Annotated in this window: 50 protein-coding genes and 1 pseudogene (1 of these 51 only partly in view); 38 read left to right on the plus strand and 13 right to left on the minus strand. The window is 45.3% G+C overall.

Features of this window, described 5'->3' with window-relative positions; genetic code table 11:
* The 8 genes from LRL21_RS06250 to LRL21_RS06285 form a co-directional block, all read left to right on the plus strand.
* Positions 1-1554: the 3' portion of a VWA domain-containing protein gene (locus LRL21_RS06250; protein ID WP_240414894.1), read on the plus strand. Its footprint begins 249 nt before the window's first position; 1554 of the gene's 1803 nt are visible here — the last part of the coding sequence; its start codon lies beyond the left edge, outside the window; the stop codon is at positions 1552-1554.
* A 139-nt stretch (positions 1555-1693) separates the two neighbouring features.
* Positions 1694-5083: a tubulin-like doman-containing protein gene (locus LRL21_RS06255; protein ID WP_240414895.1), complete on the plus strand. Its 3390-nt coding sequence runs from the start codon at positions 1694-1696 to the stop codon at positions 5081-5083.
* 760 nt (positions 5084-5843) lie between these two features.
* Entirely contained in the window at positions 5844-8198 is a 2355-nt protein-coding gene (locus LRL21_RS06260) for a hypothetical protein (protein WP_240414896.1), read from the plus strand.
* A gap of 371 nt (positions 8199-8569) precedes the next feature.
* Positions 8570-9847 (plus strand): vWA domain-containing protein, encoded by a 1278-nt coding sequence (locus LRL21_RS06265; protein WP_240414897.1) that lies wholly within the window; start codon positions 8570-8572, stop codon positions 9845-9847.
* Between the two features lie 62 nt (positions 9848-9909).
* Positions 9910-10545, plus strand: coding sequence for a hypothetical protein (locus LRL21_RS06270; RefSeq protein ID WP_240414898.1), 636 nt, complete (start codon positions 9910-9912; stop codon positions 10543-10545).
* 241 nt (positions 10546-10786) lie between these two features.
* Positions 10787-12052, plus strand: coding sequence for a TRAFAC clade GTPase domain-containing protein (locus LRL21_RS06275; RefSeq protein ID WP_240414899.1), 1266 nt, complete (start codon positions 10787-10789; stop codon positions 12050-12052).
* Positions 12052-14940 carry a cadherin-like beta sandwich domain-containing protein gene (locus LRL21_RS06280; RefSeq protein WP_240415087.1) on the plus strand — a complete coding sequence of 963 codons (2889 nt, stop codon included), beginning with the start codon at positions 12052-12054 and terminating at the stop codon, positions 14938-14940. The genes LRL21_RS06275 and LRL21_RS06280 overlap by 1 nt, the downstream gene beginning before the upstream one ends.
* 88 nt (positions 14941-15028) lie before the next feature.
* The gene (locus LRL21_RS06285) at positions 15029-15316 is read left to right on the plus strand and encodes a hypothetical protein (protein ID WP_240414900.1); all 288 of its coding nucleotides are present in this window, start codon (positions 15029-15031) and stop codon (positions 15314-15316) included.
* Between the two features lie 143 nt (positions 15317-15459).
* Here LRL21_RS06285 and LRL21_RS06290 read toward each other — a convergent pair whose 3' ends face one another.
* Positions 15460-16233 (minus strand): TSUP family transporter, encoded by a 774-nt coding sequence (locus LRL21_RS06290; RefSeq protein ID WP_240414901.1) that lies wholly within the window; start codon positions 16231-16233, stop codon positions 15460-15462.
* A gap of 156 nt (positions 16234-16389) precedes the next feature.
* On the opposite strand from LRL21_RS06290, the gene LRL21_RS06295 reads away from it, so the two are divergent.
* The 5 genes from LRL21_RS06295 (at position 16390) to LRL21_RS06315 (ending at position 22973) form a co-directional block, all read left to right on the plus strand.
* A complete protein-coding gene (locus tag LRL21_RS06295; protein ID WP_240414902.1) occupies positions 16390-17955 on the plus strand; it encodes a sensor domain-containing diguanylate cyclase in 1566 nt (521 codons plus the stop codon).
* A gap of 117 nt (positions 17956-18072) precedes the next feature.
* A complete protein-coding gene (locus LRL21_RS06300) occupies positions 18073-18459 on the plus strand; it encodes a VOC family protein (RefSeq protein ID WP_240414903.1) in 387 nt (128 codons plus the stop codon).
* Positions 18460-18682: 223 nt separating this feature from the next.
* Positions 18683-21298, plus strand: a complete 2616-nt coding sequence (locus LRL21_RS06305; RefSeq protein ID WP_240414904.1) for a PAS domain S-box protein — start codon at positions 18683-18685, stop codon at positions 21296-21298.
* A gap of 12 nt (positions 21299-21310) precedes the next feature.
* Positions 21311-21994, plus strand: coding sequence for a Rossmann-fold NAD(P)-binding domain-containing protein (locus LRL21_RS06310; protein WP_240414905.1), 684 nt, complete (start codon positions 21311-21313; stop codon positions 21992-21994).
* A 22-nt stretch (positions 21995-22016) separates the two neighbouring features.
* Positions 22017-22973 carry a D-2-hydroxyacid dehydrogenase gene (locus LRL21_RS06315; RefSeq protein WP_240414906.1) on the plus strand — a complete coding sequence of 319 codons (957 nt, stop codon included), beginning with the start codon at positions 22017-22019 and terminating at the stop codon, positions 22971-22973.
* 69 nt (positions 22974-23042) lie between these two features.
* Here LRL21_RS06315 and aroC read toward each other — a convergent pair whose 3' ends face one another.
* Positions 23043-24098 carry a chorismate synthase gene (aroC, locus tag LRL21_RS06320; protein ID WP_240414907.1) on the minus strand — a complete coding sequence of 352 codons (1056 nt, stop codon included), beginning with the start codon at positions 24096-24098 and terminating at the stop codon, positions 23043-23045.
* 245 nt (positions 24099-24343) lie between these two features.
* Here aroC and LRL21_RS06325 point away from each other — a divergent pair, with 245 nt between their 5' ends.
* Positions 24344-25513: an MFS transporter gene (locus LRL21_RS06325; RefSeq protein WP_240414908.1), complete on the plus strand. Its 1170-nt coding sequence runs from the start codon at positions 24344-24346 to the stop codon at positions 25511-25513.
* A 58-nt stretch (positions 25514-25571) separates the two neighbouring features.
* Here the strand turns inward: LRL21_RS06325 and LRL21_RS06330 are convergent, their stop codons facing one another.
* The 5 genes from LRL21_RS06330 to LRL21_RS06350 form a co-directional block, all read right to left on the minus strand.
* Positions 25572-26684: a Ger(x)C family spore germination protein gene (locus LRL21_RS06330; RefSeq protein WP_240415088.1), complete on the minus strand. Its 1113-nt coding sequence runs from the start codon at positions 26682-26684 to the stop codon at positions 25572-25574.
* Positions 26684-27781, minus strand: a complete 1098-nt coding sequence (locus tag LRL21_RS06335) for a GerAB/ArcD/ProY family transporter (RefSeq protein ID WP_240414909.1) — start codon at positions 27779-27781, stop codon at positions 26684-26686. Before LRL21_RS06335 ends, LRL21_RS06330 begins: the two co-directional genes overlap by 1 nt.
* Positions 27778-29325 carry a spore germination protein gene (locus LRL21_RS06340; RefSeq protein ID WP_240414910.1) on the minus strand — a complete coding sequence of 516 codons (1548 nt, stop codon included), beginning with the start codon at positions 29323-29325 and terminating at the stop codon, positions 27778-27780. Before LRL21_RS06340 ends, LRL21_RS06335 begins: the two co-directional genes overlap by 4 nt.
* 241 nt (positions 29326-29566) lie before the next feature.
* Entirely contained in the window at positions 29567-30427 is an 861-nt protein-coding gene (locus LRL21_RS06345) for a hypothetical protein (protein WP_240414911.1), read from the minus strand.
* 75 nt (positions 30428-30502) lie between these two features.
* On the minus strand, positions 30503-31408 hold the full coding sequence (locus LRL21_RS06350) for a LysR family transcriptional regulator (RefSeq protein ID WP_240414912.1): 906 nt from the start codon (positions 31406-31408) through the stop codon (positions 30503-30505).
* A gap of 287 nt (positions 31409-31695) precedes the next feature.
* Between LRL21_RS06350 and LRL21_RS06355 the strand changes: the two genes are divergently transcribed.
* The 5 genes from LRL21_RS06355 (at position 31696) to LRL21_RS06375 (ending at position 37576) form a co-directional block, all read left to right on the plus strand.
* On the plus strand, positions 31696-32661 hold the full coding sequence (locus LRL21_RS06355; RefSeq protein WP_240414913.1) for an ABC transporter ATP-binding protein: 966 nt from the start codon (positions 31696-31698) through the stop codon (positions 32659-32661).
* Between the two features lie 70 nt (positions 32662-32731).
* Positions 32732-33826, plus strand: a complete 1095-nt coding sequence (locus LRL21_RS06360; protein ID WP_240415089.1) for an ABC transporter substrate-binding protein — start codon at positions 32732-32734, stop codon at positions 33824-33826.
* Between the two features lie 46 nt (positions 33827-33872).
* The gene (locus tag LRL21_RS06365; protein WP_240414914.1) at positions 33873-35540 is read left to right on the plus strand and encodes an ABC transporter permease; all 1668 of its coding nucleotides are present in this window, start codon (positions 33873-33875) and stop codon (positions 35538-35540) included.
* A 38-nt stretch (positions 35541-35578) separates the two neighbouring features.
* Positions 35579-36880, plus strand: coding sequence for an MBL fold metallo-hydrolase (locus LRL21_RS06370; protein ID WP_240414915.1), 1302 nt, complete (start codon positions 35579-35581; stop codon positions 36878-36880).
* 165 nt (positions 36881-37045) lie between these two features.
* The gene (locus tag LRL21_RS06375) at positions 37046-37576 is read left to right on the plus strand and encodes an aldo/keto reductase (RefSeq protein ID WP_240414916.1); all 531 of its coding nucleotides are present in this window, start codon (positions 37046-37048) and stop codon (positions 37574-37576) included.
* 60 nt (positions 37577-37636) lie between these two features.
* On the opposite strand, the gene LRL21_RS06380 is transcribed toward LRL21_RS06375, so the two are convergent.
* Positions 37637-37801 (minus strand): response regulator, encoded by a 165-nt coding sequence (locus LRL21_RS06380; RefSeq protein ID WP_240414917.1) that lies wholly within the window; start codon positions 37799-37801, stop codon positions 37637-37639.
* Between the two features lie 29 nt (positions 37802-37830).
* A complete protein-coding gene (locus tag LRL21_RS06385; RefSeq protein ID WP_338044583.1) occupies positions 37831-38580 on the minus strand; it encodes a sensor histidine kinase in 750 nt (249 codons plus the stop codon).
* A 692-nt stretch (positions 38581-39272) separates the two neighbouring features.
* On the opposite strand from LRL21_RS06385, the gene LRL21_RS06390 reads away from it, so the two are divergent.
* The 9 genes from LRL21_RS06390 (at position 39273) to LRL21_RS06430 (ending at position 46895) form a co-directional block, all read left to right on the plus strand.
* A complete protein-coding gene (locus LRL21_RS06390) occupies positions 39273-39509 on the plus strand; it encodes a helix-turn-helix transcriptional regulator (protein WP_240414918.1) in 237 nt (78 codons plus the stop codon).
* 1 nt (position 39510) lies between these two features.
* Positions 39511-39789, plus strand: coding sequence for a hypothetical protein (locus LRL21_RS06395; protein ID WP_240414919.1), 279 nt, complete (start codon positions 39511-39513; stop codon positions 39787-39789).
* A gap of 38 nt (positions 39790-39827) precedes the next feature.
* Positions 39828-40166, plus strand: a complete 339-nt coding sequence (locus LRL21_RS06400; RefSeq protein ID WP_240414920.1) for a hypothetical protein — start codon at positions 39828-39830, stop codon at positions 40164-40166.
* Between the two features lie 148 nt (positions 40167-40314).
* Positions 40315-40725 (plus strand): DUF6508 domain-containing protein, encoded by a 411-nt coding sequence (locus LRL21_RS06405; RefSeq protein ID WP_240414921.1) that lies wholly within the window; start codon positions 40315-40317, stop codon positions 40723-40725.
* Entirely contained in the window at positions 40722-41072 is a 351-nt protein-coding gene (locus LRL21_RS06410; protein WP_240414922.1) for a GTP pyrophosphokinase, read from the plus strand. The genes LRL21_RS06405 and LRL21_RS06410 overlap by 4 nt, the downstream gene beginning before the upstream one ends.
* 611 nt (positions 41073-41683) lie before the next feature.
* Complete coding sequence (locus LRL21_RS06415) at positions 41684-42736, plus strand: copper amine oxidase N-terminal domain-containing protein (RefSeq protein ID WP_240414923.1); 1053 nt, start codon at positions 41684-41686, stop codon at positions 42734-42736.
* A 1158-nt stretch (positions 42737-43894) separates the two neighbouring features.
* A complete protein-coding gene (locus LRL21_RS06420; RefSeq protein ID WP_240414924.1) occupies positions 43895-44710 on the plus strand; it encodes a YwaF family protein in 816 nt (271 codons plus the stop codon).
* Positions 44637-45077: an exo-alpha-sialidase gene (locus LRL21_RS06425; RefSeq protein WP_240414925.1), complete on the plus strand. Its 441-nt coding sequence runs from the start codon at positions 44637-44639 to the stop codon at positions 45075-45077. The genes LRL21_RS06420 and LRL21_RS06425 overlap by 74 nt, the downstream gene beginning before the upstream one ends.
* 1176 nt (positions 45078-46253) lie before the next feature.
* The gene (locus tag LRL21_RS06430) at positions 46254-46895 is read left to right on the plus strand and encodes an HAD family hydrolase (RefSeq protein ID WP_240414926.1); all 642 of its coding nucleotides are present in this window, start codon (positions 46254-46256) and stop codon (positions 46893-46895) included.
* 274 nt (positions 46896-47169) lie between these two features.
* Here the strand turns inward: LRL21_RS06430 and LRL21_RS06435 are convergent, their stop codons facing one another.
* Positions 47170-47529, minus strand: a complete 360-nt coding sequence (locus LRL21_RS06435; protein WP_240414927.1) for a MerR family transcriptional regulator — start codon at positions 47527-47529, stop codon at positions 47170-47172.
* Between the two features lie 106 nt (positions 47530-47635).
* Between LRL21_RS06435 and LRL21_RS06440 the strand changes: the two genes are divergently transcribed.
* Positions 47636-47986 carry an SDR family NAD(P)-dependent oxidoreductase gene (locus tag LRL21_RS06440; RefSeq protein ID WP_240414928.1) on the plus strand — a complete coding sequence of 117 codons (351 nt, stop codon included), beginning with the start codon at positions 47636-47638 and terminating at the stop codon, positions 47984-47986.
* Between the two features lie 91 nt (positions 47987-48077).
* On the opposite strand, the gene LRL21_RS06445 is transcribed toward LRL21_RS06440, so the two are convergent.
* Positions 48078-48449 carry a winged helix-turn-helix transcriptional regulator gene (locus LRL21_RS06445; protein WP_240414929.1) on the minus strand — a complete coding sequence of 124 codons (372 nt, stop codon included), beginning with the start codon at positions 48447-48449 and terminating at the stop codon, positions 48078-48080.
* 246 nt (positions 48450-48695) lie between these two features.
* Between LRL21_RS06445 and LRL21_RS06450 the strand changes: the two genes are divergently transcribed.
* The 5 genes from LRL21_RS06450 to LRL21_RS06470 all read left to right on the plus strand — a co-directional run bounded on the left by LRL21_RS06450 (position 48696) and on the right by LRL21_RS06470 (position 51680).
* Positions 48696-49274, plus strand: coding sequence for an NAD(P)H oxidoreductase (locus LRL21_RS06450; RefSeq protein WP_240414930.1), 579 nt, complete (start codon positions 48696-48698; stop codon positions 49272-49274).
* Positions 49275-49433: 159 nt separating this feature from the next.
* Positions 49434-49961 (plus strand): DfrD/DfrG/DfrK family trimethoprim-resistant dihydrofolate reductase, encoded by a 528-nt coding sequence (gene dfr, locus LRL21_RS06455; RefSeq protein ID WP_240414931.1) that lies wholly within the window; start codon positions 49434-49436, stop codon positions 49959-49961.
* A 120-nt stretch (positions 49962-50081) separates the two neighbouring features.
* On the plus strand, positions 50082-50774 hold the full coding sequence (locus LRL21_RS06460) for a stalk domain-containing protein (protein ID WP_240414932.1): 693 nt from the start codon (positions 50082-50084) through the stop codon (positions 50772-50774).
* 309 nt (positions 50775-51083) lie between these two features.
* Entirely contained in the window at positions 51084-51335 is a 252-nt protein-coding gene (locus tag LRL21_RS06465; protein WP_240414933.1) for a hypothetical protein, read from the plus strand.
* 27 nt (positions 51336-51362) lie between these two features.
* Positions 51363-51680, plus strand: coding sequence for a hypothetical protein (locus LRL21_RS06470; protein WP_240414934.1), 318 nt, complete (start codon positions 51363-51365; stop codon positions 51678-51680).
* A 308-nt stretch (positions 51681-51988) separates the two neighbouring features.
* On the opposite strand, the gene LRL21_RS06475 is transcribed toward LRL21_RS06470, so the two are convergent.
* Entirely contained in the window at positions 51989-52885 is an 897-nt protein-coding gene (locus LRL21_RS06475) for an MmyB family transcriptional regulator (RefSeq protein WP_240414935.1), read from the minus strand.
* Between the two features lie 115 nt (positions 52886-53000).
* On the opposite strand from LRL21_RS06475, the gene LRL21_RS06480 reads away from it, so the two are divergent.
* The 3 genes and pseudogenes from LRL21_RS06480 to LRL21_RS06490 all read left to right on the plus strand — a co-directional run bounded on the left by LRL21_RS06480 (position 53001) and on the right by LRL21_RS06490 (position 56060).
* A complete protein-coding gene (locus LRL21_RS06480; protein WP_240414936.1) occupies positions 53001-53930 on the plus strand; it encodes a zinc-binding dehydrogenase in 930 nt (309 codons plus the stop codon).
* 212 nt (positions 53931-54142) lie between these two features.
* Positions 54143-55389 (plus strand): annotated as a pseudogene (locus tag LRL21_RS06485) (IS4 family transposase); the annotation flags it as partial.
* A gap of 254 nt (positions 55390-55643) precedes the next feature.
* Positions 55644-56060: a GNAT family N-acetyltransferase gene (locus LRL21_RS06490; protein ID WP_240414937.1), complete on the plus strand. Its 417-nt coding sequence runs from the start codon at positions 55644-55646 to the stop codon at positions 56058-56060.
* Positions 56061-56192: 132 nt separating this feature from the next.
* Here LRL21_RS06490 and LRL21_RS06495 read toward each other — a convergent pair whose 3' ends face one another.
* On the minus strand, positions 56193-56654 hold the full coding sequence (locus LRL21_RS06495) for an N-acetyltransferase (RefSeq protein WP_240414938.1): 462 nt from the start codon (positions 56652-56654) through the stop codon (positions 56193-56195).
* Here LRL21_RS06495 and LRL21_RS06500 point away from each other — a divergent pair.
* The gene (locus LRL21_RS06500; RefSeq protein WP_275900619.1) at positions 56646-56948 is read left to right on the plus strand and encodes a P-loop nucleotide/nucleoside kinase family protein; all 303 of its coding nucleotides are present in this window, start codon (positions 56646-56648) and stop codon (positions 56946-56948) included. The two genes, LRL21_RS06495 and LRL21_RS06500, sit on opposite strands and share 9 nt — an antisense overlap.
* The last annotated feature ends 723 nt before the right edge of the window (positions 56949-57671 follow it).

A 57671-nucleotide genomic window follows, 5' to 3' on the forward strand; every position in this document is an offset into this window, starting at 1 on the left:
GCGTATACGGATCAAATTCTACGGGAAAAGGCGCTGCTGAAGATCGGCAGTGCAGCCGATAAGCAGAGCTTGAAAACATTCATCGATCAGCTGACGAGAGGGCCTTATACCGATATAGCTGTTGGAGTCAATGAAGCGGTGAAAATTCTTGAATCTGGAGGCAGCGAGCCCGGGCATGTTCCGTTGATCGTTCTGCTGACCGATGGCAACAATTCACTGAATGCGGGCAAGAGCCAGCAGCAGTCCGATCAGGTGCTGAATGAAGCTGTGAAGAAAGCCAAGGACAAAGGCATTCCGATCTACACGATTGGCTTGAATGCGGATGGCACCTTGAACAAGGATGTTCTGGAGCGGATTTCGACAGAAACAGGCGGCAAGCTGTTCATTACCTCGACGGCCGACAAGCTGCCGCAAATATTAAGCGAAATTTATGCGAGCCACCTGAAGCTTAAGGTTGTACCACTCACAGGCATTACCGCGAACGGTCAGTTCCAGGATGTGACAATTAACATTCCCAATGCAAGCGTGCTGGAAGCGAACATTTCCATGATGTCGTCCAAGCCGGTGGAAGCGAAGCTGATCAACCCTGCGGGCCAACAGCAAACGATCCCTTCTGACAAAATTATTTATACCGCTTCCTCCGCTTATACGCTAATCAAGCTGATAAGTCCGGTGCAAGGCGATTGGAAGCTGCAAATTAAAGGCGTTCCGAAAGAAAAAATCGACATTAATTTAATTTATAACTACGATGTGCAGGTGTCGATGGAGGTTTTGTCGTCTAATTCTTATAAGCCTGGCGACACGGTGCCGATTAAAGCATTTTTGGAGTCGAACGGTGCCAAGATAACGGATGCCGATTTATACAAAAATCTCAAGGCGGCGCTGGTCATAACCGATCTCGATACGAAAAAAACGTCGGAAACACCACTCACGGCTTCGGTACAAGGGATAGAAGGAACGTTCAAGATCGCTGAGGCGCATGACTATGAAATCAAGGTCAAGGCAGAGGATGCGAGCTTCGTTCGCGAATCGCAGCCAGTGACCGTTTCCGCCAAAAAAGCCGGATCCAGCGCACCTGTACCGCCCCCAACTACTGGCAGCGGTGAAGCGACTGCAGGGGGCAATTCTGCTCTGCTTGGACCTATAGCTTGGATTGTAGGGATTTTGCTAGTAGTGATCGCAGCTGCATTGTTCGCATTATCGCGATGGAAAAAGGCGAATAAAGGCTTTTACGGACAAATGGTCGTTGAAATCAAGGACGAGGATACCGGAGAGCGAACGACCCCGCAGTACCGCAAGCTGAATGCGTTCAAAGGCAAGGTGGAGCTTCACCAATTGCTGCAGCTGGCGCCGGAATTTGCCGAAACGAAGCAGATCGTGTTTAAGCCGGGACCTGGAGACACGGTCGTTCTGTACAACCAATCCGGTTGTGTTATCGAAAAGGGTGGTCGTTTATTCGACGCAGTAAACGGCAAGGAGCTTAAAAACAACGATCGCATCAAAATTTTATTGCAAAATATGAATAAATCAATCACGGTTGAGTTTATCAAATAAAATCCATGTGCAAACGATGAAACAGGATGCGACAATATGTCGCAGCAGGGAGATCATCCATTCGACAAGTGTCGAAGACACGCCTCCTTACCCTGAGCATTCACGATTTGGACAAGGCATCATATAGGAGGCCATCAATATGAAAGCAGTTGTCAGAGAGCATATTCAACAGCTGGATGTGTCATTGGGCGGAGGCATTATCAGCGACAAAATTCGTGTTGATACAATAGACAATCCGATGCTCGTTATTGGGCTTGGCGGTACTGGAATTGACGCGCTGCTGCGTCTGAAATACCAGATCAACCGCAGATTCAAGCTGCCCGAGGATCCATTCACGAAGAAGAAAAAGGAGAAGCCGGCCAATGTCGAATTTCTCGCACTGGAAACGAATGAGCATGACCGTAACAAAAAATATAAAGGCATCGGACTCGACCCGCTGACCGAGTTCGTGCTGCTCTCCAATGCCGAAATCGGCAGTGTTCTGCAAAACCGCAGCATTCTTGAGCCTTACATTCGCGAATGGCTGTCACCGGAGCTGACAATCACAGATGGTATTAATGGCGCATCAGGTGTCAGACAGGCCGGACGTCTGCTGCTGTTTACGAAAATCGTACAGGTTGTGCAAACCATCGAACGGAAAATCAAATCGTTATCTGTCGGCACAAACAAGAAGCTGATGGTATTCGTGCTGACGGGCCTCGCGGGAGGTACAGGCAGCGGCTGCTTCCTCGATATCGCCTATATCGTACGGGGTATCATGGAGCGCGATTACGGCTCCGCAGGGGTAGATAAGGTCAACATACTTGGCTACTTGTTCACGCCTGACGTCAATTTGGCGAACAAAAGCCTGACTGAGCATTCACGCGAATATATTAAAAAGAACGGCTATGCGGCGATGAAGGAACTCGACTACTGGATGAATGTCGATGAGCGTACTGAGCGGTTCAAGCAGCAATATGCGAGCATCCTGAACGTTAATTCGCCGATGCCTCCATTTAATTTGGCACATCTTATTTCTGCTACGAATCTCGAAGGCAAGCTGCTCGAAAATGCTTACGATTATTGCATGAATGTAACAGCGGAGAATATCACCAACTTTATGGCCAGCGAGGACAAAAGCTCCGGCGAGGAATTCGCGATCCATGACTATATCAGCAACATCCGCACGAATATTAACCAGATGCCGAAAACGTATGCCGCCAACTATCAATACAATATTTTGGGTGCGTCCTCTGCGGTGCTGCCAATTGAGGAAATGACGACTTACTTGGCCTACAAGGTGTTCCAGCGCATGGAAAAAATGTTTGACGCCGGACCGACACAGGAAGAAGTGGAAAAGCTGGCACACAAGCTGGGTATCGATCCTGACTCTGTGCATCGCGAGTTCGACAAGCGTGTTCCCGAGCCGATTCCCGGTTATCAGAACAGCGAACGCTTAAGCTATAACAACGTCATCAAGCAGCAGGTCGTCAACATCGATACAGAGCTGGAGCAAAGCTTCCTGTCGCGTGCCCGTGAGGAATATATCAAGAGCCGCAAGCAGCTGCCCGGTCAGATCAAGGAAAGCTTCACCGAGCAGATGACGAAAATTTTCGGAAATCCTGAGCAGGGACCGTTTTACGTGTCGCGGATTATTTTGCAGGACAAGGGCTTTTGTCTGCTTAAGCTGATCTCCTCCTATATAGAAGCACTGCGTGAAAGCATCTACCGTATCCCGCGTGATGTGGAGTCTGCTGAAGAGCAGTCGGTTCAAAAAATGACTGAGGCCCGCAGCGCGTTCATCTCCAAGGACAAGAAGAAGGATGCTTTTATCGAGTCCAAAATCCAGGAATATCTGCTGCACGCTGACCGCGAGCGGATGGAGCAGATGGTCGAATTTTATGAGGATTTATATAAATTGATCAATGATGAAAATTCGCGGATTTATCAGGTGTTTTCCGAGCTGTTGAATGAGCTGAATAAAATATTCGAAAAGAACGGACGGATTCTGACCAATGGTGAAGAAGCAGTCGATCACAAGGGGAACCGTACCTATTATTGGAACGTTGTCAGCATCCCGGATATTGCTTCGCTTGTTGGTGAAGTGACGAATGAGAAGAACGTCAATGAATTGATCCGTGACTTTACGAGCGAGCTGCTGGCCAAATCGAACCAGTGGATCAAAGAGCAGGAAGTGGACGTGATCAGCTCGATATCCGAGTTTTTGACCGATCACTTTGGCGATTTGATCACCAAATCGATGGAGGATTATTTGATCATCAAGTATGGTCACGAGGATTCGATTGAAAAGCTTGTTGAGCAGCGGATTGCGAGCCGCCTGTACGAAGAAGCGAAGCCGGTGTTCCATTTGAGCAATAGCTCGGGACATTTTAATTTCCCTTCGTGGGGTTTTGTTTCGGTACCTTTTAAAGCACCAAGTATTTTCAAAGGTATTCGTAATTTCCAGGATAACGCGATTGCCAATTCACGCTTTACGATCAAGGAAAGTCAGGTAAAAAACCGTATATTCTGGTTGAACACCCAAAATGGGATTCCGCTGTTCCTCTACACACCTATGAAGGTATACGAGGAAAGCTATGAGCGGACTATTCTTGAGCCGGAGGGTGTGGGCCGCCATCTGGTGCAGACGGATAAGGTCAATTGGACCTACCTGCCATCACCGATTCCGGAAAAATCTTGGGGTGACACGTATCAGAATGGACGGGTGAAAAGCTATAACGCCGAGGTGCGGTTTTCCTTCGAACGCGCGCTGACACTCCATGTTATCCGTCAAAAAGGCGTCGACAGCGGGACGATTAACCGTTACGAATGTATGTTTACGAAGCCTTTTGACCTGAACCGTTATTTGGAGGCTTACTCCTTACAGCTTGCTGCATCCAGACCGAATCTGGGAGAGCTGCAGCGCTGTGTAGGCGATTTGAAGCAGCTGCTTGAAAAAGGACTGGAAGTTGAACGGACGAAGGATATTTTTGGCAGCGTGAATTCGGAGATGGCCAAGGAAAACCTGATCCGTTCGCCTGAGCTGCTAAAGCTGGTTAAGGATGAGCTGAGCAAGTACGACCGGATTGCCGAGAAAATTGCCGAGTTCGAAAAGCTGCTGAACGCCCATAAGGACGAGGAAAAGCTGATCACCAATTTCATTGAAGCCATCTACACCTCGACCATTACCAAAAAAGGTGCGCTGTACGTCTATGATCACGACGCTGACGAAGATCCATGGGAACCGTTCGTTAATTTGATGAAGGTTAATAAATTTGTCGATTTCGAAATTTATAGCAAGCTTCGCGAGCTGGACGAGAAACGACAAAATCTGCTGCAGCGCAAAGCGTCCCGACGCAGCCAAAGCCTGACGGCATCCGATGATATCAAGCTGCTGGTCGAAACCTTGCGTCAGATGGCCGAGTCGTATCAGGAGTCAAAAAATGAGCTCGACTACGAACGTACCGAGCTGGCTAACGGCGAAGCGATGTACCAGTTCTATAAGCAGGTGTCGAGCAGAGTGAACGATATGGTGAAGAGTTTAAAGTAAGTCTTTGTGAAGGCAATGCTTGGTGAATATGGATTCATTGTGGCGGTTATTCCGAGAAAGGGATGGTATTCCACCGCTGTTGAAGTGCAAGTTGTCTTTATTATATGTTTATAGGTTACAACTCGAACTTCAAAGGCGGCCGTTACACTTTCCATACCATTCCCTTTCCCTCCATAACCTCCATGAATCCATATTCACCTGATCAACCTCTCAACAGCCTTCTTTAGTGCGAGGGTAGAAGGGCGACTGTAACCCCGCCCGCAGGGCAGGGGTTAAGCGTCCAGGTCTTTTAAGCTCTGGGACTTCAGAGCTTAAATATTTGAGGGCTTTGAGATCTAAGATTGAAGCACTTTAGAATGCACAAACAGAGAAGCCCAAAAGCCCAACCCAAAAGGCAATCTAAATTGTGTCTGAGACTCAAAGCTGCTCTCGCCAAATCGGCAATAATCTCACTTGCATCAGTAATCTCAAATTTTCCCATACCACATCAAGTAAGCGGGTCCCGAAGGGACGATAAGCGATTAAAGCCCACAACATGCTGGGTTTACAGCAACATCCAAACCAAAGCGTGTCCCGCAGGGACGATAAGCGGCCCGAGAACACAATCGTAAGCATACGGCAAAGGGAGTCCAGAGGGCAGCGCCCTTTGGGGCCCTCCCTATAGGGAGGGTTTGGGAGGGTAGCTTCCTCAGGTTGAGGGTAAATTAGCCCTTAGGGTAGGGAAAAGAAGCCTTATGAAAGGAAGGAAGGTTGAACAATAGTGAATTTACGCGAAAAGCTGCTCTCATTCGCGAATGCATATTCCGCGGAATTGGATCATACGGGTATCGATGATGATGAGCTGCGCAGCATCAACCATCCAATTGTTTTTGTATTTTTGGGGGATCAGTCTGTGGAAGCCTTGGAGGCAGTGCATGCCTTAAACAGCACGAAGTGGAATAACTCCGCAGGTGTTGTTTATCTGCATATAGGCACGAAGGCTCCCGCGGCGCGGGATAACGTATATGGCTGGAGCTTACCAGCCTCGTCAGAGGACAAGCGCAGCCTCCGCCCTTCGATCCACGAGCAGTTTTATGCTAATGAATCGAAGCTGCTCGAGTTGAACGTCACTTTACGCAGGATGAACAGCCGAATCTCAGAGTTTGGACGGATGTATACCCATCTGCAGCGCTTGAACATTGCCGTTGTGACCTGTTTGGATGACCCGTCCAATGTGCTGCTCCCGGAAATTTCCGTTTTGATGCAAACCATCTTCGGAGAACAATTTCGTTCCGTCGCCATTGATCTGTATGGCTTGCTTGAAGAAAAAGCGGTAGGGGAGCAGTTTGCGCTGCAGGCCTCGTTGGGTGTCAGTTTTTTGCGAGAGCTGGATGTGTATCAGAGCAGGGATTACCATTTTGACGGGATGCTGCAGGTGACGGGTGAAGGTGTTCGTCTGCCTGTTGTTCACTCACCATCGCCACTGTTCGATGTGATCTATTTGTTGAGCGATAAGGATGAACGGGGAATATTCGCTGATCATGGGATGCAGGGCAGCTATGAAACGATTTGCAATATCAACCTGTTGAAAAACCGCAAAACCATGAACGAGCTGGATCCGAAGCATGGTGCGTACAATAATCAGCATTTTAAGCAAAATGCGACCCCGCCGGATGGAGACGGACGAGTTTATGCGTCGGCTGGTTTTTCCAAGGTGAAGCGGCCGAATCCGGCGATAGCGCTGACTGTTCTTTATCATATATACAGACACCTGCTGGAGCGGATGAAGGTGAATGCGGAGCTGGGCACAGGATTTGTTCAGGAGCTGCTTGACCTGGAGCCGCAGCGGTGGGATCACGATATTCGCTCGTTATTACCGGATCGTGAGCGAGCCGTAGCCGGAATGTTTGGTCTTTTGCATGATAATGTTTCCTTGTCGGAACTGCAGTCGATGACGCTTCGTCAGGCAGAATCGGCTTTGTATGGAGGGAACGCACAATTCTTTTTTGATACCAACATTGTACGAGTGCTGGAAAAGGCTTTTGCAGACCGGGATTTTGGCGGAGGGCTGAAGAAAAAACTGGATAACCGGATCATCGATCACCCGTTGTACGGATTTTACGCTGCCTATCTATGTTCCGCGGATGGTGTGAGCGGCAATTTGATCCATGTGCTTCAGGAATACGTGAAGGAGGCTGCAAAGCTTCTGGAGCAAGGACAAGAAGAGCTGGAGCAGCTATATGCGGATCGTATGGAGGATCAGCCTTTTGCCAAAGTGTCGTTCTGGGGCCGGATTACGAACAAAACCTCGGTCAAAAGCCTTAGTCGTCCTTTGCTCGAATTGATCTATGGAATGAAGCTCGATTTGCTGCTGCAGGAAATGAAGCTGCGGTTATTGAAGTTGTACCTGCATGAGCTTGAGAGCCTGCACGAGCGGGCCAAGCCTTTTGTAGCGCGGTTGCATCAAATGGAGAAATCGCTACAGGATGCAAGCCGGGGTAGTATTTCAATGACCAGTGACTATCTAAGCCGCAACATTAATGAGTATTACAGGCATGGGGTAGAGCAGATTGTAACGGAGCTGGAAAACCGTCGCGGTGCGCAGTTTTATTTTGAGGAGCGGCAAATGGGCAACATTTCGCAGCTGCTGGTTCAGGGTGAGGACTATCTGCTGGAGCGGTTGATTGGGATGGCGCGCAGGGAAGTATTTGTGCAGCCTTTGTTTCAAAAAACATTCGAAGACGAGCTGCTGGAGCGGGCTAACGTAGTTGCCAGCTATGATAACCGAGAGGTGCTCTCCAAAGAAGACCTGTTCCGCGATTTGTACAGCACACTCGAAAATGAGGCTGCCATACGCGCTGATGTGTACCATTCCACGCATAAACACCGTTATATCGAAAAATATTTTTTTGGTGATTACGAAAGTGAATTTATTCGCTACGCATTTGCTATCGATCAGGGCAGCCGTGCCTATAAGCTGGGTTGTGTTCAGGAAATGAAGCACAGCGGAATTGAAAAGCTCAATATTATGGGCGGCTTCCGGATCGAAGACTTGATGTATTATCGAAATGGCAAACGTTATTACGATACGTATGTGCAGAATGGTTTTGTGTTCCATAGTATGGACAATGTTTGACGGCAATCCCTATCGTATGTACAAAATACAAAACGCTCGTTCAAAGAAGCACCAACTTTTGGTATGATAGACTCATCTATAACCAGCACCACACCAAAAGTCTAGCTTGTCCCGAAGGGGCTGAAGCGTCCCGAGAACACATAGTCACGCAAACCAGCACCACACCAAAAAGTCGAGCTTGTCCCGAAGGGGCCAAAGTGTCTCGAGAACACATAGTCACGCAAACCAGCACCACACCAAAAAGTCGAGCTTGTCCCGAAGGGACGAAAGCGCCCCGAGAACACATAAGTTTCGCATATAGTAAGGGAGTCCAGAGGGCAGCGCCCTTTGGGGCCCTCCTTTGGGAGGGTTTGGGAGGGAGATTATTTTTTATGCGTAAATGGAACGGACTATTAACCTTATTCAGTTTAATCAGCGGGATTATCGGATTTATAATCGGAGAATACATCCTTGACCGCTGGGATGGAACGATTCACGAAACGTTACTGATGGGCCTGTACTTCGGCCAATTTGCATTGGTGGTCGGTTTGGGCTGCCTGCTGGCCGAAATCATCTCGCCACAGCTGAACGGGAAAAACTGGAGGCTGCGTTATGCCAATGAGGGCTGGAAATTTCTTGTTCCGGCGACACTAGTATTGTTGTTCGCTGCGGGAGCACTGTTCCAATGGGGCTATGGTTTACAATTAGGTAACAACGACAAGCCGCAGGATTACGTCCTGCTTATTGATATGTCGGAAAGTATGAAGACCAGTGATCCGCAGAAGCAAAGTATTCAAGCCGCACAAGCCTTGATCAATAAACTGGACGATGGGAAGCAGGTTGCGGTATTCACATTTAATGAACAAACCCAATTGATTGCTCCATTGACCAAGCTTAAGGATCCGGCAGCGAGAGCACAGCTTACAGCGAAGCTGAGTGCGATTGGAGCGCCGATAGGCCGCACGGATATCGGCAGAGCGCTGGATACAGCGATGGAGCATCTGACCAAGGAACGAATCGCCAACCGTAAGGCGGCCGTAATCCTGATTTCCGACGGATACAGCGATATGGATGAGGTCAAGGTACTTACTCCCTATCAGCAGCAGCGCACCCGGATCCATACCGTGGGGATTGATTCCACACAGGTAGAGGGCAATCAACTGCTGCAGCGTATTGCCGCGCAAACAAACGGCACCTTTCATGATGTGAAGCGTGTGGAAGGCGTCGCTAACGCATTCGATCAAATATACCAAAATGGGCAGCGTTGGCATTTGGTGAACGAGCGTGCAGATACAACAGCAGACGGATATCACGGCTGGCTGCGGATTGTATTGATTCTTATGATAGGCGCACTGCTCGGCCTGGCAATCGGTATCGTATTTGATAATCGTTTCCTGGCAAAATGCTTTGCCATTGGCGGGGCTTTGGGGGGCCTGATCGCAGGTATTATACTCGAAACCGGTCTACAAGGATCCACTGAACCCTTTATCGTTCGTGCTTTCGCTGATGTGGCGCTTGCTTTGGTGCTATCCTTATCTACGGTACTGATAGCGGTAGGGGGTCCAGGTGGCTCTGGTACGGGAAGAAACGGATTTCGTAAAACAGCTTTAGAGCAGCCGACACGCGGTGAACGCCAAGGCGGTGAGACCATACGCAAGCAATTTCGTTAAGCAGGCTTTACAAGGCTTGGATTCATGGTCTGATGAAGTCATTAAATAGGAGGCTGATTCTTTTGCAGTGGGAAGAGCCTGAAATGCAATACCGGATTGTAAAAGCAGCCAGTCAGTCTCTGGACGGGGAAAGTATTGTCACGTGGCAGTGGCCGAAGCATGTGGAGGCTGTATATGTATACAGCTTCCCGGATGGCACAGAGCAGGAGCCGGAGGGGCTGGAACAGAAGCGACTGAAGCTGTTCACCCGGGAGGAATATAAAACAAGATCAGGCTATCGGGAGCGCATCGAGCATATCGGTGTACAGGGCTATCGGATATTTCCTTGCCTGATTCGAGGTGGTCAGCCAGTTCCCTTGAGGCAGATCGATCGTGAGAATTATGTGCGTGTCAGCGGGGGGAAGGCCAGGCTTCGTTACTCCATTAAATATGGAAATAAATGGTTTAGTAAATATAAATCGGTGCAGATTCAGCTTTTTTGTGAAATGGCGGTTCCGCAGAACGCGCTGTGTTATGTGAAGAAAGAAGGGGCGTCCCCCGTGAACAAGGAGGATGGCATTGCCTACCCTTTTCTTAATGATTTTGCCGCAGGCAATCATCGGCTTCCCGAGATAGAGGTTGGAAAAAATGAGTTTATCCGACTGTTTTTTACCGATGGCAAAGCTTTTGGGGAGCTTTATGAGTTGATCGCCGAGTAGCGATGGCTTGCGAAGCTAGGTTCTGTTAATTTTGCGGTCAGGTGAATAATGAGCGGAGCGCCCAAATTTTCCTGTAGAAGCGTAAGCGTTCGCCTTTGTTTCCGTAACTTTACCGCTAATTGTCTGATAAAATCAAAAAGATACGGAAACAACAGCGATCGGAAGGATATTTGGGCGCGCAGCGGAACTTATTCACCGCAGTAGCATTTTTTCCATAAAAAGATTTAAGGAGGGAAGGTACATGTTGGATTTTTTCAAAAAAATGTTTGATAAAAAGCCGCCTGTCAAGGAACGGCCTCCATATTACAGTATTGTGTGCCCACATTGCTTCAGCAAGTTTGAGCCAGACGAAGTCGTATTCCGCGCAAGTCATGTCAAGGAGCATGATGATGATTTTATGCTGCAGGAGGATCGCAAGCTTGCTGATTGGCGGCGCAAATTCAATCTATCGCAGGTGGATATGGAAGCGATCATTGACCCTCTCACGATTCCCGACGAGAATAAAACCTACATCCAGAACGTGCTGGTAGCCGTGACCGACCGTTATGGTGAAGAAACCAGACGGCGTTTGTGCCCGGACTGCCATAACGAGCTGCCGATTTCGGCTGGCAAGGTCCCGAGTAATATCATCTCGATCGTCGGTGCCTCACAGGTAGGCAAGTCGGTCTACATGACGTCTTTGATCCATACGCTGCAAAATACGACAGCTTCCAACTTTAACGCAGCGTGCATGCCGTTGAGTGCAGAAATCAGCCGCAAGTTCAGACAAAATTACCACGAGCCGATATTCGAGCGCGGCAGCATGCTGCAATCGACGAACCCCAATGAGCAGCAGGAGCCGTTCATTTTTCAATTTGTATTCAAGGATGAGCGGGAGGCGCCGCTGACGCTTGTGTTTTTCGATGTGGCTGGAGAGGGCATGGTGGAGCGTGACTACCTGGACATCTATGCGGCGCATGTCAAAAATTCCTCGGGGATTTTGTTTCTGGTCGATCCGCTGCAGATCCGGAGTATTCGCGACAAAGCGCGTATCCATATCGGGGAAGAGGAAGGCGAGTTCGCCAACCGCTATGACGAGCCGCGCGAGGTCGTGATCAGCCTGTTTGAAAACTTTATCGCTCACCAGCATAATAGCAAAACCGATATTCCAACGGCCATTGTCCTGACCAAAAGCGATATGCTGACCCATTTGATGGAAGAGGACAGTGAATATATCAGGCCGAACAGCAATGTCTTTCGTAATGTCGTACACAAGGGATTTTTGAACAAGACAGAATTTGATAATATTAACGGGGAAATCAGCCGTTTTATCGAAAAGGTAGATAGGCCGTTTAAGGATGCGATTGATGTGTATTTCAAAAACACGGCTTTTTTCGCAGTGTCGGCATTGGGCGCAAATCCGGTTAAAAGCCAAATTACCGGGGTGATTAACCCGATTCGGGTGGATGAGCCTTTTATATGGCTTTTGTACCAGCTTGATTATGTGGCTAGGAGAGATGCAACGTGATGGAGTCGCGTAAACCGATACAGCAGCAATATTTTACACGGGATCGCGAAGGGGTTTTCCGAACGAATGAGGGCTTCGATACGGTAGCCAAATCGGATGGACTGGATTCAGCATTTATCAAAACGACGTTGAATCCCTTCTGCGTCTACAAAGCACCCAAGGAGCTGATGGGAAGGAACGAGGAGAACGTTGCTCTGTACCCGGAATCTCTTGTCGTCTTTCACGCCGATAATGGGGATATGGTCTTAAGTCGCAGCTGCTATGTAGGGGCCGATTTTACAGGGCAGCGCAGCGCGTCGTTCACGCATCAGTTCGTGGTGCCGAAGGAACGGAAGGAAGCCTTTCTGCGCGAGCCGGAGCGAGTATTGCAAATAGACAGCTTTCAGAGCGCTTATGATATCCGGGAGGGCAAGGTGCTTCCGGAGCTTGAAGATATCGGATACAACAAAGCTGTCCGCAGCCGCAGCATTGATCGAACGGAGCTGCTGCTGTCACGGCTCGGCATTGATCAAATTCGTTATCAGCAGCTCATATACGCCGTAATGGCATCCGTAGCCAATAAGAAAAAGAACTTCATCGTGCTGGATACGGATGTTACCGATAGTGCCGAGCTCGCCAAGGATTTGCTGGATTTGATCTATCGAAGCATTCCTTATTCTACACGCCGCTACCTAGGCTTTATGACCTTCAGCAGCGAGCCGGAGGGCAAGCAGGGCTTACATATTGTTTTTGTGGAAAAAGGCGGTATTCGCCAGCCGGACCGTAATGTAGAGCGTGAGCACTTATTTGATTTTTCCAATCAACGATTCATTAACACCGAGCTTCCAGCTCAGGAGCATTCCTTACTGGACACGATCTGGAAGCAGCGTCATACACTCGATCAGCTTGATCCTTTATTTGAATTTATGGATGAAGCGCTGCAGGGAACGACTAATCAAGCGGCGATAAAGGTGCAGACCTATTATGATCTGCACACCTTGTATGAAATCGAACAGGGCAATGAGGCGCTGTATGAGGCTAATCGCGAGGCTGCATTGCAAGGTATTAGTTCTTATGTGAACGCGGACAACGTAGCCAGCAAGGTAAGGCTGAACCAGTTGTTCGTCTCGCTGCTGCGCAGAGACCTGATGAACGGCGAGTTTTTGCCATCATCAGATTATGTCAAATGCCTGCTGCAGTATTATGCATTCGCCGATGAGGGTGTCAAATCCCTGCTGAATTCCTGCTTCATCATCTTTATTAGCCGGGCTGCCAATCGTTCTGAAGAAGGCATGAGCGAGGCCGCGCAAATCTTTGATCAATTGCTGGGTCGGGATTCATTGTTTGATTCGGTCATGAGTGGATTATACACCCAGCAGGCCGGAACGGCGGAGCGTTATGTTGCTTACCGTATGGCAAAGGCGGTAACGGTCAACACAATAATGGAAGAGATCCGCTTCTGGGTACAGCATGGTGAAAGCATCGTGCAGCAGCGTTTTTTTGCCAATGAGGTATTGAAAAAGGTGAAAAAGCTGCTGCAGACGGACTCTGTTCATAAGCAGCTGGAAGCGGCCAATGCTTTGTATCGGTATTTTGACGAGCTGCCAGAGCGTTCCGGCAAGCAGCAGTATGAGGATTTTTGCGGCCAGCTGAAGCTTGAGATTCGTCTCGATTTGCTGGATACCTTGCAGCCGGGCAATCTGGAATTCGAGGATATTGTTCAGCTGGGCTTTATGCTGGAAAAGGTCGATCAGGAGCTGAACAGCCATCTGGATAAACGTCAGAAGCAGATGATCCATCTGCTCAGTACGATCTACAAGGTACTGCTGATGTCCAAGAGAGAGGACTCCGAGCTTGTGAAAGCCATCGACAGGCTGGATACGCTCGATCTCGAACGCATACAGGAATATTTGAAAAAGCTGCTGTTCACACGTGTCGGTCCCGAGCATTTTAGTAAAATCGTCTATGCCTTCTATCGTCCAAGTTTGGGGCATGCCTCAGGCTATGAAGCAGAATTTGATTATTATGGGTTGCTGGAATATATCTCCTCGACGACCCACGGCTCTCATACGATCTATGATTTCCTGGTTTGGTCTGCAGAAGACACACGATTTTTAAATATGAGACAAGTGATGGATGCGAATTACAAGGCTGCGGTCAGCAAATATTTTGATAATCATGATCCCCGGGCGTTCAGGGACAAAGATGTTAAACTAAAGCTGCTGGCGACTCCGAATGAAAGCTTTGTTACTTTTTTCAAAGCCGTCAAGCTGCGGCAATCGGGCAAGCTGGTTCGTTTTGCTGTCAAAAATAGACGTAAGCTTGTCAGGACCGGGCTTGTTGTCGCTGCGCTTGTGATCCTGCTGGTCGTGTTCCGTAACCCCATTTCATCAATGATCGCTTATTTGGGACCTGCACCTGTAATTGTGGTGGAAGCTCTGCCTGTGGAAGCGACGGCCTCCACGGTAACCTTGCAAGCAAGCGCGCATAACGCCGACCCTGATATCAAGCTGTATGTCAACGATCAGTTGATGGGAAGCGGCAAGATCAGCACCACTGTTGATCTGCAGGATGGTGTCAATGTATTTGAATTCAAGGCGGTGAACCGCGGCGGCAAGTCATCCGAGGTTATCAAGAAACAGGTTTCGTACGCGATGCCAGCGCCTATCGTAACCATAGAAGCTACGCCTGACACTACACGCAATAGCTCCATCCAGCTTAAGGTAGGTGCGGCGGATATACATGATCCGAGTCCGACCATCTTTATAAATGGACAAGCCGTCGGACAAACCAGTGTGAGTAAATCTGTTGAGCTGAAGACCGGAGAAAATATAATTGAAATTAAAGCTTCGAACAAGCAGGGTAAAATGAGTGAACCCATTCTGAAAAAAATTAAATATGAGAAATAAATTAATTTAACAAAAAAGATTCATACATTTAACATTTGGTTTATATACTAATAGAATGTTGGATACCTTACTTGAAAGGATGAATCTTATGGAAATTATTAATCATATTAATTATACGGACCAGAATGATCACATATACTGCTGTTTACGCAATCGGGTTGTAAAGCTGAATCAAGAGCAGCAGGAACAATTTTGCAAGAGCTGCAAAATGTTCGCTGGCAACGCGGGTGGACGTGGAGTCGAGTGCGCTTGGGAGGATGTTCGCAATGTCAGCAATCCTCATGTGGTTGCCGATCCGGCGAAAGAATTTATTTCAAACCAGAGACGGGTTGTGTTTCAGGAAAATTGGACCCAACTTGCTTCCTATTGCGGATGAGATCATTAAGGAACTCCCCTATAAAACGATAAAAGCGATGTCGGCCCTCTACGGATGAAGGGTGTCGGACATCGCTTTTTTATGTACTTACTGGAATACACCACACAAGGCAGGAATTTGACATATATTGTCGAAATACGTAATTACAATATCGAAGAGAACAGATCGTACAGCTGTTTCCCTATCAGAAGGGTCGTAACTGCAATAAAGAGCGGTTTAACATAACTGGCACCATGGCGGATTGCCAGGCGAGAGCCGACAAGCGCACCCGCAATCATCGCAATGCCCATCGGTAAACCATAACCAAAATGGACGGAACCGAGCAGCCAGAAGGCCAACAGGCTTGCAATATTGCTGGCCAGATTCAATACCTTGGCATTGCCCGAGGCACCAACAAAGTCAAAGCCCAGCAGCAGGAACAAGAACAGCAGGAAGGACCCGGTTCCGGGTCCAAAGAAGCCGTCATAGAAGCCAAGGGCGAATGCACACAAGGCGGTTGCCAGCTTGATCGTCGGTGTCATCGGACGCGGTGATGTGAGTGCCCCCCAGTTTTTGCGCATTAAGGTGTAGATGAGCAGCAGCACCAGCATGCAAACCACGAGTGGTCTTAAAAATGCGGATGGAACCAGATGCACGGTATAAGTTCCAAGCATAGCGCCAATGAACGAAAGCGGAAACAAAGCAAGCGTTAGCTTTCCATTAATTTTCCCCGAAAATAAGAACGACAGCGTACTGGTGATCGAAGCCAAGGTGCCTCCCAGCTTGTTCGTTCCAAGTACCATACTTGGAGATAGACCGGTAAGCAGAAGTGCGGGCACGGCAATGAGTCCGCCACCGCCAACCACCGAATCAATAAATGCGGCGATAAAGCCCGCGGCGAGTAAAAATAATAACATATCGGTTGAAGGGAATTCCATGGTCGTACTCCTCTGTCAGTTGTTGATCAACTCTTATAACCAAGTATAGGTAAAGTTACATTGCTGCACAATACCCATCCCGGAGCAGGTGAACAGAAGATGTTGTCCAAATTCCGATCACGCACAATTAAGCAGCATTTTCTTATTTGGTCGGTAATGATTATAGTTGTATTTGGTTTATTCATTAATGCGGCTTTCTATTGGATCTATACCAACAATATTCATGAGGAGGTCAACGAACAGTTAGCTGAAAAGCTGACATTGCAATCCCTCTACATCAACCGTTGGCTGGATGAGAGATCAGCCGATATTTATCAGATGTCTCGAACACAAGACGTAAAAGCAGTTAATATCGACCATATGCAAAATGACTTTGTGACCTTTATTAACAATCAGTCCGAATTCACGGATCTCGGTTTTGTGAATACGGAAGGTGATATCCTCGTCAGTGCAATGCGTCCGCAAACGAGAATGAATGTCAAGAACCAGGCTTTTTTTGAGCAGGCGATTCAGGGGAAAATGTATATTTCGAAAGTCGTATTCCCGAGAATAACCGGTGATCCGATCATTATTTTCTCCTCACCTGTCTATAATGACGACAATCAGCTTCAAGGACTGATCTATGGATCGGTCAAGCTGGGAACGATATCGCGGACGGTACAATCGGTGCATTTTGGGCGAGCGGGTGAGCAGTATTTGATTGACGGCTCAGGTATGCTCATCACGGAAGCGCGTTTGGATATGCAGAAATTATACGGCAGGGATAAGATTGATACAGAAATTTTACAAAGAGCGTTGGCCGATTCCAATGAGGACTCGATCTATACCAATTATCGTGGGGAAGAGGTAATCGGTTCCTATCAATGGACAAAGGATCGGCGCTGGATTATTGTAGCGGAGCTGAAAACCAGTGAAGTGTTTGCTGCGCGCTCTAATATCATGTGGGTGTTTGTAGTGATCACTCTGTGCATATTGATCGCAAGCTTATATGGCATTGTGCTGGTAACGCGACGTGTGGAGAGACCTTTGGAATTTTTGCTGCAGGGTACCAAGGTTCTAAAAGAAGGGCATTATGAGTATCGGATTGACCCGAGCATATTCAAGCATGCCCCAGTCGAGCTGAAGGAATTGTGTGATACCTTCAATATGATGAGCCTTAAATTAAAAAGCACAGTAAGGCTGCTTGAGGATTATGCTTTGATTGATGCGCTGACTGAACTGCATAATCGCCGTTACCTGGCGCAGGAGGGCAGTAAAATCATTGAAAAATGCATCGAAACGCAGCAGCCCTGTGCGATCATGATGATCGACGTCGATTATTTCAAAAAAGTGAATGATACGTACGGCCATCAGGTCGGAGATCGTGTGCTGCTCCATATTGCCAAAATTCTAAAGCTGCAAACCCGACAGACCGATTTGGTTGCACGATATGGAGGCGAAGAGTTTACGGTACTGGCACAGCAAACCGACCTGGAACAGGCGATCCTTATAGGTGATGCGATTCGCAAGGAAATTGAGAATAAGCCGTACGTTGAGGAAGAGCTGCGTATTCCTCTCACAGCGAGTGTAGGTATCGCCCTGCTGCCTTTTGCGGCTGAAACCGATTTGACGGTAGACACTCAACTGAGTACCCTCGCGGAAGCTGCTGACCGTGCATTGTATAGAGCGAAGCAGAGCGGGCGCAATCGTATAGAGACTAATACCGATTGGATGCCTGCTTAGACCAGCCAAGCTTTTTTCGATTGCACAATCCCTTCGGACATGGTATTCTTCATGCGTAACCTGCTCATGCGGGTGCGCCGCAGGCGAATTATATAACTTGGAAAGGTGTTGTTCGCGTTGATTCACAAGCTGGAGCATATTGGCGTTATGGTAAAGGATATGGATGCCTCGATCCGTTTTTACACGGAGGTATTGGGATTGAAGCTGGTTAAGCGTAAGGCGCTGGCTGATGGAGTGGAGCTCGGTTTCTTATCTTTTCCTGACTCGGACCAAGTGGAGATCGAATTAATCGGACGCGGTCATGACGGCCTGCCGGACAATGGCATTGTTCATCATATTGCATTTACTGTGAGTGATATTCAAGTGGAAATCGATCGTCTGAAGAGCCACGGAGTCCGTTTGATGGACGAAACTCCGCGAACGATTCTGGATGGCGATCTTATTGCATTTTTCTTTGGTCCTGATGGCGAGCGCCTGGAATTTTTTCAGCCTGCAGGCAAATAATTAATCTATTTCTGTATAGCAAACCGTCCGTAGTTCAGTATCTATGGGCGGTTTTTTACATTCCAATTTTTGTTGATTTTTTGCTGTTTCAGAAAGCACACAAGGTGTAAATAACAAGTAGGGTCTGATGATTCAGACTCGTACCAGCATGTTTTGTCGCAATTCATCAACGGATCAGTTTATAATAGATGTATATATGTATTGGAATGGAGGGTTTCGTGTTGTGAAGGCACAAGTGGATCATCATTCGTTTTTTGAACATGTATATACATTTGCCCCTGTGGGAATTGCGATCGTGTCTATTCAAGGCGAATGGTTAAAAGCTAATCCTGCCCTGTGCAGCTTCCTTGGATATCATGAGCATGAATTGTTGAATCGACCTTCTAACGACTATATGTCGATAGACGATCATCAGGTTCAACTATTAATATCTGGAGCTGCGGCATCTTATGAAAGTGAGAAACCGTTGGTTCGCAAGGATGGCAGCATCATGTGGGCATCGCTGCACGTTTCCCTCGTTCGAGATGAGCAAGAAGGCACACCGCTCTATTTCATAATCCATTTGAATGATGTGACCGACAAAAAAGAGAAAGAGCAAAATTTACTGAAAATCGAGCAGCTGTACAAGATGATCTCGGAAAATGCTCAGGATTTGATCTCTTATTCAACCCCGGACGGGATTATACGGTACTGCTCGCCCTCTATTACTAATTTGCTTGGCTACACGGCGGAAGAGCTTGTTGGCAGTGCCAATCTGGAATTGTATCATCCTGACGACGTGCTGGAGCTGCAGAAGAGAGCCTTTTCCGACAAGGATACCTTAACCTACCGAATTCTGCACAAGAACGGCAAGTATTTGTGGTTCGAAACCTCCTATACAAAAATTCGGGATGAACAAGGCGAAATCAAGTGGGTTCTCGGTATTGGTCGTGATATTACGGATCGCAAGAAGCATAAGGATAATCTGGCGGAGGCGCAGCGTATAGCCTTGTTAGGCAGCTGGGAGCTGGACATTACTAGCGGAGAATTGATGTTATCCGATGAAATCTACCATATGTACAATTTGACTCGTGAACCGCAGCCGAACCGCCTATCCCAGTTTATTAATCTGATTCACCCTCTCGACCAACAACAGTTTATAGTAGAACTGGAGCATACGAAGAAAGGGCATGAATTAGATAAAGAATTCCGCCATTTGCATTTGGATGGAACGATCAAATATTTGCATGTGCGCGGTTTTCCAACGATGGACAGCAACGGCTCACCACTGAAATTAAACGGTACCATTCAGGATATTACCGAGCATAAGCTTGTTGAGCTCAAGCTGCAGGAAAGCATTGAACGTTACACGTCGCTTAAGAAGTATAACCATGATGCCGTATTTTCGCTCGATTTGGAAGGTAACATTATTAATACGAATCAAAAAGCGGAGCAGTTTACCGGTTTTGTCGTAGCAGAAATGGCAGGATTGAACTTTTCCAAATTTATTGGTAGCGTTAATCTCAAAAGGAAGCTCTCCGCTCTAGTGGAAACTGGCAATTCGGAGAAGGTTATCGATAAGATTACCCATAAAACAGGACAAATCATTGAAGTGTTGACAACCGTTGCACCTATCATCGTGAATGAGGCGACAGTCGGTTACTATATTATTGCCAAGGATATTACGGAACAGAAGAAACTGTTGGTGGCCAAGGAAGCCGCAGAGAAAACAAACAAGGCTAAAAGTGAGTTTTTAGCCATGATGAGTCATGAAATACGTACGCCCATGAACGGAGTTATCGGGATGACGCATCTGCTGCAGGACACGACAGAGCTGGATGCCCAGCAGGAGGTGTATGTCGATATTATTCGAAAGAGCGGCAATTCCCTGCTGACGATCATCAATGATATTTTGGATTTTTCCAAAATCGAATCGGGCAAGACCGACCTGGTAGAAGCTCCACTCGATATACGTGAATGCATCGCCGAAACTCTTGACGTGCTCTCTGCCAAAGCAGCTGAGAAGCATCTGGAGATGACTTATTCGGTCCATTCTCATGTGCCGAGTGTGCTTGTTGGTGATGCTGATCGCCTTAAGCAGGTATTGATGAATTTGATTGGGAATGGGGTCAAATTCACATACTCGGGAGGTGTTTCCGTAACCGTTGAGAAATGGCTGCACACTTCGAATTCGCTGCATCTTCGTTTTACGATCCGAGATAGTGGCATAGGAATTCCTGACGATAAAGTAGGTCAGCTGTTCCAGCCTTTTTATCAATTGGATCATTATATGACGCGTAAATCGGAGGGTACGGGACTAGGTCTTGCGATCAGCAAGAAGCTGATTGAAAAAATGGGTGGAGATATTTGGATAGAACCAACGACTGGCCCGGGTTCGACCTTTGTATTTACAGTTGCGCTTAAAGAAGAGAAGCCGAGTACAGATGGTGATCCCTGTGAGTTGGTAAAGGAAGAAAAGGCTGTACAAAGATCCTTGAAAATCCTGGTGGCCGAGGATCACGAAATTAATCAACTGGTTTTAAGAAAAATGCTGGAGAAGATGGGTCACACCGTAACGGTAGTGGAAAATGGCAAAGAGGCTATTGAAGCCGTGACCTTCGAACCATTTGACCTGATTTTTATGGATGTGCAAATGCCTCATATGAACGGCCTGGATGCTACCAAAGCATTGAAAAGCATTCCGATGCCGGGAGCCTTACCTGTTATTATTGCGGTTACGGCTAATGCCCTCACAGGGGATCGGGAGAAATGTATAGAAGCTGGTATGGACGATTACATTAGCAAGCCTTTCAAGCGCGAGTTGATCTCAGACAAGATAAGTAAGTATTTTCCGAATTAGGAGGCTTGGCTGGTGGGGAAAACAGCGATTGTCGCAGGAGCTACAGGGCTGATAGGGAATGAGCTTGTTGCATATCTCATGAAGGATCCCTCCTATGAGCGGGTGGTGGTTGTGGTCAGGCGGAAGCTGCAGATCGTACATCCCAAATGCATACAGGTGATAACCAATTACGAGCAGCTTGAAGATGAGCTTAAAGCGTATGTGGCTGATTCCGATGTGTTTTGCTGTTTGGGCACTACAATTAAGAAGGCCAGAACCAAGGAGCAATTCCGCAAGGTCGATCTTGAATATCCAATGAGGCTGGGTAAGCTGGCCCAAACGTTTCATGCAGCCTATTTCGGAATCGTTACCGCGATGGGGGCGAACGCGGATTCGTCTATTTTCTATAGTCAGGTAAAAGGGCAGGTGGAGGTCGGACTTGAACGGCTGCAGCTGGCGGCTTTACATATATTTCGGCCTTCGTTGCTGCTCGGACATCGAGCCGATGCCCGTACCGGCGAAAGGATTGGAGCCGTTATATTCACAGCCGCGGCACCCTTACTCCTAGGAGGCTTGCAAAAGTATAAGCCTATTCATGTAAAAACGGTGGCCAGAGCGATGCTTCAGTCTGCAATATGGGGTAATAAAGGGGTACATAAGTATTCATACAAGCAGATCGAAGAGCTTGCCGCTGCATACACATACGAAGCACTTTGATAGATGCTAAGGAGGAATCAGGATGGCACGCAAGATTGTCTTTGTTCAGGAAATTAACGAAACCCATGAAAAACAGATCCGCAGCATTGCTCGTGATTGGGAGCTAATCAGCGGTAAGGATCGTGAGCTGTGGCTTCCTCATCTGGCGGATGCAGAGATTGTGGTGGGCTGGAATTCGACCGCAACCAAGGAGTGTCTGCAGCCGGACACCATGCTGCGTTGGGTGCAAAGCTGGGGGGCAGGCGTAGATAGAATGCCATTAACTGCCTTGAGCGAATATGGGGTATTGCTTACCAATTCCAGTGGTGTGCACCCGAACCCGATTTCGGAATCGATCTTTGCCATGATGCTCGGACTAACACGCCAGCTGCAGCGGTCGATTCGCAATCAGCTGCAGCACAAGTGGGAGCAGTTGAACGGCCTGGGCGAAATTCATGGAAAAACAATCGGCATTCTTGGTGTCGGCTCGATAGGCTTGGAAGTAGCCAAGATATCCAAAGTATTCGGGATGACGGTAATAGGTGTTAAGCGAACCTTGTCGGAATCGGTATATGTGGATCGCATGGTCATGATGGACAGCTTGGACGAGGTGCTGCGCGAGAGTGATTACATCGTGAATACACTTCCGCACACCTCCGAGACAAACCATGTGATGGGACGCGCCCAGTTTGCAGCGATGAAGGCATCAGCATTTTATATCAATATCGGCCGCGGCGGGACGACTGACACGGAAGCATTAGTCGAAGCCCTGCAGCAGGGTACGATTGCGGGGGCAGGGCTTGATGTATTTGAAGTAGAACCGCTGCCAGCAGACCATGTGCTGTGGGATATGGATAATGTTATCATCTCCGCTCATAATACAGGGATTACGGAATATTACCAGGAGCGGGCCATGCACATTTTTCTGCGTAATTTGAAAGATTATGTGGAAGGCAGAGAGCCGCAGCTTAATCGTGTTAATCTGGAACAGCAATACTAGTAGCTTATACGGCATGAACATATCCCAAGCTGTCACTATTAGCAGCTTGGGATATTGGTGTGTCCTCGATTAATGGTGCATGGCTGCTTGTCTTTTGAAATGATCCTCAAGCACGAGACAAGCCATGGCTTCAATAACGGGAACAATCCTGGGACAGATGCAGGGGTCATGCCTGCCTTCGGTGACTATGGATTGTTCCTCACCGCTGACGTTTATCGTCTGCTGTGGAACGGATATCGAGGACGTAGGTTTTACCGCAACCCGGAATAGTATATCCTCTCCGGTGCTGATACCCCCAACAATCCCACCTGCGTGATTACTTATAAACCCGGCTGCCTGCATCTGATCATTATGCTCGCTGCCAAGCATTTCCGCTGCCGCGAAGCCAGCACCGAATTCAATGCCTTTGACCGCGCCAATCGACAGCATCGCGCGTGCCAGCTCGGCATCCAGCTTATCAAACACGGGCTCCCCTATGCCCGGCAGCACACCCCGGATGCGGCATTCCACGATGCCTCCACAGCTGTTTCCGACAGCGGCCAACGCTTCGATCTTCGTTACCATAGCTGCCGCGGCCTTGGGGTCGCAGGCCCGCACGGCATTGCGCTCAATCTCTTGCTCATCAAACGTCTCGCAGTGGATGCCGCCGATGGCTTTTGTATAGGCGACAAGACTGACGCCTCTATGTTCAAGCAGCTTGCGAGCTACAGCCCCTGCTGCAACCCTGCCCGCTGTTTCCCTCCCCGAAGCTCTCCCGCTTCCCCGATGATCCCGAATTCCGTATTTTTGCAAATAGGTGAAGTCAGCGTGTCCCGGACGAAAAGCATGCTGGATATCGTTGTAGGCTGAGGATTGCATGTCGTGATTATGCATCATCATGCAGATGGGCGTTCCTGTAGTTTTCCCTTCATACATACCTGAGAGAATATGCACAATGTCGGATTCCTTGCGGGGTGAGGTAACAGTAGATTGTCCAGGCTTCCTGCGATCCAGTTGAACTTGGATATAGGCTTCATCGATTTCAACACCTGGTGTGACGCCATCTACAATAACGCCAACTGCGGGTCCGTGGGACTCCCCGAAAGTTGTTATTTTGAAAACCTGACCAAATGAATTTCCTGCCATGATCAAAACCTCCTGATATACTTGCTGCTGGCTGCTTGATGTTGTGATAGTCTTTATTATAATTTCGCTTGAGGAATAAATAAAATTGAAAAAATAACGATTAGACATAGAAATTATCTATGTTGTTAACTCAGGTAGAAACTGTAAATGGATAGTTCAATAGTTGTCAGGAACAGACTAAGCATGACGCTGCAAGCCAATCTATGTTAACATGGAAGAAAATCAGAATAGGGAGGATACTCGGCATGCCCAGCAAAAACGTTACAATCCTGGCGATATTTTATGCCTTTGTTTATATGAGTATCGGGACGTTCTCATCGTATATCGGCATTTATATGACAGAGGCGGGGATTGGACACTCGGAAATCGGAATTCTTACCTCAATAGGAGCTGTTATCGGATTAGTTGCACAACCCATATGGGGAGTACTGAGCGACAGAGCCAAGACCAAAAATCAAATCTTGATGATTTGTACGTTATGTGCCAGCCTAACGGTATGGCTCATCCCTTGGGCGGGTGACCTGTTTGTACCGCTGCTGATTGCAATGGCCTTATTCAGTCTGTTCCAGATTGCGATTAATCCGCTCAGCGATGCTATTACACTGGAGCTTTCCTCCAAAGGTGTTGTACGTTTTTCGAGCATTCGAACCTTCGGCTCAGTCGGATATGCGATTGTTTCGGTGGCGGCGGGCTGGTTGTTTGCAGAGCATCTGAATACGATTTTTTTGCTTACCTCGCTCATTATGTTTGGCTGTTTTTTGCTGTCGCTCGGCATTCCCAAGGTGGCTGGCCATCAGAGTAGCGGCAAGAAAGTAAATCTGGTCAGTATTTTCAAAAATAAACAATTGGTAATTTTGTACGCATACACGCTATCCTTGTCCATTGCGATGGGCTTTTTATTTTCATTTCAGGCCATTTATAGTAAAGAGCAGGGTATCAGCATGGAGGTCATCGGGATTGGGCTTGCGATTGGCTCGTTCAGTCAATTTCCGTTTATGATCTTTTTTCAACGGTTTTATGATCGGTTTGGCATTCGCAATATTTTGCTGTTCTCGGGGCTTATTCATACATTAAGATGGTGTTTGTATGCGTTTGCATTAACGCCGTTTACGTACATATTAAGCTGGGTGCTTCATGGCGGGACGTATATTTTGTTTTACATGTGTTTGGCCGAGTATGTGAATACTTACGTAATTAAGGAATTAAAGGCATCAGGACAAATGCTGAATTCGCTCATTCAGTTAAGTGTCGGCAAAATTATTGGCGGCATGCTTGGCGGTGTCTATGCAGCCCACTTCGGTTTCCAGAGTGCGTTTCTGGTGCTGGCGGTCATGGGAGCACTCTCAACGGTTGCTTTTTATATGGTGGATCGGCGCTACGGTGTATTTGCGAAGCTGGATAGCAGTCAGCTGTAAGGTGAGGGGATTATGACTTGGGCATAGTCCCTTTTTCTCATGGAGAAGGCAAATACCATTACTTCATCGCACCCATTGCTTGAATTTTCACCAGTACGTTCACTCGCACTTCCGCTTTTGACAAGGCTTCGCCCCAGCTATCCTGAACTTCTTTCCAATGGGAATACTCATAGGCTCTTGCATACAGGCCGAGTCCAATCGGATCGATTTTTGCATGTTGGATCTTTTTGAGCAATTGTGAAAATTGCTTTTGAAGCTCTTCCTGAATTTGTTTTTCCAATTCAGGCGCTTTTCGCTTGACGTCAAAGGGAAAAAGTCGCTCATTCATAGCAATTCTCATATTAACCCCGATATCGAATATAAACTTGTTATCTTTGTAATTCGTCTTTGTTTTGACAGAAATGGCCTCAGGCACAAAACTCATCATATTTTCATGGAAAATACTATCACCTGACTGCTGTGGAAGATGAATCGTAAAGGTAAACTGCCCATCCGTTTCATGCTGCATAATTCTCAACAGTTGGGTCTCATCTATATTAATGGATAATTTGTATTTTCCAGACCGATCCAAAAGAGCCGTACCGGTCACTTTAATTTCACCATCCTTTTTAAGCTCCGAAATGCTGGGAGACAATCCTTTATCCGAAAATTGACGATGAAGCTCTTGAAGTGACGTAATAACTGTAATATTTCGTTGATGAGCGGTGTCAAGCAGCTTCGTCAAATATAAAGGTAGACGCGGTTTGTCTTTATGTTTAAACATGAGGATATCTGAAACCGGACCGTCTACAAGAACGACACGGGTCATAACTGTATCTTTGCTATCTCTATAGAAGGAATCCAGTACAGGGAACCAATCTTTGTGCTGAAGAACACGTTTGCCAATGAGCAGAACTTGAAGCTTACCCCTGCTTGTTAAGGCGTTGATCGTGGCGTCAAATTGTTGTCTTGAATGGCGAAGTGTAGTGGTTTTGACAACCGTGTTCTCCTCCTTCTCTTTCGCTTCTCTATTAAATACCGGACTGGATGAGGACATAAGAAGTTGGTTCTCTTTATCAAGGTCAATTCCTATTAACAAGGAGAGCGAGATGTCCTCGATATTGATTCGATCTCTGCAACCTGAAAGGAGTGAAATCGATAGCAGCAGGCACAGTAGGCAAACGTGTTTGATCAGGATTCACTCCTACGAAATCGACTATATACTTGAACGTATAGGTAAAGAAATAATGGAAATACATAGGCGTACCCTACTCCTATTTTACTGACGAATTGCTGCCATTGTTGGACCAGATTCCACGAAGGGTGTACAACGATGATGATTGTAATGACCACTAGAAACAATATAGCGGCATAGGGTGCAGGAGCTTCTTTTCCCAACAAGTGGCCTGTACTAAAGATAGCTGCAAACGAATAAGGCAGCCAAGATGTTGAAATGACAAACAGGTAAAGAACCAAAAAGATCATATCAAATCGTTCGAGAAAACGAAATTCGATTGTTTTCAACAAGTTCAGTAGAGGTTGATTGTAGCTCGTGATATCGTCAGGGCTGAAATAAGCGAAGCAGATCAAGGTAATTCCCAGGTAAACGATCAACGTTAGGGTGTTGGCAATAATGACTCCACGAATAGCGAACTGCTTTTTCTGTAAAAACGGATATAAAAAAAATACGATTTCAAAACCAAGATAAGAGTATATAGTCGTTTGTAATCCATTAAAGACCGGCTTCCATCCTTCTTTCAAAAGTGGAAGAAAGTGAGTCCAATGACTGTCTTTTAGAGGGATCAACAGAATAAAAGGCATCCATAGCATCATATAAAAAACGAGTTCACAGTATCGACCCAATACGCGCAAGCCTTTGCGAGCAACAAAGTACCCAGGAGTAATGAGTAATATCATAACCAAATAGTCCTGAGTCAGCGGCAAAAACCAGTGCTTGATGAAGAGCATCGTGGAGGAAAGGATGATGCATACGCAAAATGCAAAATAAGCAGTGAGTGGGATGATGAGAAGCTTCCCTATAAGCTTGCCAAACAGGCGGATCAACAGATCCGGCAATGTATCGTTTGGGTACTTCTTGAAAGTTTGCACAATCAGAATACTGACGATGATGTTGCAGCACCAGGCGAGGATAACGGATATCCAACCGTCTGATCCTGCTTTATCAGCTACGTCCATGGGCAGAGAGAATATCCCCGTTCCTACTTGAATACCGTGAATGATAAAAATAAACTGCATCAAAGTAATTTCGTTAAACGCGTACTTTTTCATGGGTCCGCCCTTTCCCGAGAATGGTCTTGTTTGTCTGACTGCGCTGCTTTTGTGCCTTTGGGTCGCTTGCCCATTGTCCATAGGGGCATACGGATGAATACATCCCTCATATCGGCAAATCTCCATGGCGCCAGTGGACTGCCATATGGAGTGCCTAACGATTCAAGCGAAACGAAATGCCCAACCAAGGCTATCGCTCCACAAACTATGCCCACCATTCCTGACATCGAGGCCAGCAGCATCATTGGAAATCGAAGAAGCCGAATGGACGCGCCCATGTCATAGTTGGGAATAATAAAAGAAGCGATAGCGGTAGAGGCAACGACAATGACCATAATGTTACTGACGACGCCTGCTTGAACTGCTGCTTGGCCGATGATGATGCCCCCTACAATCCCAATGCTTTGACCGATCGGTGTCGGCAGCCGAATTCCCGCTTCTCTCATCATTTCGAGTGTTAGCTCCATCAGAATGGCTTCCATGATGGGATGGAAGGGAACACGCGTTCTAGTTTCGGCAATCGATAACATGAGTTGTAGGGGGATAACTTCATAATTAAAGGATATGAGCGCAATATAGGTAGCTGGTAAAAACAAAGCAATAAATAATGCAAAAAACCGAAGAAGTCGAATAAAAGACGCAATCAACCAACGGCTGCCGTAATCATCAACACTCTGTAAAAAAGCCACAAAGATGGCCGGAGCAATCAATACTGACGGGGACTTGTCTACAACCACAGCGAATCTTCCTTGAAGGATATGGGATGCTGCGGTATCAGGTCTCTCAGTCAAAATAAACTGTGGGAAAGGCGAGTATGGATTATCCTCAATGTATTCAACCAACTCACCTGTATTCAGGATGGCATCTGCATCAATCCGCATAATTCGCGATTCAAGTTCCTTGAGTTCTATCGGATTAGCGATGTCAGCTAAATATAAGATGGAGACCTTTGTTTGTCCGCGTTCTCCTACGATTTGTTCCTTGATTTTCAATTCCCGGTTGGGAATATACCGGCGAATTAATGCAATATTTTGACTCGCTGTTTCTACGAAGCCTTGATGCGCTCCTCGAAGTGATGATTCAACACGAGATTCTTCAATCGCTCTTTGTGGCCAACCTTTCGTCTCAAAGATATAGACTCGTGGCTGTCCATCGACAAAAAGTACACTATCCCCCTGAAGAATTGCTTGTTCAACCTGATTCCAGTCCGTTTCTATACGAAAGCCACCTACACTAACCGTACTCATTATTCCAGATTGCGTGTCGGTTGCTTTATGGATCAGTTCGCGCAGAATATTATTGTTAATCGATTTTTTATCAACCATACCGTTTAAATATGCAAGTGCTGTAGTGGCTCCTGCCTGGTCCACTTGAATCTGCCGAATGATCAAATCGGGTGTCAGATTGAACAATTGGTTAAGGTGTTGGATATTAACAGATAATTTGTTGTTAATGAGAACAGTATCTGGGGGGCTTGTTAGGTCGCTTGACGATCGATACTTGAAATTGCGATTTCTCTTCAACAACTTTAAAATCGAGAACATCGAGCATCATCCTATCCTGGCAGTTAGTAAAATAGTTAGAGCTATTTTAAGGATGGACATAAAGCAGCAGATAGATACATGACGAATCGACTATCAACTGTAAATGTTCTGCTTCTCGTGGAATATAAGCCAAGTACGGTTCAGATGAACGGAAAGCATGATCAAGCTCTCTAATATACGAAAAGCCAGCACTCATGTTCTCACATGAAGGCTGGCTTTTTCTATTCCATAGCTGCTGCTTTTAGTAGCGGTCCATAATCATCTGGGTTTTCAACGAATCCTGTGCAAGGAACCAGCCTTGACTTTGCAGGTAGGTAATCAACTGATCGTGCTTGGTTGAAGCGGTGGTGCTGCTGTTTGTTTTGAAGGAGATTTCAACGACATTCTCGATTCCTGTACCAGCGGCATTTTGGATCGGCCAAACCTCGATATACGTTTCAAGACCACTCCACGTACCGATTGATCGCTTGGCTAGCACCGGACCATACACACGGGAAGCATTTAGCATATCCGTGCCCCAGCCATTGTACAGCCATTTGTCCATTTTACCGGGAACATTGTCCTTTAACAGCTTGCGGGAATCGCTGGCAGAAGGAAGGTCCATGCCGCTGTAGCCGGATTTTTTGCCGGTTTTTTTGTTGGAAATGCTTAAGGTTTTATTCATATAACCCCATTCGACCTGTGCATCGTAATTGGTGTCAGAGGAATCAAAGCCTTCCTGATTGGCCAATGTCAATGCTGCCGTGATGTTGTCATTAATGATCGGATAACGTTTTTTGTAGGTAAGCTCGAAGTCACTTTCACCTTCGGTTTTGCGGATGCGGGGAATCCATGTGTTGGAATAGATGTCCTTGGCATTGGTATCAAGGAATTCAACGTTCATTTTGGTAACGGTGCTTGGCATGCCGAAGGCTGCTCTTACTGTACTGGTCAGCTTTCCATCGGAACCCAATACGGCGCTTGGCTGCATTAACAGCTTCACTTCATAATCCGGGACCATGTTGCTTGCCGCCTGTACGGGTGCAGGCATACTCATGCTGACTGCGAGTACGGCTGTACATACGACTGATGCCAATCCGCCTAACCACTTGTTTTTTCTCACTTCATTTCATCTCCCTTATAGTGAATGGCTCATTACTTACAAGGATGACTATAGAGATCGATTGTTATCAGAATGTTAGCGTGTTGTGTTGATATTGTAAACCGGATTTAACAGATGCTGGATAAAGCCCTCCAGTAAGGCTGATTGCCGACGATCCAGATTGTAGGCATAGTACACATAGCGCTTGAATGGATTTTGTGGAATTGGACGGAATACGAGCTCCCCGCGTTCAACCTCGCGCAGCACAGCCAATCGGGATACAAAGGAAATGCTTTCCCCCAGCATGACCACCTGCTTAATTGCCTCTAGTGAATCCAGCTCGATATGCCCGTTCAGCTCAACACGGTTGCTCTGTGCCCATTTCATCGTCAATTGGCGAGTGCTGGACTCTGGGCTGTGCAGCAGGAACGGTACACTCTGGATTTGATCGGGAAACAGCTGTGGGTAGCTTGCCAGCTTATGTTCCGGCGAGCATATGAGTACCAGCTCGTCCTCGCAAAACGTTTCGCCCAGCAGCGGCGGCATCTGGAAGGGCTCGCATGACATGATGCCCAGATCAATCTCATGATTGACCAGCAATTCCTTGATCACCGGTGCTGTCTTCACGATCAGCGACAGCTGAATACGCGGGTATGCTTGGGTAAAGCTGCTCAGCAAACGCGGCAGGATGTACGTGCCTGGCACATAGCTGGCACCGATCTTCAAAGAGCCTCGACCCAACTGGTCGTATTCCTTGACGACACGTTCGGCCTCATGGGCCAAGGCATTGATTTTCAACGAGTAGTGATACAACGATCTGCCGGCCTCGGTCAGGTGCACCTTCCCTGAACGCGATTCAAACAGCTGGACACCCAGTTCCTGCTCCAGATTTTTCATGTGAAAGGAGACAGTGGGCTGTTTTAGTCCCATTGCATCAGCAACAGTCGTCACCTTCTTATGCTTTTCAATCAATTCGACCATTTGTAATTTAAGCAGGTTCATGGGGCACCTTCCTCAGGGCGTTCTTGGAACGCCGGCATCGTAAGCATAATCTCAGGGCGTTCATGGAACGCCAGCATGGTAAGCCTTATTGAGTGATTGACGACCGACTTCAGCACTAGTATAGATAAAATCTATAGGTTTGAATAGATTACATTGATAAAATTAACAAAATATTTACGTGACGATAACACTTTGATGAAGATCGGCCTCTACAATAAGTTTAGGAAGACGACAGCAAGAGAAATTTATGCAGGACAGGGATTAAGGGGAAAAAGGAAGGTAATGGCATGGATCTGGTGATTCAAGGCTTGGAAAAAAGCTTCAACCGCGTTCAAGCGCTGCATACAACAAACTTAAACATTAAGCAAGGGCGCTTTACGACCTTGCTGGGGCCCTCGGGCTGTGGTAAAACGACCTTGCTGCGCATGATTGCCGGACTTGAGACACCTGATCAGGGCGAGCTGAGACTGGGGGATGACATCTTGTTCTCCAGTGCCAAACGGATTGATCGACCCACACACCGCAGAAATTTTGGCATGGTGTTCCAGGATTTTGCCTTATGGCCGCATATGACCGTATTCGAGAATATTGCTTTTGGTCTGCGCGCCTCGGGTAAGACGAAGGAGCTCAAGCAAGTTGTTCAGGAAGCGGTTGATATGGTGCGTCTGCAGGGGCTGGAGCAGCGATATCCGCATCAGCTTTCGGGTGGACAGCAGCAGCGGGTCGCTTTTGCAAGGGCTGTTGTTATGAAGCCGCAGCTCGTATTATTCGATGAACCGCTAAGCGCGCTGGATGCCATGCTGCGGGACGAAATGCGGATCGAGCTGACCGGACTTGTACGGGATATCGGGCTAACAGCTTTGTATGTGACGCATGATCAGGTAGAGGCGATGTCGATGTCCGACGAAATTGTGGTCATGAAGGCAGGACAGATTTTGCAAAAGGGGACTCCCGAGCAAATCTATAATACCCCCCAGCATCCGTTTATTGCCCAATTTATCGGTAAATCGAATTGGCTGGTCAAGGACAAGCTGCTTATTCGTCCAGAGCAAATCCAGTGGGTACGTAATGGCTCGGTTGATGCTTATCGGGGTAAAGTACAGAGCGTCAGTTATCTGGGAGACCGCTATGAAATTCAGCTCGATATGGGCAGCTTGGGATTGTGGACGGCCTATGACCGGGAACGCAAGCCGATAGGCGAAGAAGTTGAGATGTATATAAGTCGGGAAGATATTCACGAAATTACAGATTAAACCAAAAGGTGAATACATACAAAGCGATGTTTATTCATCACACAAAACGAGGAGGCGTATTCAATTGAAAATGACAAAAGGGTTAAAAAACAGCGCATTAATGCTGCTTACGGCAATGGTAGGTTTTGGGGTTACAGGTTGTGGAACGGCAGCGCCGACAGCGAGCGCACCTAATAATGGAGCAGCTCCTAAGGCAGATCCTGCTCCAGCTACAACAGAAGTGAAACCAGCGGATAAGAAAGAAGAGAAGAAGCTGAGCGGGAAGCTGGTTGTATACAGCGCAGGGCCGAAGGAATTGGCGGAAGCTATTCAAAAGGGCTATGAAACGAAAACAGGCGTGAAAATCGAAATGTTCCAAGGCACAACAGGTAAAGTATTGTCCCGTATGGAAGCCGAAAAAGCAAACCCGGTCGTTGACGTTGTTATTCTTGCTTCACTTCCTGCAACGCAAGGCCTGAAGAAAAACGGAATGACACTGGAATATAAAGACGCTAAAAATGCTGATAAGCTGATTCCGGAATGGTCAGATAAAGACGGGCATTACTTCGGCTACAGTGCATCTGCACTTGGTATCGGCTATAACACCAAGCTGGTTCCGACACCTCCCAAGGAATGGGCTGACCTGACCAAGGAAGAATGGAAAGGCAAAATCAATATCCCGGACCCGGCATTATCCGGTTCTGCACTTGATTTTGTTACTGGTTACTTGAGCGGCAAGGGTGAAAGCGGCTGGGAGCTGTTAGAGCAGTACAAGAAAAATGGTGTAGCTATGGCAGGTGCGAATCAGGAAGCCTTGGATCCCGTTATTACTGGTGCGAAAAGTATTGTCGTTGCAGGTGTAGACTACCTGACTTATCAGGCCAAAGCCAAAGGTGAGCCGATCGACATGATCTATCCTGCCAGCGGAACTGTAATCAGCCCGCGTCCGGCAACGATTATCAAAACCTCGAAAAACCCGGATGCAGCGAAAGCCTATATCGATTACCTGCTGTCTGATGAAGCACAAGCGATGATCGCCGATACGTACCTGCTGCCAGGTCGCAAAGATATCAAAGCGAAGAATCGTCCAGGTGTCGATCAAATTCCGCAAATGAAAATCGACTGGACCTGGATGGACACGAACGGTGATGCCGTAACGAAAAAATTCACACAGCTGTTCAAATAAGCAGTAAATAAAGCGATAACCAGAAACCAGATAGAGAAGTGATCTTATGGAATATACTAGTTCGTTTTCGTATAAAAAACTCGGGATGGCCCTTGCCCTATTGCTGCTGGCGATGCTTGTGGTCGTCCCTCTTTTTTTCATATTTGTAACCAGTGTGTATCCAAGCGGTGAGCTGGATCTGCTGGCGCCGATCAGAGCCATTATGGAAAATGAACTGGCTGAAGTATTCTGGAATTCGATTTTGCTGGGTATTTGTGTAGTGGCGGGAACGACTGTACTGGCGCTGCCGTTGGCCTGGATATTTGCCCGTACGCAGCTAAGCAGGCATACCTGGCTGGATGTCATTATGCTGATCCCGTTTATGACGCCTCCCTACATCGGATCGATGGGCTGGATTTTGTTCATGCAGAAGAACGGTTATTTGGAGCAGCTGCTACCGAAGGCGGCTTTTCTTACCCCAGTATTTTTCAGTATGTTCGGTATGATTGTAATCATGTGCCTGCACTTGTTCCCGTTCCTGTATCTGATTCTCCGTAATGCGCTGCTGCAAATCGGGGGTACGAAGGAAGAGGCGGCAAGTGTGCATGGCGGTGGATTTGTTTACAGCTTTCGACGTATTATTATCCCGCTTCTGCTGTCCAGCTACGCCATGGGTGCCTTATTGATTTTTGTTAAAACGATTGCCGAATTTGGCACACCGGCGACCTTTGGCAGAAAGATCGGCTTTTATGTATTGACGTCGGAAATTCATAAATATATATCGAGCTGGCCGATTGATTTTGGCAAGGCTACGGCATTGGCTTCGATACTTTTAAGTACTTGCTTGTTGATTTGGTACATGCAGACTCTGGTTAGTCAGCGATTCACGTATTCGCTCGTTGGCGGTAAAGGAACACGAGGCAAAATATACCGGATGAACGTATGGCAAAAGCTGCTGGCTTGGGGTTACATAGCCGGATTGCTCGGGCTGGCGATTGTTGTGCCGTATTTCTCTATCATTGCCGCTTCACTGATGAAGCTGCGCGGGGTTGGCCTGCAATGGAACAATTTGACCCTACAATATTATGTCGATCTGCTGACCTGGGGATCCAAGAGTATGCAGGCGTTAATGAACAGCCTCAGCCTGTCGCTGATTGCCGCAACGATTGCAGTGATTTTAGGCACGTATTTTGCATTGATGATTCGTAAATCACAATCATGGCCGCAAAGGATTACCGATTTGTTTGCTCTGCTGCCGAATACGGTGCCGGGCATCGTTATTGTCGTTGGACTCATCCTGTTCTGGAACTCGCCGTGGATGCCGATCCCGCTCTATAACACCTACGGTATGGTTGTCCTGACGTACGTCGTGTTCTTCCTTCCTTATACGGTGCAATATGTAAAAGCGAACTTTGCCCAGTTGGACGACTCGCTATTTCAAGCAGGTCGGGTATTTGGCGGCAAGCCGGCCTACATCTTCCGCAGAATTTTACTGCCACTCATTATTCCGGGTATGGTGGCGGGCTGGATGATGACGTTCACGATATCGGTTCGTGAGCTGGTCGCCTCGCTGATGATTTTACCGCCATCTATGGAAACGTCTGCTACCTATATTTTTGCCCAGTTTGAGCAGGGGAAGGTATCGCTCGGGATGGCGATGGCTGTCGTATCGGTCGGTTTGACGACGCTAATGCTGCTTGCCCTGAATCGAATTACGGCCAAGAAAAATTTGTAATCGGTAAACCTTACATCTAGTGGAGTGTGAATGTATATATGCAAGCAACAGTATGGGGTGGTGCTGGCGAGCATGGCCGCTCTTGCTATCTGATTGAACAAGGCCAAACACGTGTTTTACTCGATTGTGGGGTGAAGAAGGAGGGCGCGGGAGAGTACCCGCTGTGTGATGAAAATGTGGTTCCGCAGCTCAATGCGGTATTTTTATCTCATGCCCACGAGGATCATTCCATAGCCATTCCCCTGCTGTATACGATGGGCTATACCGGCGAAGTATGGACGACAAGAGCAACCTTTGAGCAGCTTCCTTCCTATTTTAAGGCATGGAAGGGGTACGCGGCTTCCAGTCATGCGGAGCTGCCTTACCGTGATAAGGATATATCGGCGATCCAGTACAAGTTCATTGAAGAGCAAACGCCTTCCGGCGAATGGTATACGATACGGCCGGGACTGAGCGTATGCTGGGGAAGAAGCGGACATTTGGCTGGGTCCATCTGGCTGCTGCTGAATGTAGAGGGCAGACGGGTATTCTACTCAGGTGACTATACAGCAGAATCTTTGTTATTAGCTGCTGACCGCCCTCAGCCGGAGTATTTGGAGGCTCCCATCGAGCTGGCTATTATAGATGCCGCATATGGGATGGATACAGAATCCCAACAGCAGAAGCTGGAGCAGCTGCGACAGCAAATCGATGAAACCTTGAGACAAGGCGGCCCGGTTTTGCTGCCTGTGCCAACCTATGGACGCAGTCAGGAGATGCTGCTGTGGGCAAGGGAGCAATTTTCCGAAGTACCTATTTATGTTGAACAGGAGATTACTGCAGGATTGAAGCAGCTGCTGCAAGGACCGGAATGGCTGCAGCCTGATGCGATAGCACGTATTGAGGCTTGCCTGGCGGATCCGAGAATTGTTTTCGTGGATAGTGAAGCACAGCGGCTTCAGGCGGTTTCTGAAAAGGGGAGTCGGCTCGTATTGACCAATGATGGTATGCTGCAGTCGGCTCGCGGTCAATGGTACTATGAGCAGTTGACCAAGGATAAGGCCTGCAGCATTATTTTGACGGGGCATTTGGCTAAGGGGAGCTGTGCGCATCGGCTGTTAATGGCCTCCCGGGAGCATATGGAGATTTTCGGACATGATGCGGGTCAGGTACATTTTATACGCTATAAGGTGCATCAGGGTTTGCCCGATGTCAGAGCCATGCTGGACGTTCTTGGAAGCGAGCATTCGATTCTGGTCCATGCCAGTCAGCAGGCGACAGCTGCGGTATGTGTACAACTGAGCAAAGAGGGGTATACTAACATACATGCGTTGTCTGCCGGGGATACTTGGCGGGAATAGCCAAATAGCAATGACCATATTTACCTCTACCTGTGGAAGGAAACCAGGCAGGGGTATTTCTTTGTGATCAGGCGATTAAAGTAAGTAGACTTCGATCAAAGCCATTGTCTATAATAAATGTTGTGTGTCAAATCAATCCGTAATTCAAACGGGAGGGCTGTTATTGTGAAGTATAAAGCTGTTAAAAACACAGATCTGCTGCCATCTGTTATTTGTTTGGGAACCTCGGATATTGGTGGTTCGATTAGTGAAGAGGAATCTAACAGGATTATGAATGCGTTTACAGAAGCCGGTGGCAATTTTCTTGATACGGCAGAGGTATATGCGAACTGGCTGCCTATCGAGCCGAACAGCAGTGAGCGTTTTTTGGGTAGGTGGATGAAGGAGAGAGGGAATCGGGATCAATTGATTATCGCGACCAAAGGTGGGCATCCGCTGCTGGATACACCGCTGGTTTCTAGGCTATCAGCCGCAGAAATTGAGCAGGACATCCTGGGAAGCCTGCAGAGGTTGGGTACTGATTACATTGATCTGTATTATCTGCATCGTGATGATCCACATATTCCTGTTGAGACGCTGATTGACATTTTGGAGACGCATGTGCGGCAGGGCCATATTCGTTATTATGCCTGCTCGAACTGGACACTGGAGCGCTTGGAGCAAGCACAGCCGATTCGATTTCAGCCGGTTGAATGAAGCTTGCGCTTTACCCAATCCGGATTGGCTGTATCGAAGCGCTGATGGAGAGATCGTCAATTACAACGGTACTATATCGGGCTTCCGTTCTTGAATTAATTTAACGCCTTCCAGCCCACTATGAGCTACACCAATTACCTTACATTCCGGGATGTAGCATTCTATCAAAATTTGGAGTCCGTCCAAAATCCCCTTTTCATCATCTACAAGGATCACCTTCACCAAGACTTCCTCCTTTCTTTATACCAACTTAATCAGAGCTTCGGTATCACAAGTTCCAGCGTTGTTCCATTTCCTTCCACAGGCTGAACCTTAAGATAATATCGTTCGCCATAATGTATTTTTATGCGTTCGGCTTTATTTTTAAGGCCTATTCCTCTTTCCTTCAACTCCTCTTCCGATTCCCTAAGCTTATACTTGTCCGATTCCGCATCTTCCAATAGATTGCAAAGCTCTTCGAACTTTTCAGGAGATATCCCGAGTCCATCATCCGAAATTCGAATCAAAACTCCTCCATCCTCCGTCCAATGTCCTTGAATTATGATATTCATAAACCGGTTATAATCCCGAAAGGCATGATTAATACTATTTTCCACTATGGGTTGGAAAACTAGTGGGATGATGCTGCAGCGCTGCATATCCTCAGGAATTCGAACATCCAATTGGAACTTGTCATCAAAACGGATATTCTGCAGCCATAGATAATTAACTGTGTATTCCGCTTCATCCTTAATAGAATGCTGCCTGCCTTCTTTCCCCAAGGCCAAGCGGAACATTCGTGCCAATATCTTAATCATACCGGCAATCTCCTCATCCTTTTTCACAATCGCCTTCATACGGATGGATTCCAACGTATTGTAGAGCATATGGGGATTGATCTGGTTCTGAAGAGCAATAAACTTGGCTTGGCGCCGCTTAATCTCCGCCCGGAATGCGGTGAACCAGAGGTGGCGGCGATGTAGGGTGACCCGCCAAGTAAACGGGGAAACCTTTGCGACAAGCATAGCTTGCAGGAAAGCACGAAAGGGATACGACCTGCAAGACTCATCGACGTGATTAGGGTCAGGATGGATGGAATAGAATGTGCAGATGACCGAGGGAAGCGTCGTAGTCTCCTGCCGCAAACGTGGAACAGGTAGGAGAGGTATAACACGAAGGGGAAAGCCAAACCGATGGGCTGCGAGGTGGCGGATCGTTCCGTAGTAGCGAATAAGTCCGAGCCGATGAAAGCTGGTAACAGTCTGGAGGGTAAAACTTGGATGAGTATGCGCGTTTTTTTCTACGACTGACCAATTAACTCACAGTACTTGTTTTCTGTCTCTTTAAGGTATTTTGCTGGATTTCTTCTAAAGCGACGACGCTTAGTTGTTTCAATTAACCGTAAAGACCATCGTTGTCTCTCAGTATGAAAAGTTTCATAGCTTACACTTTGGAGTCTGCCTAATAAGTTCTTCTGTCGGGAGTGCATCATCCACAAAAACAACACATTCTCCGGAACGAACGATGTACTCGTTCCAACTCCGGAGTCCCAACATTCGCCGATATACTTCAACAGAGGTGCCTGGAAATCCTTGTTAGTCGATTGGTCAGTCGTAGTTTTAAAAATAAATTTGTTACTAATACAAAACATAATGTTAATTATACTTTACATTTAGTTAATCATAATTTACAATAAAACTGAAAGGAGGATTTTTACATGTTTGATTTTGGAACTATTAGTAATCAAGTTTACTTACTTCGTGCTGAAAGGAGATGGAGCCAAACAGAATTAGCAAACGAACTTGGGATAACGCGGCAAACAATAGCCGCTATCGAGAATAATAAATTTATTCCTTCACTTGAACTCGCCTTTGCAATATCCCATGTATTTGACAAGAATATAAATGAGGTTTTTAAATTCGAACCATATGAAGATGACGAGGAGGAAGATTGAAATGGAAGTTGTGATAAGGATCATTTTCGTTGCTGGTTTATTGTTAAATCTTATTTTAATGACAAGAGAAAGAAAAGATGAACGGTGGAATCGAATTTTAAACAAGCCTTTGAGCTATGCTTTCAATTTACTGTTTTTAGGATATACTTTAATTGCACTTGTATCCAATTATTGGACTTTTGATTTGATTACATATAAGTCGATATATGACTACCTATTTTCTGGGGTATTAATTATTTATGTGATTTTTATAGTCTTGGAGAGAAGAAGGCTATCTTAGAATTAATAGATAACTATGGTAGAAACATAGTTGAGAGGATGATTGATTTGAGCAAAATTTTTGGAAATATGTTGATTAAATCAGATTCTAATATTACAGAGGATGAAAGAACAAGAGAATTTTTCAGAACTTCAAAAGTAATAAGTAATACAATATTAGAATATGGAGTCTTACTAATTGCAGGTATAAATACTTTCAATGGAAATGAATGGATTGGGCTTGCAATGAGTGGCTTGTGGTTGTTAGCTAGGGGAATATCATGGATATACCGCTTCAAAAATCAAGCGGTATACACTGTCAAAGAAACAATCCTCTCTGTAATTATCTTAATCTCATGGGTAGCACTACTAGGTATTAAAATATACGAAATACTGTAAATTGAGATAGTTTACATTAATGAGTAAACGGAATTATACCCAACGCTTTTTGTATACAAAATATGTTTTCTGACTGATTGGAGCCGCTTTGATTAAGTATAATGGATAAGGAACGACTTGAGTTGGCTAACAGGACGGAGATTATATTATGGTTGACAATCATGAATTTCGTATTGAAAACACGACAGTTGTATTAGAATTTATCCCTTACTTCGAATCAAATGGCAAAAAATACGATGTTTCAAGAGAATTCAGTTTAGATCCATATTCATATCATGATCAAGCAAGCCATTTTATAACTATATTATATGAGAACAACATCATCGTACAATTTAATTGGACAAATTGGATCGAAGAAGCCAACACTTACTTCAAATCGCCATCATTAATCGTCAATGCTGATTTAATTACGATCAGGCAGCTTTTTACAACGATTATTCGAGCAGACCGTTTCAACGCTGGAATGTATGCAACTATGATTGATAAGGGAGTCATATTAGCATTATTGAAAAGACTAAAGGTACTGGTGGATAACCATGAAAAGGGGAACCCAGAATGAATTTATTAAATAAGGCCATTATCGTAGCAGCAATAATGCACGATGGACAAACTGACAAAGGTGGACAACCCTATATTATCCATCCAATGAGAGTCATGCAAGCAGCAACCACAGAAGATGAAAGAATTGTGGCTGTATTACATGATTTGATCGAGGACACATCGCATACCTTCAATGAGTTGCGAGATGATGGATTCTCTGAACATATTATTCAAGCCATTGACTGTTTAACCCGAAGAAATCAAGAGTCATATGAACAATTTATTGATAGGATTATGTTGAATCCACTTGCAGCGAAAGTAAAGACACTCGACGGGGGTTTCTTTATGTGGCATATGCTTGCTTAAGAAATATTTACTCCCACTCCACAATTTTTACAAAACGATGTTCGCATTGCTTGCATTATATGCTCGAAATCAAACAGTTCGTTGATTTCATATTGGTGGTGCAATCCAGACTGTTTACTCAACACATTTAGAGTGCATTGTGTCAACACACTTTACCGAATAATGGGAACTTTCAAGCCAAGAGCTAATAAATAGGGGTTATCCCATAAGTAGAAAAATTTTTTATAATAATGATGAAAAAAACGAAAAAGGATGGGCAGAAGATTATTTTAATCGCACTCGCTCATTTCGATAAAGTATACCTAATGATTTAACTTCAGCAACACTTAAATATGTTAAGCGGGTATCAAAGCTTTTTATTAATATCTTGGTGATTACAATGACCGAAAATCCTTGTAGGATGAGGAGTGTGTCAGACTATACATTATTATGTAATATCAAAAACGATATGGAAGAATATAGTCCACACCATACCAAGATTAGTTTACAGTCCGAGTTTTCTTCTGTAGTAGTTATTACCTTTTTAGCCAAATTTTTGGTTTTCAAAGAATAAGAATTTAGATATAATGACTAAATTAGTAACAATATTGTAATAAATAGGAGTGGATGTATTGAAAAGATTCAAATGGATTTTGGCTATGATATTCACAATATCTCTTTTGATTACTATGACGAATGAAAGTATGGCAGAGGAGGATGGTACACCATATCAGATTATTGTGAATGGAGAAACCTTCCAATACGATTATCCACCGATCGTAGAAAATAATGCTATTTATGTGCCTATGTGGGGTGTGCTTGGAAAATTGCAGGTTCCTGTACAAAAGAGGGGATCGGGATATTACCAGATTGCTTTACCTGATAGACTAGTAGCCTTCCCACCTCGAGGGAATATTATTAATAGGTTTGATTTTACCAAAGAAAACATAACTGGAAAGGACGTTATCCATCGCTCACGCATGGAGGTTCCTGTATTAACCAAAAATGATGTGATATATATACCGATTATTTTTTTGCAAAAGTATCTGGCTGCTGACATAGGATGGGGGGAGGATAGAACCATTACTATCACCGGAAAAAGCTATGAGCTTAATGAATCATGGAAGAATACATATGAAAACATATACAAAAAAACTACACCTGAAGTGAAATATAAATCATATGAAGATTACAAAAATCAGTTGCAGGTGGACATGGATCATTTTGCACAAAAAGATCATATCGCTTCCGAAGCTGAATTCTTATTTAGTAGTTATAAAGATATTCCCCTTTACATTAACAAAAATGCTGCTGAATGGGATGGTCTCAACCATCTCGAAGAAGTTTATATTGTTGGTTATGATGGCCTAAAAGTCACCTTCAGCGGTCAGGCAGGCGAATTCAGTCATATCTTTAAAGTTGCAGGAGATATAAAAAAGGAACTTTACACAACGAATCCATTTGCAGGGAAAAATTGGTCCACCTCTGCGAAAGACGCGATTAAAAATCAGCAAATTGAGAATGGGATGGACGAGGACATGGTTCTCTTGTCATGGGGGCGTCCCACAGACATTAGTGTTTACCACTCCAATAAACTAATTTATTTACATTGGACTTACGGCAAATCTCCTGATTCTCGTCATATTTTTTATTATAACGGAAAGGTGGCTACGGTCTCCAACTAGCCGCAGCGCGACCTTAGGAAGTTCCATTCCTTTTTCCCAAATGAGGATCCTGTCGCTCTGGCCATTTCCTTCATAGTAAATGGCTGTTTTTTCCTTAGTTGCATTAGGATTGCTCAACGGCGACCATTTCTCATTAATTAAGACGATGTCTTTGCCATCAGAAGAATTAAGCCGTCTGCGCTCGTAAATCCGGATGATTTCCGACTCTCCGTCGCTTTCGGAGGACGTGCTTCTAACATAGCCGTTCACGTTGGCAGAGATGGAGTTAAATGTAGAAGCAGCAATATTAAAAAGTAATTATAGGTAGATAGTCTGTAGTATTGATGTTAAGGGTAGATAAATAGCAGGGCTGATAATGCCCATATACAAAGGGTTTCCAGAAATGGTTGAACTTCCCGAAGTGTATCTGGGTCTCTATAAAAAATTTCGTACACGGCTTCTCATTTGCAAACTTACGGAAGAACAGACTCAAAAGCTCATGTGTGGGCCTGCGGTCCGGTTGGTTTATATAGTTTTAGTATTCCCATTTTTCTCCTGTTTAAGAGGTTACATATTTTATTTTACAGACCCACGTAAAATCATATTTTGACGAAGAGAAGCCGGCCAAGTACTCTGCCGGCTTCTTTTAAATTTTTTCCAAGGAGTTTGAGATTATTACTGACCTTAAGGTTTCTTTATTAACGGAAGTATATATTTTGGTCGTATTCGGATCCTCATGTCCTAAGATTTCAGAAAGTGTTTCAGGAACGGGTAATCATTAATATTAACTCGAATCAATACTACCCCGAAGGATCGATATGGTTTAAGGAAAGCCAAACCATTAAAGATATAAGCAAGATGCCAACAATTGGCGCTGCAACCCATAATGGTAAGTAATAGAACCATGTAAAAAAGTCATGAACTTTTACCACTGTACCAGCTATAGTGTTGGGATAAATAATAAAAATGTATAATAATTGAAGTTATTAAAGTCATGATCCTAATAGACAAAGGTCTAATAATACTATATTTTCTCAGTCTCAAGTATTGTGAGGTGAAGATTCATTTTGCGACTAACGACTTGCGAGGGTACTACAGCAAAATAGTACTGTTCATATGGCGCCAATCAGGTAAACTAAAAATTACCAATAAAATTACAGAGGATTGGTGGGGGTCTGTGTGAAAGAGAGTCTGTTCTTTAATCCGGTATTGGAGGATGTGTTCGTCATGTTCTCCGCATCACACCTGGTTTCAATTATCATTCTTGTCGCAAGCATGATCGTTTTGTATACGATGAAGAGGCGAATACGGAACAACCGTCTTCTTAAAAATTCCGTTCGTTTCACCATCATCGCCGCACTGGTTTTGCCGGAGATTATGTTGAACGCTTGGTATGTCACCGTAGAGGCTTGGGACATTAGGTATACATTGCCGCTGGAGTTATGCAGCATCACCTTGATTTTGTCGGCAATCATGTTATTCAACCGGAGCTATCTATTGTATCAAATCGTCTATTTTGCCGGGATGGGTGGGGCTGCTCAAGCGATTTTTACTCCTAATCTGTTTTATTCGTTCCCGCACTTCCGCTTCTTTCACTTCTTCATCGTTCATATGGCGATCATTCTGGCCGTTCTGTACATGACCTGGATTGAACAATACCGTCCCACCTTCAAATCGATCGGGATCGCGATGATCTTCCTCAATGCAGCTCTCGTTGTCGTAGGAGGCTTGGACCATTGGCTGGAAGCGAACTATATGTTTCTCCGGCATAAGCCGGATACGGCGTCCGTTATGGATTATTTGGGGCCGTACCCGATCTATTTGATTGCTCTGGAGTTCTTTGTCGCTGTTACTTTCATGCTGATGTACGTGCCATTCATGTTGAGAAGGAGGAGCAGGGCTGTCGACAGGCGAGCTGGTCATGCTGATGCGCAACGAATACAATGGCTGGCTGTGGCGGACCGTGTCGCGCGACGGCGGCGTCACGTGGAGTGAAGCCGAGCAGACCGATATTCCCGACGCGGCGGTGAAGATGCGGCTGCTGAAGCTGGCGGATGGCCGGATCGCGCTGTTCTGCCACCCGAACCCGGATATCGCAACCGATCCCGACTGGCTGAAACACAGCTCTCGTACATATCGCTACCCGTTCGAGCTGTGGGTATCGGCCGACGATATGAACACCTGGTCGGTCAAAATCGACCTGCAGCACGTTCTGCCGCCGCGCCGCGAAATCGACTTATACCACTACCCCGACGGCTACGTGGACGAGAAAGATCAGGCGATCTATATCGCCGTCGATTTGAACCGCAACGAGCTGATCGCGATTACGATTCCGTTCGGGGCGTTGGAGAGGTGGGGGTAAGGCCGGCGCATTAGAGGGGCTTGCCGTAGGGAGCCGTTTCAGTGACATTTGATCTTCCAATCTGTTAAAACCAGATTCCCTGATTTAAGATGCCAAGGTTGGAGTCAAATTTTAGGCGTATGCTTACGAAGCCGCTCTCTCTTGGAAAGCGTGGAGGCGACCGTTCCGCTTTTATAGATACAAATGTCCCTCTCCGCTGCTGTGTGCTTCCTCTCAAAATTCACATTGACCTTGCCCTTGAATGAAAGTATTAAAAGAAGAATTAAGTAAGACCCAATGGAGAGTCTTACTCGACCTGTTATGCTTTATCGCTACCCACGGCAGGGGAGTCATATTTCGGCTCCGCCGGAGTAGTAGGCTGCGGTTTCCAACGTATCCCTTTTCGTTTACAATGTAGCTACGCTAAATAAGGCAAGCCTCACATCAGTATGGAGAGCAAGGATGCGTCACTCGCAAAAGCTACAGCGGCAAATGTCCGCCATGATGGCGCGCGCGGTGGCCGATTCGCGGCAGGGCACATATCAGAGATCGCAGACCCCGGTCCAAGACTAGCAATCGCTACAGCGCAGCGCCGGCAACCTCGCTGTAACGCAGTGGGTGCGGCAGCTTGTCGCTGCGGGCGGCACTGCGCAGGCTGCGAGAATGCGGGTTAGGGGCATTGGTCCTTTCAAGAGCGTGAGCGGGCGGTTCTTCGGAGCCGCCCTTTTGGTGTCGACCTCCCTACTGACAATCGGCAATGGGCTGAGACCCGGCATGAGCAGTCGGTTCGCTCGAAAACTCACGGACTACGATTGGTATCTATAAGTGTCCGCAAATAATAATGTTTTAGAGGCCATGCCGTAACGCGGCACCATCAGATGATGCAAATGGACGTTTGCGATATAATTGACTTACGGCTGGCGAAGGGAGGTCGGCAGTCAATGGTGCCTCGAGCCCGAGTTTTAGACTGACCTCAACGACCAGGTGCACCACAGAATGTTGCTCCATTTCGGAAGCACGCAGAATAGAATAACCATATACGGTTATTGCACCAGCTTCTTCAATATGACATGCCGTAAGGAGAGTGCCTTGGATGGACGTCGTTTACAGTAAAGAAGGACGATTGGAATGTGATTACAATCCCCAAATTAGGATCTGTAGGCATGGTTGCCGCAGCTGACGAAGGAGAACGAAACAATGAAAAAGTACATACTCTTCGATCATGATGGTGTTCTGGTTGATACTGAATTCTGGTATTACAAAGCGGGAGAACGCGCTCTGGATGACATTGGATTTACCTTGGATAAAGATCAATACCTCCGCGACATGACCCAGTCATTGGGCACTTGGTCCCAAGCTAGGGCGGCAGGTATTGATGAACAGACCATCAGCAAGCAACGTGAGGTCCGCAACGTCTATTATCAGGAATATCTAAGAACAGAAGCCATAGAGATTGAAGGCGTAGTTGAAACTCTAGCGGAACTGTCAAAGTACGTCCACATGGCCATCGTGACGACTGCAAAACGTGCGGATTTTCAACTTATTCATGAAAAGCGCCAGATTAGACAATTCATGGAATTCGTCCTTGTTCGCGAAGACTACGAGCGCACCAAGCCGCACCCGGAACCATACCTGACCGGCCTAAAACGCTTCGGAGCTACCAAAGAAGAGACCCTGGTTGTAGAGGATTCAAACAGAGGGTTGAACTCAGCCGTGGCGGCTGGAATCGACTGTGCTATTGTCCATAACGACTTCACAAAAACACATGACTTCTCACAGGCCAGCTATCGAATCAAGACTCTGATTGAACTAAAGGACATTATCCTGAATGTAACTTGAGAGAGCATTCAGGGTTACACAAAAAGCAACGATTTAAATCGTTGCTTTTTGTGTTGAAACAACTTATAAATTTTCGGACCAATAATCCCATCATTATAATGGCTTTACATATGATAAGGAAAGGACAGGCCGATGATAATTCGACTGTCTTCACTGTTGTTGAATGGCTAAATAAGATATTTGGTTTAGTGGCATAGACAAAGTAAAGGTTGCCGGGTAACTGCGAACTTTTTTAAATCCTTGCACCAGAACCGTCTATATGACCCCGCTTATATTAATAATTTTCCCCGCGATAGTAGCGCTTCAGTTTTTCTTCCAAATGAACGAGCTGCGCTTCCTTCTCCTCAATATCTTTCAGCAGCTTTTGCTTTTGATTTTCAATCAGCTTGGTTCTCTCCGGCAGGGTTGAGGTTCCTTCGTTCACCTTATCATAATACTTTTTGATGTCCTCCACACTCATCCCGGTTTCGCGAAGACATTTAATAAAAACTAGCCAGCTCAGATCATCATCCGTATAAAGACGGTTATTCTGCTCGCTTCGGGCAGCAGGTTTCAACAGTCCCTTTCTTTCGTAAAAGCGGATCGCTCCAATATTGATCCCGACTTCCTTCGCCACTTCTCCAATCGTTAACATACTAACCCTCTTTTATTAAAAATTATTTGTTGACCTACACTAAGTGTAGCATAGTAACTTATAAATATCGTTAAAGAAAAATCAAATTAGGGAAAGAAGGATTCGCATGAAAAAGACAGCCTTTGTAACCGGAGCAAATAAAGGAATCGGAATTGAAATTGTTAAGCAGTTAAGTGAAGCAGGCTGGAAAGTCGTCCTTGGTGCACGCAGTGCCGAACGGGGTGAAGCAGCCGTTTCCGAGTTAACTTCCAAGGGGTTAGACGTAGAATTTGTACAAATCGACATAAGCGATTTGAAAACCATCGAACAGGCAGCCGATACGCTCAACAAGAATTATCCTGACCTGAAGCTTCTGATCAATAACGCTGGTATGCCTGGCGCTTTCTCCCGTTCTTTTACGGATACCAAAGAGGAAGAGGACAAGAGTTTTTGGCGTACAAGATTCCAGGTAAAATAACGATCAAGGGCATTATGGTAACGAATGTGGCAGATGAAATGACGGTATCAGATTAAGCGGAGCTGCAGTGCAAAATTTACTTTGTACAGCCTTAAAACTCTTCTAAAACCTTAGATTTGTCACCATGGACCTTTTCCAGGTGATCCTCTCCCCAATAGCATAATTGGTCAAGCGCGGGCTTTAATCCCCAGCCGTAGGAAGTTAACTCATACTCCACTTTAGGTGGGATCTCTTTATAAACCTTTCGTGCAATAATCTCATCCTTTTCCAGGCCTCTTAGTTGAGCGGTCAGCATTTTTTGCGTAATGCCGGGCATTAACCGTCGAAGCTCAGACGTCCGTTTCCGTCCTGTCATCAAATGATAGATGATTAAAGGCTTCCATTTCCCCCCCATTACTTCTAATGCCGCCTCCACACCAACTTTATACTTCTTTTGAACGCTATTTCCCCTCTTTTCAGTCATCACTGAACCCTCCGTTAAAAGGCTGTATTTTTGCTAGGAACATATCATTCGTTCATTCATTCCGTTGTTCAGGTAAGTTTCTAGGGCATCTATATCTAGGGCACTTCTATGTTCCTATGGCACCTGTAACATCCTATAGAACTTGAAAGTGCGTACTTCCGGATTATTTTAATACTGTTTATAATAGCATCAGCCATTGATAATGGCTACAAGTTGGTTGTTGAGAAAGGTAGTGAAGATACAAGTATGAGAGTATTAATCGTTGTTTCGCACCCGAGAGAGGATTCTCTGACCTTTAAGGTTGCCGATCGTTTCGTACAAGGTCTTGCCGAGGCCGGCCACGACTATCAGATATTGGATTTACACCGGATTGGCTTTGACCCTGTTTTAAAAGGAGTAGATGAACCTGATTTGTCAGCTGCAGTACAGTCCTTTTCTCCTGAGGTGGAATTGGAAATAAGGCGCATGAAGGAGCATGATGCCTTAGCATTTATTTTTCCAATTTGGTGGTGGCATTTGCCAGCCATGCTAAAAGGTTATATTGACCGTGTATGGAACAATGGGTTTGCATACGGTTCGAACCAGCTTCATCATCAGCATGTCTTGTGGATTGGTTTGGCAGGCGTTTCCAAAGAACAGATGAAAAAGCGTAACTATGATGAAATGATTACTCATTTGCTCAATGTGGGAATTGCAGATTATTGCGGTGTTTCCAATTCAAAGGTTAATTTTTTATACGAGACTTTGGATTCCAATCCCAAGCATTATGAGATGCTGCTTGACCAAGCTTATCACTTAGGTTTGAATTATGCCAAGGAACAGTAGCCTCACGGAAATGTAGGTATTGACTGGGAACGATAGTTAAATCTAGAATGGCTGCCGCGAGGCAGCCTTCGCTATGCTAAAGTGAGATTAGTTTAACAAGGAAGTTCATTTAAGAAATAAACAATACATAGTAAAATTGGTTAAAAGGATGTGGTTATATTGATAATTTCTTTAATTGTTGCGATGGATAAGAATAGAGTAATAGGCAAGGGCAACGACATTCCTTGGAGAATACCCAGTGATTGGGAACATGTTAAAAACACTACAAAAGGACATCCAATCATATTAGGTAGAAAAAACCTACAATCAATCGGAAGAGCTTTACCTAACAGAAGGAATATTATTTTGACTAGAGATAAGGACTTTAGCTTTGAGGGTTGTGAAATTACCCAATCAATCGAAGATGTATTTAAGTTGTGTGAAAATGAAGTAGAGATTTTTATTTTCGGTGGAGAACAGATTTATGATATGTTCTTGCCATATGTCGAGAAGATGTACGTTACAGAAATTCATCATGAGTTCGAAGGAGATACATTTTTCCCAATAGTTGATTTTGATGAATGGAAAGAAGTATCTGTTGAAAAAGGGATTAAAGATGAAAAAAATCCTTACAATTATTTTTTTCATGTATACGAGAGAAAAAACTTGTTGAACAAATCGAGTACCTATAGCTCAATAAACAACTAAGACGCGGCTGCTGGCATAGATCGGCAGCCGCATTGTGCTAAAGGGCAGTTTAACGCAACAATCACCTAATAAATTCCGTCTAAATCATGGAATAATTTTTGGATATAAAGGAGTGGGAAAGTGATTAAATTAAAGCAACTTCTACTTTTATGTGTCTGCAGTTTTGCATTTGGCGCTACTTGTTATGCTGCAGGCTCCAGGGGTGTGGAAAGCATCCAAGCGTACATAAATCATGACATTAAATTTAAGGTCGATGATGTTGAATGGGCGCCAAGAGATAGTGAGGGCGCAGCACTGTCTCCCATAATTCTTGATGGCACCTCTTATGTACCTGCAAAGGCAGTCGTTGAAGTAATGGGTGGAGAACTAAAGTGGGATGATAGAACGCAGACCATCTCCATAACTACGGATGGAAGTATTAGTGAAAAAGATCAAGCCATACTAGAAAAAATCAATGAAATCAAATCTAAACTAAAGTTAGGATTAACGAAAAACGAGGTAAGCGCATTATTTACAGAAAAGTTTGAGAGCGCACAAAATAGTGATTCGGAAAATGGAAGTGACTCCTATTGGAAATATGAATACTTGAAAGTACCTGATTATAATCGTGAAGACCATTTTCCCGATCATGCCGATCATGTTATTGATCAACAAGCTCTGCTTAACAAGAAAATTGGGGCTTATATATATATTGAATGGAGAGATAACAAGTTGCATATGTATTCGATATCTTATGTTAACCCTAAAGATAAACACGTTTACTTATACAGCTTGAGTCCTGATGGAAGCACGTCTGATGACAGAGTCACCTAATAAGAAGACTGCAATAACAATAAAAATACGACAAGAAGCTGCCGCGCGACGATGCCAGCAGCTTCTTTAAGCAATACGCTAGTAATCTGTAAAAAGCATAGTTGGAACCCCCTATGAGTAACTGATGGAACTTTATGACATAAGAAAGCGTCAAATTTAGCATGAGGATGAAAGGAGTGGATTGGGTTTGAGAATTGCACTTGCAGAAGCATTGGCATTGATAAAACACCACAGACAAGATTGGTATGAAAGGTATAATCGAATAAGTTAATAAAAGAGAAATTTTATTCAAATCTAGGGGGATATGCTATGGCTACATTTAAATGTGATTGTGGCAAAGTTCTAGCAAATTCAATTTGCCCGAACGACATACAACTTATTTTGTTTACAGACAGAGAATGGGAAAATATACGTGAAAAGGTAAGCAATGGTTTTGACATATATGATGCAGAGCCACAATATGATGCTTGGCGTTGTACAGAATGTGAAAGGATATATTTCTTCAAAGATAATAAATTAGTATTTCAGTATGCAATAGAAAAAGATTATAGAAAATCCTAATGGAGCAAGTTTATCAGGAGGTGTATTATGGTGAATCAGTTTAACATTGAAAACTGCAAAGATTTAGCAAACGTCTATCTCCATGATGCTGAAATAGATTTTGTATTGATTCAATACAAAGAACAAATTGTTCAAGTTAAACTGAGAACAGCCATACATGAAGAAATTCTGTCACGCCAATTAACAATGAGGTTTAGCAGTGTACATGACATTCACATCCCCATCAAAGAGCCATGGGGTGAGGGATTTTACATCAATACAGTTTATGCGGAAAGAGACAATGATTCTGCATTCAGAACTTGTCTCGAATTAAACTCAGGTGATGTTTTAGTGATAGTCGCTTAAGTGCTGGAGTTGACTGATTTATAGTTAATAAAACAAAAAAACGTTCCTTTCGTAAATGGTTGAGTGGTACCACCATTTTACCAAGAAACGGTTTCTTTTTGTTTTATAAATTGAAGAAATGGTGTCCTTCGGTCTTTGGGTCTTTTTCAATCGATAATAGTAGCCGCTGAAACGACAACTCGTTTGGCCTTCTTAGTATTCCTTGAAGCATCGCTCAATTTCCTCTTCCTCGCCGTGTTTACGTCGATCCATTCCTACTGTTGTTTAATACACACCTCATTATCTATTCTGTCAACATGATGCGGGCTTTATTGTGAGCTTCTTAATGAATAATCGACAGCACAACCCAATGCAGCAAACACGCGTCGTGCAGATTCATCAGCAGGCATAAAGAATTCGATTCGTGGATAAGCTTGTTCGGTCACCGCAAGGTGTAGTTGGTTATAGCGTATTGGCCTCAATTCAGTGGAAGAGGGTTGTCGTGCAAGAAAATATTTAGCTGTCTCCAAATCCTGCTCTGCAGTCAATGGTTCTCTATTCCAAAACTTGCGAATATCCACATACTTCTCCATCATGACATGAAGCCACTCATACCTAGAGTCTACAAATAAAGCTGGATGGTGTTTCTTGAAGGCCTGAATGCCGTAAATCGCATGGGACTCCCACCTAGCTCGTGATTGCTCATCATATGAAGAACGAGAGCGGATAGGCAACTCAGCATTAAAATGAAGATCGATTTTATTTATCTTATCGGCTGCAAACGAGGAATCATATAAGTCAAACAGTTCCCGAAAAGCGTCATTAGAATCGACAATATCCTGCATATCGGTTACGATCATCGCCGGATAAGGCAGTTGATGCATCATCGACCTAGCTTGATCGAGAACCCGTTCTAATTGCCGCTCGGCCAAATGCTGCGGAATCGGCACATATCCTGCGGATAGAAGAAGATCGTTCCGCTCTTCGCTTGTACATGCCAAATAATCAGCGATGTCCAACAATGTCTGACGTTCAGGCAATCGTCGAGAACGCCCCATCAACAAATTTTTGTAAGTTCCACAAACCTCATCATTGAGTTCCTGTTGGGTAAATCGCTTAATGGATTGGGAAGAAGCCCTTAAGTGGTCTTGCTGTCGCTGAATTCGAAGTAGTTCAATCATATTTAAGACACGCATTAATTCTGCGGCGTGATTCGATGCCGACATGATGCTTGCTCCTTTCAAAGAATCAGGTGTAGTTTAGCACTTGGAACATGTATTTGTTACGAGTATACTTCACAACATAACATAAACCAAGCAACAAAACAGGAGGGTATTATCCATGATTCGTGCCGTTATTGTCAATCCGCACAATAAGGAACCATTTACTATCCAAGAAGTCGAAGCACCAAAAGCACAACCTTGGGAGGCTATCGTACAGGTAAAAGCATTCTCGCTTAATCGCGGCGAGGTCAGCGAAGCGATTAGGCGTCAGGAGAACAGTAGGCCTGGCTGGGACTTTTCCGGTATTGTGCTGCAAGAAGCAATAAGCGGCATAGGGCCTAAGAAGGGAAGTCGCGTGGTCGGTTTATTGCTCACAGGAGCATGGGCAGAACAAATAGCGGTTTCTGCCGTCACTCTAGCTGAAATTCCCGACGAGATTACCTTTGAACAAGCCGCTTCATTGCCTGTCGCTGGTCTGTCGGCTTTAAACGCTCTACGCAAAGGGGGATTGCTGCTCGGCAAGCGAGTGCTGATAACAGGTTCAACCGGGGGAGTCGGATTATTCGCTCATCAATTGGCCGCCTTGTCAGGTGCTTACTCGATTGGCGTTGCCCGCTCCGAGTCAAAGGCGGAGCAAGTTAGAACTTTTGGGGCAAATGAAGTCCTTGTCGGGGATGATATGACAAAAGCCATTTCCGCTAATGGACCTTACGATTTTATCATTGATTCTGTAGGAGGCGATACGCTCGCCGCTCTCTTTCCTCAGTTAATCCCCCAAGGCATCTGCGTTTCACTGGGTCATTCCTCATCGGAAAACACAACTTTGAATATTCTCGGCTTGAGCGGAAGAACACTGTATAGCTTTTTTCTAGGTGAAGAAATCAACCGCCACGAGCCAGCGCCAGATCTTGCCATGCTTGCACGATTGGTTGCTAAAGGGAAATTACAAACCATAATCCAGGTGCAGAGGCCATGGGAGGAAATTGACGCAGTCGCACATCAATTGATAGATCGCCAATTTATGGGTAAAGCAGTACTTACGATCTAGAGATACTTGCCAATACAGAATGTCACGTATTTGCTACTCCGTTTTGATACTACTAACTCAACTTTCGCAGAGTCAAAATTGGCATGAACGCAGATATTGTACGGATTTGAGGGTGTTGGGATCCATGGCTTGACGTAAATAGAAAAACACCCCTTCGTTTGGTAAAGTGAGAGTGCGACCAATCACTACCACACAGAAGAGGTGTCTTCTCTATGATAGACCAAAAGCAATCTTTCGATCAACTACCAAACGAAATCAAACCAGCTTTTCAGGAACTGAAAGTGATGAAACATCTGCGTGACGCGGGTTTCAAGAAGAAATTCGGTTTTGCCTGCACCGATTTATTCCGTCTTGTGTTTGTATTGTTGTTTCACCAGAAGAACTGGTTTCGACTTCTGGAGAGCAACAAGAGCGAGCCATTTCCCGGTAAAGATGCCGTATACCGTTTCTTGAATCACAGCAGCTATGCCTGGCGACGATTTTTACTGTCGCTGAGCGGTGACACGATTGCGCGGATGGAAATGTTGACTTCGGTGAACCGAGACACCGCGTTCATCTTCGACGATTCCATGTTTGAGCGCAATCTCAGCAAAGCGGTGGAAATGCTGGCACGGTTCAAGGATCATGCGACCGGCGCGTTCTACAAAGGCTTCCGCATGCTGACCATGGGCTGGTCCGACGGCCATTCCTTTGTCCCTGTGGACTTTGCGTTGCTGAGCTCCTCAAAGTCCGCCATCAACGGCATGTCGGACGGCATCGACAAACGCAGTCACGGATACAAGCGTCGGCAAGAAGCGCTGGGCTCGGCTCCGCAGGTGATCGCGGACATGTTGGATCGTGCGATAAAAGCCGGCCTTTCGGCCTCGTACGTCCTGATGGACAGCTGGTTCACGCATGCGCCGCTGATTGCAGAAGGGCTTCGGCACAAGTTGCATGTCATCGGCATGGTGAAAAACGATAACAAACGCTATCTCGTGAACGGAAAGCGGCTCAGCCTTAAGGAACTGTTACGCAATTGCGCCGCGTGTTGAGGAAAAGAACCGCAACATTCTTCGTCTGATCCGGACACAGCTCGCTCCGGGAATCTCGGTGACGATCTTGTTTGTTCGTCATCGTTCCAAGAAAAACGAATGGCTGGCTATTCTCTCGACCGACCTGAGTTTGGCCGCTCAGGACATCATCCGAATCTACCGCATGCGCTGGGACATCGAGGTATTCTTTAAATGTGCAAAGTCGCTGCTTCATCTGCAAAAAGAGTTTCAAGGCCGCTCATATGACTTGCTCGTCAGCCACACTAGTGTTCTCGCGCTATATTCTGCTCGCCTGGCAACACCGACAAAGCACAGATTCGCGCACGTTGGGTGGTTTGTTTTATTTACTGTGCGACGAAGTGGGCACACTCGACTGGGCGGTCGCGCTGCAACAACTTCTCGGGCTAATTCAAGAAGTCGCCTCGAAGAGGCTATTTTGATACGGAGTGGCAATACGACATTGAACCAAACGGAAATGAGGGCTAATTAACCTGTTCATTAGGCTATCGAAGAACGTTAGTGAAACGAACCAGGGAGCAGTTTGCTCAGCGGTAGCTGCTCTATTTTTCAATAAGCTAAACGGCAGGATAGTTCGATCACTTCGCGAATAATTTAAGGATATTTGCAAAGTTTGTAAATACACGTTCTGTGAGATCTTAAAATATATTGAAAAGGAAGAAAAATGATGAATCGCACCTATATTGTAAATCAGCTATCAGAAAGGCATTTTCAAGATTTAATGAACTTATACAATGAAGCGTCATGGACAAAAACAAGAACGAGTGATCAAGTTCGAGAGATGATTAATAACTCGTATATATTTGGTTTATGTGATTCTGAATCAGATCAATTAATAGGATTTACGAGAGTTTTGACAGACTACGTTTTCCGAGCAACGATATATGATGTTATCGTTTTGAAACAATTCCAAGGCGAAGGATTTGGAAGGTTGCTAATCGAAGCGGTCGTTAATAGTACATTAATAAAGGGTATCGAACGCGTTGATTTATTTTGCGCAGATAATAAAGTGATGTTCTACGAAAAATGGGGGTTTAAACAAGTTCCAATAACCACCAATTACATGAGCTTAATTAAATGAGTTCAAAGGATTAATATGAATTGCACAAAGGAAATGATTCATTCTAATGAATGAAGCTTTCACTCTTACAAACTGGTTGGCTGTGCGATTGAGCAGTTTATATCATATTATTCAACTAATTGGCAAGGCAATTTAGAATACATCTATAACCATAGCAATTTCATCACAATTGGAATATTTTGAACAGTGCAAGCAATCTCTCCAAATCTTAGGCATAGGCAAACTACTCTTCTCAATACTTTTAAATCCACATTTATTGAAAAACTCTACTTGATAGGTTAAAGATAGAAGTGTTTTAACGCCTAACTTTTTTGTTTCATCGACGACTACTTTAACAAGTTCTGACCCGATTCCCATCCCAAAATGATTTGAAGAAACAGTTAGTGATCGTACTTCTGCAAGTTCCTTATCTAAAATATGCAGACTGACTGTTCCAATAACTTCCCCATTAGACTCTGCAATATAAAAGCATTGAAGGTTTTCATAAATTGAGTTTAGTGTTCTATGTAGTAGTTTTCCTTCATCAGCGTATTTGTTAATAAGGTTATACATAAGATTTGTATCAGACATGGTCGCCCTTCTAATTTGATACATATTAACGCCTCCTATAAGAACGTGGCGGCTAGAGTTTTAGTTCTTGGTGTTGATGTAATTCTGGATTTCGGATGCTGGGTTCAAAGTCAACGAGACGAGTTTCGGTCCAGAGCCAAGAACCTAGGGGCTGGCTTTAAAATTCATTTTGCTGATGTGCCTGAAGAAGTGTTATTTGAACGTCTAAAAGCTAGAAATGATATGCATAAAGAAGGAACTTTTTTCATACCTGAAGCAAAGCTTAAAGAATGGATAAAGATTTTTGAACCACCTTCATCACAAGAACTTGATTCCTAGGACGATTGAACGGATACGATAGCTGAACAAAACTATCAACTAGGCTGCTACAGATAAGCGCAAAAGAAATGTTGTGGGAGTTTACCCAACTGAAAAAAGTGAAGTATTGTATATTAAATATATCGACCTATTATAAAGACAAGAATTACAAGCACACATCACAAAGATGATTATTCATACCTATAATTACATTCTGAAATCATTAAAAAGGTATATTGGTATCACGCAAGACGAGATTGAGCATTCGCTGGAAAAGTTAAAATTGTAAGTAAAAAGGGAGTTGCCGCGGCAGCTCCTTTAAATGTCTTTGTATAAAAACGATGTAAATCTAAAGGGAAAATTTTAATATTTAAAATAGTGAGAATAATGTCGTTCAGTTTAATTTTGGCCAGTACTTAGAAATAAGAAAGTACAGCTTTATCCCGCTTTTTAAAATTCTAACTAAGAATTCCTGCATACGAAACATCTGGATAGAGTAATAGGAATGCAAAGGTAAGATAAGTAGAAGTCTTTCACAAAGCAACAAGTTTAGAATGTCTAACCAAAGTGTTAAAGATGTCTCATTGTTGAGAAATCAGCGTGAATATATAATGAAAACGCTATCGATTAAGCAAAAATTGATGTTTACGGCATTGCCAACTATACCACATTTCACCACCATGTGCAGGATGTTACATGAAACTTATATGCCACTATCGATGCTGAGTTTTTGAATAAAGACGC

It is taken from the genome of Paenibacillus periandrae (assembly GCF_022458865.1).
GTDB classification, from domain to species: Bacteria; Bacillota; Bacilli; order Paenibacillales; family NBRC-103111; genus Paenibacillus_S; species Paenibacillus_S periandrae.

What these genes read in the sequence shown, in the direction of transcription:
- LRL21_RS06255 (WP_240414895.1), top strand. Translation starts at nt 1,694, where the DNA reads ATGAAAGCAGTTGTCAGAGAGCATATTCAACAGCTGGATGTGTCATTG.
- LRL21_RS06265 (WP_240414897.1), top strand. Translation starts at nt 8,570, where the DNA reads ATGCGTAAATGGAACGGACTATTAACCTTATTCAGTTTAATCAGCGGG.
- LRL21_RS06275 (WP_240414899.1), top strand. Translation starts at nt 10,787, where the DNA reads ATGTTGGATTTTTTCAAAAAAATGTTTGATAAAAAGCCGCCTGTCAAG.
- LRL21_RS06280 (WP_240415087.1), top strand. Translation starts at nt 12,052, where the DNA reads ATGGAGTCGCGTAAACCGATACAGCAGCAATATTTTACACGGGATCGC.
- LRL21_RS06285 (WP_240414900.1), top strand. Translation starts at nt 15,029, where the DNA reads ATGGAAATTATTAATCATATTAATTATACGGACCAGAATGATCACATA.
- LRL21_RS06290 (WP_240414901.1), bottom strand. Translation starts at nt 16,233, where the DNA reads ATGGAATTCCCTTCAACCGATATGTTATTATTTTTACTCGCCGCGGGC.
- LRL21_RS06295 (WP_240414902.1), top strand. Translation starts at nt 16,390, where the DNA reads ATGATTATAGTTGTATTTGGTTTATTCATTAATGCGGCTTTCTATTGG.
- LRL21_RS06315 (WP_240414906.1), top strand. Translation starts at nt 22,017, where the DNA reads ATGGCACGCAAGATTGTCTTTGTTCAGGAAATTAACGAAACCCATGAA.
- aroC (WP_240414907.1), bottom strand. Translation starts at nt 24,098, where the DNA reads ATGGCAGGAAATTCATTTGGTCAGGTTTTCAAAATAACAACTTTCGGG.
- LRL21_RS06325 (WP_240414908.1), top strand. Translation starts at nt 24,344, where the DNA reads ATGCCCAGCAAAAACGTTACAATCCTGGCGATATTTTATGCCTTTGTT.
- LRL21_RS06335 (WP_240414909.1), bottom strand. Translation starts at nt 27,781, where the DNA reads ATGAAAAAGTACGCGTTTAACGAAATTACTTTGATGCAGTTTATTTTT.
- LRL21_RS06340 (WP_240414910.1), bottom strand. Translation starts at nt 29,325, where the DNA reads ATGTTCTCGATTTTAAAGTTGTTGAAGAGAAATCGCAATTTCAAGTAT.
- LRL21_RS06350 (WP_240414912.1), bottom strand. Translation starts at nt 31,408, where the DNA reads ATGAACCTGCTTAAATTACAAATGGTCGAATTGATTGAAAAGCATAAG.
- LRL21_RS06355 (WP_240414913.1), top strand. Translation starts at nt 31,696, where the DNA reads ATGGATCTGGTGATTCAAGGCTTGGAAAAAAGCTTCAACCGCGTTCAA.
- LRL21_RS06360 (WP_240415089.1), top strand. Translation starts at nt 32,732, where the DNA reads ATGACAAAAGGGTTAAAAAACAGCGCATTAATGCTGCTTACGGCAATG.
- LRL21_RS06365 (WP_240414914.1), top strand. Translation starts at nt 33,873, where the DNA reads ATGGAATATACTAGTTCGTTTTCGTATAAAAAACTCGGGATGGCCCTT.
- LRL21_RS06370 (WP_240414915.1), top strand. Translation starts at nt 35,579, where the DNA reads ATGCAAGCAACAGTATGGGGTGGTGCTGGCGAGCATGGCCGCTCTTGC.
- LRL21_RS06385 (WP_338044583.1), bottom strand. Translation starts at nt 38,580, where the DNA reads ATGCTTGTCGCAAAGGTTTCCCCGTTTACTTGGCGGGTCACCCTACAT.
- LRL21_RS06390 (WP_240414918.1), top strand. Translation starts at nt 39,273, where the DNA reads ATGTTTGATTTTGGAACTATTAGTAATCAAGTTTACTTACTTCGTGCT.
- LRL21_RS06395 (WP_240414919.1), top strand. Translation starts at nt 39,511, where the DNA reads ATGGAAGTTGTGATAAGGATCATTTTCGTTGCTGGTTTATTGTTAAAT.
- LRL21_RS06400 (WP_240414920.1), top strand. Translation starts at nt 39,828, where the DNA reads ATGATTGATTTGAGCAAAATTTTTGGAAATATGTTGATTAAATCAGAT.
- LRL21_RS06405 (WP_240414921.1), top strand. Translation starts at nt 40,315, where the DNA reads ATGGTTGACAATCATGAATTTCGTATTGAAAACACGACAGTTGTATTA.
- LRL21_RS06410 (WP_240414922.1), top strand. Translation starts at nt 40,722, where the DNA reads ATGAATTTATTAAATAAGGCCATTATCGTAGCAGCAATAATGCACGAT.
- LRL21_RS06425 (WP_240414925.1), top strand. Translation starts at nt 44,637, where the DNA reads ATGCTGATGCGCAACGAATACAATGGCTGGCTGTGGCGGACCGTGTCG.
- LRL21_RS06430 (WP_240414926.1), top strand. Translation starts at nt 46,254, where the DNA reads ATGAAAAAGTACATACTCTTCGATCATGATGGTGTTCTGGTTGATACT.
- LRL21_RS06435 (WP_240414927.1), bottom strand. Translation starts at nt 47,529, where the DNA reads ATGTTAACGATTGGAGAAGTGGCGAAGGAAGTCGGGATCAATATTGGA.
- LRL21_RS06440 (WP_240414928.1), top strand. Translation starts at nt 47,636, where the DNA reads ATGAAAAAGACAGCCTTTGTAACCGGAGCAAATAAAGGAATCGGAATT.
- LRL21_RS06445 (WP_240414929.1), bottom strand. Translation starts at nt 48,449, where the DNA reads ATGACTGAAAAGAGGGGAAATAGCGTTCAAAAGAAGTATAAAGTTGGT.
- LRL21_RS06450 (WP_240414930.1), top strand. Translation starts at nt 48,696, where the DNA reads ATGAGAGTATTAATCGTTGTTTCGCACCCGAGAGAGGATTCTCTGACC.
- LRL21_RS06465 (WP_240414933.1), top strand. Translation starts at nt 51,084, where the DNA reads ATGGCTACATTTAAATGTGATTGTGGCAAAGTTCTAGCAAATTCAATT.
- LRL21_RS06470 (WP_240414934.1), top strand. Translation starts at nt 51,363, where the DNA reads ATGGTGAATCAGTTTAACATTGAAAACTGCAAAGATTTAGCAAACGTC.
- LRL21_RS06475 (WP_240414935.1), bottom strand. Translation starts at nt 52,885, where the DNA reads ATGTCGGCATCGAATCACGCCGCAGAATTAATGCGTGTCTTAAATATG.
- LRL21_RS06480 (WP_240414936.1), top strand. Translation starts at nt 53,001, where the DNA reads ATGATTCGTGCCGTTATTGTCAATCCGCACAATAAGGAACCATTTACT.
- LRL21_RS06490 (WP_240414937.1), top strand. Translation starts at nt 55,644, where the DNA reads ATGATGAATCGCACCTATATTGTAAATCAGCTATCAGAAAGGCATTTT.
- LRL21_RS06495 (WP_240414938.1), bottom strand. Translation starts at nt 56,654, where the DNA reads ATGTATCAAATTAGAAGGGCGACCATGTCTGATACAAATCTTATGTAT.